We start from the raw sequence: 44,943 nt of genomic DNA, 5'->3' as shown, positions 1-44,943 counted from the left end.
TTACTAATTGCCCGTCGACTTTCCCCGTATCACGGAGGATGGGTGGCATATACGTCCGGCGCTTGCAGGACAGGCAGAAAGGTATCTGTTGCTTGAGAATCATGTTACAGGGATATATGAAAGGTATTCAGGTGACTATAGCACGAAGGTTCCACCTCTTCCCATTCCGAACAGAGAAGTTAAGCTTCGTCACGCCGATGGTACTGCGCAAGTGGGAGAGTAGGTAGTCGCCGTCTTGAGGCCCCGGATTCCGCAAGGAGGTCCGGGGCTTTTTTTGTGTATTCTCTTTCTTTTTGTTATTCAGTGAATGTTCGTATAGGTATATTTCTTATTTTTGCCAGACAAAATTCAGTTTGATATGGATACTATTTTACCCTTTGCACTCTTGTGCTTTACTTCATTTTTTACGTTGACGAATCCGTTGGGTACAATGCCCGTATTCCTGACCATGACAAATGGCCTGAGTGATGACGACCGGAAGAACATTGTCAAACGTGCTACAGTCATTTCATTCATCATTTTGATGGCATTCACTTTTTGTGGTCAGTTCCTTTTCAAATTCTTTGGAATTTCTACCAATGGTTTCCGCATTGCTGCCGGTATCATTATTCTGAAGATTGGTTATGACATGCTGCAGGCACGGTATACCAATACCAAACTGAAGGATGAGGAAATAAAAACTTATGCCAATGATATTTCCATTACTCCGCTTTCCATTCCGATGTTGTGCGGTCCTGGAGCCATTGCCAATGGTATTATTCTGATGGATGATGCGGATAATTGGACATTAAAACTGACGATGGTGATTGTAATAGCAGTAGTTTATTTGCTTACTTACATTATCTTGCGTTTATCAACCCGATTAGTTAGGATTATTGGGGAAACGGGTAATAACGTGATGATGCGTCTGATGGGCCTTATTCTAATGGTTATTGCTGTAGAATGTTTTGTTGGAGGTGTTAAACCTATCTTGACAGACATCATTGAGAATGCACAGATACATTTGTTATAAACGATTCGTGTATAATTATGTATAGCCTTTCCGGTTTGTTGGTTTTGCGACGGCTGGAAAGGTTTTTTGTTGTAATAATACTTGAATTTATAATAAAATATTATAATCAAATTGAATAAAAATTGATTTATGCTTGTTTTTGTCAATAAAATTTCATTTCTTTGGGCATAAGGGTATTTTCTTTTCACCCTTCTCGGAATCAATCCTATTATTAACCTTAACTGATAGTGGTTATGAAAATTCTGTTTGTTGGTTTGGGAAGAGCGGGAAAGCTATTCTCTACCGAACATCTGTTCAGGGAGAAATTGCATGAATCATCCTTGGATGATGTAGAAGTTGCAACAGCGGATATGGCTGATTTGGGTTCGCCGGGCGGACGTCGTCTGGAAAATAATTTGAAGGAGATTGTCTCACGTGGGGTGGACATCATTGTGGTGATGGAAAAATGGCAGAAAGAGTTATTGACACGTTTCATCGAGTATGCTTCCTGGAATAAGATTCATTTGTTCGGTGATATCTGTAAGCGTAACAAGGATGAACAGGTGCCTTCGTGCGATGTTGATATCGCTTATCGAAGTGACCACGAGAAGATGAATGACGGCTGTGGAAATCTGATTGAACAGCTCCGCACTTTCATCAGGGAACGTCAGTTGCCAGCTAAGTTGTCTTCGGTTTAAACGGAACAGATGTACGGTATGTATCTTATGATGGCATCTCCTAGGATGGCATGTCGTCCTGTGTTGGCTTGTGAAGAGGAAATTTATACTGATTCGATGAGGACAGATTTATTCACTATCGGTGATGAACCTGTCCTCATTGGTTTATAGTGTCACTGGTACCTGTTATTGGGGTAAGGGGATTTCAGTGGGAATCCGATGGGACAGGTATCATGGACCTGATGGGCAGACGTAAGAAATATTCAGGAAAAATCTCATCTTTCACAATCTTTTTATGACTTGATTTGTTGTATATATAAAGGGAATGAATTACAGCTTATTGTAAATGAAAAAATGAGAATGAGATTAAAATAGAACTGTCACGATGTTATTTTTAGGAAGATGGGAGGATATTTGAATGTTTGTAGCAGGCGTACTATGCTAAGCTTGCTGTTTGTCGGGGCTTCGTTGCTATCTGTAGTCGCACAGAACCTGGCCGTCAAGACAAACGCTTTGTAGTGGATGACTGGAACCCCGAATATCGGGATAGAGATACCGGTCATAGAAAACCAGACCTTCCAACTCTTTTATGGAATTAATCCCTGGAAATCGGATGTGAAGAGTACAACTCATTGGTGTCTGCAACCGGAATTCCGATATTGGTTGCGCCAACGGTGGAAAGGTTGGTTTGTAGGTATACATGCCATGGGGGGTGAGTTTAATGTGGAAAACAAGAGACTACCTTTGGGTATCTGGAAAGGCTTAAGGGATAATCGTTATAGAGGCTGGTATGTGGGAGGTGGAATTTCAGCAGGTTACCAATGGAAATTATCACGGCATTGGAATCTGGAAGCGGCTATAGGATTTGGATACAATTACGTGGAATATGACCAGTACAAATGCTTGAAATGCGGAGAACTGGAACGTTCTTCTTCCTTAAACTATGTAGGTCCAACAAAACTGGCTTTGAATATACAATATCTGTTTTAAGGTATACTAAACTATTTTCAGAAGTGCTGTCAACTGATGGACAGCGATGCTATTACCGATATGTGGAAACAGATTCGGTCAATGAATCAGAACTATAGACTTAAACTAAATAATCCAATACAATTTTTTAATTAACAATGAAGACAAATAAATGGTGTTCCATCTTACTGATGGGATTGATGCTTGGTGCATGTTCTAAAGACGTAATTGAACCGGATAATGGAGAACATACGGATTGGGAAACGAATAAGGTTGGGTATATAAATCTTTCTGTCAATTTACCTTCGCAGGTAGCCAGCCGTTCGGAAGCTTTTGATGACGGTGATGTCAGCGAATGGGCTGTGAAAGATGCTACATTGCTCTTGTTTGCGGCCGGTAACAGTAACGAGACAGAAGCCGATGCTACGTTTATAGGTGCTTATGAATTGGCTTTAAACATGAATGTACAGACACCGGCAGCAGATGCGTTGTCTTCTACGGCGCAGATTATCCAGAAGATTAATAAACTGGATACTGAGAACAATGATGTTTATGCATTGGTGGTTCTGAATAGAAACGGTCAGTTTACATTGAACGGTAACGATGTGATGTTTGGACAAGAGGCTTTCAGTGGAACTTTTAAGGATTTTTCGCTGAAACTGGTCGATAATCAGGTGACCGCTAATGGATTTCTGATGACGAACGCTCCTTTGTTTGCCACGAACGGTTCTGTACCGAGCGGAACTGTACAGACTTTGACAAAGATTGATGCTTCTTCCATTTATCCGACGAAGGAAGATGCAGCCATCCATTCATCGGCACAGGTATTTGTGGAAAAGGCTGTTGCCAAGGTTACGATGAACGGTCAGGTATCAGGAACCCTGTCGGATACGAATCATCCGCTTCCGTATACACTTAGCGGATGGATGCTCGACAATACGAATAAGCGTGCATATTTAGTACGTCAGGTAGATAATACTTGGTGGGGATATACAAACAGTTCCGATTACCGTTTCTTAGGTGCACAACCGGTAAACACTGGCTTATACCGTACTTATTGGGCAACTGACCCGAATTATTCTACGTATGTAGCCGGCTCATCGGATACGGGGTTAAGTACTGTAGAAGGTACTACACCTGCTTTATCCAATGGTATGAGTACTTCGAATTACTGTTTGGAAAATACATTCAATACCGCTAACCAGACCCTCCAGTCTACTACCCGTGCGGTCGTAAAGGCTGTATTTAATGGAGGACAGGATTTTTACCTGTTGAATGATGATAAGACGGTGTTGTATGAACAAGGATTAAGTGCTACACATTCGTTGGAGAATCTTGTAGCCCGTGCTTTGGTTTCGGAGCCTACCTTGAACGCCAAAATCAAACAGAGCCTGAATGTCGGTAAGACCTTCGGTGAAGGAGATGTTGCCAGTCTGACCCTGTCTGCTCCAGATATGAATGGGGTGAGCCAAGTGACAGGTATTACGTTGTCTTCATCGGATAGCGGTAAATACAATACAGCATTGACATTTACTTCCGGTGATTTGGAAAAACTGAATACGCAATTGGGTACGCTCTACAAATATACGAATGGAGCCGCTTATTATGCCATCAAAATCAGACATTTCACTGATACTCAGACACCGAATCCCTCGACTGGATATACCGAAAATGAACATCTGGGCCGCTACGGTATCTTGCGGAACAACTGGTATCAGTTGACCGTCAATTCGGTGAAACTTATCGGTGCTCCTGTTGTACCGTTGGTATCTGGTAATACAAACTGGGATGATACTGACGAACAGTACATTTCTGTTGGTATCAAAGTCATGTCTTGGGCTGTACGTACACAGTCGATTGATTTGCAATATAAATAAATAAGTTGGCATTCCACGGGTGAGAGGAATCTCCGGTACGCATCTGTAGCGGAAATTCCTCTTCGCCTTTGTATACCAAAGGGTCGGGAACGATTACTCGATATCACTACTAAAGGAACAATATATGATGAAACTAACTTTTAAAGCTATAATACAGCTATGTGGAATGCTGCTGACCGGTATTTGGATGACTTCGTGTTCCTTGATGGATACGGATTGGGAGGATTGTCCCAGTGGATTGTATCTTTCATTCAAGTATGACTACAATTTGGAACAGACTGATTTCTTCCATGCGCAGGTAGGATCTGTCACCGTCTACGTCTTCGATGAAAACAACCGGTTGGTGCTTCAGCAAGAAGAATCGAATACACCGGGGCATGAACCGCTCAAGTTACCGCAATATGCGATGCATCTTGAACTGAAACCGGGGGCGTATAAGTTGGTCGTTTTGGCAGGTCAGCGTTCTTACGATGAAATGTTGTCTGGCCAGCAGGCGAAATTTATCCGGAGTGAAATGAACATCGGTGATCCTATGCAGAATCTGGAAGTCCAACTGAATAGTCAGGCTACTTCCGAAGGTCTTCAGGTTCCTAACGCAGGTTTGCCGCTGGATACCTTGTGGCATGGCATTGAGTTGAATGATATACAGGTATACAGTACACATGCCACTTACGATACGATTTCGTTGATACGCAATACGAAACATTTGAATGTGACATTGCGGCAGTTGGACGAGACCGTACCTATAGATATTGCTGATTATGACATGAAGATTCAAGATAGGAATACCCATTTACTATGGGACAATACGTGGAATGAGCAGGAAACCGTTGCCTATGTGCCTTACCAGACTTGGAATTCGGACGATAGGCCGTCCGTGGATACCCGTTCTTCCGAAGCGGCAGGTGAAGGATTGATGGCACATGCTGATTTTATGACCTCCCGTATTTGTTATCATCAGCATGGAGGGGATGATGCTGTTTTCTCGGTCAGGGACAAGGCTACCGGTAAGGAGCAGGTTCAGATTAATTTACCTGATATGCTGACTCGTTTGAGTACCCATGTCTTGTCATCTAGGTATTCTCCGCAGGAATTTTTGGACCGCTGCTCTGATTATCACCTGACTTTTTTTCTGAACGGTTCCACTTGGGAATATGTTGAAGTTACGGTCGGTGCTTTAAGCTGGAGTGTTCGAATTCAGCAGATTGATTTGTAATGAAGATTGGGATAAGCCTCATGGAGTGGACATTCCCAGTTACCCGCAACAACTTTAAATTGACATCTTTTGAAGGTAGGAATGCATTTCGGATGCTGGGAAACAAAATTCGGATGGTTTCTTCATTTTAAGAACTTCTTCTTTATCTTTGTAGTCATCAAAAACTCCATCAATATGGCAAAAGAAAAGACGATATATATCTGCACCAATTGCGGACAGGAATCCCCGAAATGGTCAGGGAAATGTCCTTCGTGCGGACAATGGAATACCTTCGTAGAAGAAGTGGTACGCAAAGAAGCTCCGATGGCCAAACATGTGGCACACGGCATCGAGTCTGTCCGTTCGAAACCGCAATACCTGAAAGAAATCGTTTCGTCGGACGAGCAGCGGATGAATATGCAGGACGATGAACTGAACCGCGTTTTGGGAGGCGGACTTGTACAAGGTTCTTTGACACTGATAGGAGGTGAACCGGGAATCGGAAAATCGACCCTTATTTTACAGACGGTTCTCCGGTTGACCGATAAGAAAGTTTTGTATATCTCGGGGGAGGAAAGTGCCCGGCAGCTGAAGCTACGTGCCGACCGTATCCCCCATCCGGAAGAAAGTAACGTGCTGATTGCGTGCGAGACTTCGCTCGAACAGATTTTCACGAATATCAAGAATACGGTTCCGGACCTGGTCATCATCGACTCCATCCAGACCATCTCTACCGAGAACATCGATTCGTCTCCGGGCAGCATCGTGCAGGTGCGCGAATGTTCGGCAGCTATCCTGAAATTTGCCAAAGAAACGGGTACCCCCGTCATTCTTATCGGACACATCAATAAGGAAGGAAGCATTGCCGGGCCGAAAGTGCTGGAACACATCGTCGATACCGTCCTTCAGTTTGAAGGCGACCAGCATTACATGTACCGTATTCTGCGTAGCATCAAGAACCGTTTCGGAAGCACGGCCGAACTGGGAATTTACGAAATGCGGCAAGACGGACTCCGCCAGGTAAGTAACCCTTCCGAGCTGTTGCTCACCCAAGACCATGAAGGTATGAGCGGTATTGCCATTGCCGGAGCCGTAGAAGGTATCCGTCCGTTCCTGATAGAAGTACAGGCACTGGTCAGCACAGCTGCCTATGGTATGCCGCAACGCTCGGCCACCGGTTTCGACCTGCGACGCATGAACATGCTGCTGGCCGTCCTTGAGAAGCGCGTCGGATTCAAGCTGGCTCAGAAAGATGTTTTCCTGAACATTGCCGGAGGACTGAAGGTGAACGACCCGGCCATCGACCTGGCTGTCATCAGTGCCATCTTGTCCAGCAACATGGATACGGAAATAGAAACCGGTGTCTGCATGGCGGGAGAAGTGGGTCTGAGTGGCGAGATACGTCCCGTCAACCGCATCGAACAACGCATCAGCGAGGCCGAGAAACTGGGATTTACCCGGATGCTGATTCCCAAGCACAATCTGCAGGGGCTCGACCGGAAGAAAATCCGGATTGAACTGGTTCCGGTCCGGAAAGTAGAAGAAGCCTTCCGCCAGTTGTTCGGCTGAAAGAAATTCACTAACTTTGTCCCCCGAAATTCCATAATTTATGATTCACGAATACCAACTCCGGATTCTGCCCGAACAGGCAGCCAGCGAACAGGCGCTCAAGCGCTACATCAGTCAAGAAAAAGGACTCGACATCCGTACTATCTATGCCATCCGTGTATTGAAACGGAGCATCGATGCCCGTCAACGGACCATTTTTGTCAATGTCAAGCTTCAAGTCTTCGTCAACGAACTTCCGACAGAAGACAGATATGTCAAGACCGACTATCCGAATGTAGAAGGAAAGCCGGCCGTGATTGTCGTTGGAGCAGGTCCAGGAGGATTGTTCGCCGCCCTACGACTCATTGAGTTGGGATTACGCCCCATTGTCATCGAACGGGGAAAGAACGTGCGTGAGCGAAAGGAAGACTTGGCCCGCATCAGCCGCGAACACAAAGTAGATTCGGAATCGAATTATAGTTTCGGCGAAGGAGGTGCAGGAGCTTATTCCGACGGAAAACTTTATACCCGTAGCAAGAAACGGGGTAACGTAGACAAGATTCTGAATGTATTTTGTCAGCACGGGGCCAGTACCTCAATCCTGATAGACGCACACCCGCATATCGGTACCGACAAACTTCCTAAAGTCATCGAGAACATGCGGAATACCATTCTGCAATGTGGAGGCGAGGTGCGTTTCAAGACCCGCATGGACGCGTTGATTATCGAGAAGAACAAGGTAATCGGTATCGAGACCAATACCGGCGAGACATTCCATGGACCGGTTATCCTGGCTACTGGACATTCAGCCCGCGATGTATACCGCTGGTTGTTTGCCAACGGAGTGCAACTGGAATCCAAAGGACTGGCCGTAGGTGTCCGTCTGGAACATTCGTCTCACCTGATTGACCAGATTCAATACCACAATAAGAACGGCCGGGGTAAATACCTGCCTGCCGCCGAGTATAGCTTCGTACAGCAGGTAGAAGGTCGTGGCGTATATAGCTTCTGTATGTGTCCCGGCGGATTCGTTGTTCCGGCAGCCAGCGGCCCGCATCAGTTGGTTGTAAACGGCATGAGTCCCAGCAACCGGGGTACCAAATGGAGTAATTCGGGCATGGTTGTCGAAATCCGCCCGGAAGATTTATTGAATCCCGACCTGCAATTACAGGCGTGCGAAGTATTTCCCGATTCGGCCGAAGCGGCTACCGAGGAACTGATTCGCCGTACCGCCTGCACCGGTGAAAACGAAATCCATACCTTGGCCATGATGCAATTCCAGGAACGGCTGGAACAAATCTGTTGGCAACAGGGAAACATGCGGCAGACGGCTCCGGCCCAACGGATGGTGGATTTCACCCGCAAGAAACTGAGTTACGACCTTCCCGACTCGTCTTATAGCCCGGGACTGGTTTCATCGCCCTTGCATTTCTGGTTACCGAAGTTCATCAGCGAACGTCTCAGTAAAGGTTTTCAACTCTTCGGGAAAAGTTCACACGGTTTCCTGACCAACGATGCCGTTATGATTGCCACGGAAACCCGTACCTCTTCACCGGTACGCATTGTGCGTGACAACGAAACCTTGCAACATGTTACGGTAGAGGGCCTGTTCCCTTGCGGTGAAGGAGCCGGTTATGCCGGAGGAATTGTTTCGGCCGGTATCGACGGAGAACGTTGTGCCGATGCGGTTGCCGGCTATTTGAACAAAAACTAGCCGAAATTTGTTATATACTTCTCAAACCATTGATGTATATGATGTCCGAGATAGCGATTCTAGAAAACAATACCCTGACCGCTTTGGGGTTGCGTCTGATTCTGGAAGAACTGCTTCCAGCAACCGTGATACGCGTATTTTCATCTTTCGAAGCCTTGATAGATGATACACCGGACATGTATGCCCATTATTTCGTTTCGACACAAATCTATTTCGAACATAGCAATTTCTTCCTGCAACGTCGTCCGAAAACCATTGTACTGGCCGCCGGTGAACAACCTTCCTTGAGCGGCGTTCCGACGCTGAATTTCTGCCTGCCGCAAGAAAAACTGGTGAAGTCCATCATGCAGCTACGGAACTACGGACACGAGATGACCCATCATCCGGTGACGACTTCCCCCATGCCCCAGCAGGAGCATGATTTGTCTCCCCGTGAGATAGAAGTCCTGATTCTCATTACCAAAGGATTCATCAACAAGGAAATAGCGGACAAGCTCAATATCAGCCTGACTACCGTTATTTCTCACCGTAAAAACATTACGGAAAAACTAGGTATCAAATCGGTATCGGGGCTTGCCATCTACGCCGTCATGCACGGCTATGTAGAGGCCGACCGGATTTAGGAGTGCTGTAGGTTTCCCCTTGTGTGAAGGCTATGCTTCGACACCCCGGAGAAGACCGGTTTTCCCAACCGCGGGACGCTTTCCCGCCATTTCCTTGCAGATGTCAATAAAAATGCCGAATATTGCAAACCCGTTTAGATACTGATGCTGAATCGGGATATTGTAATTATCACCTGTTCAAAGACAAAAATAGGATGCCTGCAACTATCACCCCTTTTTCCCGACCGCTTTACCTGATGGCGAAACCGGTGGGAGCCCTTTGCAACCTGGCTTGCAAATATTGTTATTATCTGGAGAAGAGTAATCTGTATCAGGAGAACCCGAAACACATCATGAGCGATGCTCTGCTCGAGAAATTCATCAAAGAATACATCGAATCACAAACCATGCCGCAGGTACTCTTTACGTGGCACGGAGGTGAAACGCTGATGCGTCCCTTGTCCTTCTATCAACGGGTAATGGAATTGCAACGTAAGTATGCCCATGGGCGCACCATCGATAACTGCATCCAGACTAACGGTACTTTATTGACCGATGATTGGTGCCGATTCTTTCATGACAACCATTGGCTGGTCGGCATTTCCATCGACGGCCCTCAGGAGTTTCACGATGAATACCGAAAGAACAAACAGGGCAAACCTTCGTTTGTCAAAGTGATGCAAGGTATCAATCTGTTGAAAAAACATCGGGTAGAGTGGAATGCCATGGCGGTAGTCAATGATTTCAATGCCGATTATCCGTTGGATTTTTATCATTTCTTCAAGCAACTGGATTGTAGATACATCCAGTTCACTCCGATTGTAGAGCGTTTGCATCAGCATTCCGACGGGCGGCACCTGGCTTCTGTCGACGAGCGGAACAGTTCCGAGCCCTTGGCCGACTTTTCCGTCACTCCTCAGCAATGGGGGAATTTCTTGTGCACCATCTTCGATGAGTGGGTAAGAAACGATGTCGGAGAATTCTATATCCAGTTGTTCGACGCTACATTGGCCAACTGGGTAGGCGAACAACCGGGTATCTGTACCCTTGCCAAGACCTGTGGGCATGCGGGGGTAATCGAATTCAACGGCGATGTTTATTCTTGCGACCATTTTGTCTTTCCACAATACAAGTTGGGCAATATCTACTCCAACACCCTGATAGAAATGATGTATAGCGACCGGCAATTGCAATTCGGTCAGGATAAACAAGACAAATTGCCCCGTCAATGCAAGGAATGTACCTATCGTTTTGCCTGCAACGGCGAATGTCCCAAGAATCGTTTCTGTACGACACCCGATGGAGAGCCTGGCCTCAATTATCTGTGTCAGGGTTACTACCAGTTCTTTGACCATGTGGCTCCTTACATGGATTTCATGAAACGGGAATTCCTGGCCCAGCGACCGCCTGCCAATGTCATGGAAGCCATTCGTAAAGGAACTATCTGATAATCAATCTTTATAAGTCACCAAAGTACGGTATGTAATCATCGTTTCTTCTCGAAAGGTGGAAAGGGTTATTGCATACCGTTTTTTTAATTCCACAAGAATCCTCATAAATTAGGATTGTACGTTTTTCTGCTTTGCCTTTTCTTTGCACCCGAATTACTTAAACACATTCTTGAAAGAAAAAATGATGAAAAGACGTACAGTATTGACTCCGCTGGTAGCCGTTGCCGCAACCGTCGCAGCTGCTTCTCCGGCTGATACAGAACATGTGATTCCGAAAGATACAACCAAAGTCATTGACATCGAAGAGGTAGTGGTCATCGCTACTCCGAAAGAGAACAACCGTTTGCGCCAACAGGCCGTATCGGCTACCTCTTTTTCGCAGAACGACCTGAGAAAGAACTCGGTCACTTCGGTCAAATCGCTTTCCGGACTGGTACCCAACCTGTTCATTCCGGATTATGGTTCCAAACTGACTACTTCCATGTATGTGCGGGGTATCGGTTCGCGCATCAATACCCCGGCAGTCGGGCTGTACGTCGATAACATTCCGTTTATCGATAAGTCTGCCTTCGATTTCAACTACTCGGACATCGAACGGATAGACGTGATGCGTGGGCCTCAAGGGACACTCTACGGACGTAATACCATGGGAGGTCTCATCCGTATCTTTACCAAATCCCCCTTCAGCTACCAAGGTACGGACTTGCGTCTGGGAGCGGCTACCTACAATAACTACAAGGCTTCCGTCACGCATTATCACCGCATCTCTTCCCAGTTTGCCTTTTCTGCCGGAGCTTTCTATGAGCACAAGGGCGGATTCTTCAAGAACCAGTTCAATGGCAAAAGAATCGATGTGGACGATGAATTCGGCGGACGTATCCGGGCTATCTACCTGCCTACCGAAAACAGTAAACTGGACTTTACGCTCAATTATGAATATACCAACCAGGGCGGATACCCGTATACTTATGTAGGCCGTACCGATGGAAAGACGGAAGACCGTGCCGATTACCTGGGTAAAATCGATTATAACAACGAATGCGGTTACAAGCGTAACCTGCTGAATGCCGGCTTGAACTTCGAGCACCAGGCAGACAATTTCATCCTGAGCAGCGTCACCGGATTCCAGTACCTGTATGACCAGATGGATTTGGATCAGGATTTCACTTCGCAGGACCTTTACACCATGATGCAGAAGCAGAATGCCAAAACCATCAGCGAGGAGCTGGTTCTGAAGTCGAAACCGGGTAAGCGTTGGCAATGGACAACGGGAGTAAGCGGATTCTATCAGGCGCTCCACACCAAAGGGCCGGTTACTTTCCGTAAAGACGGTATTGCCTGGTTGAATTCTACCATCAATACTTACGGTAACCAATACATGCCCACCATCTCTCAGGGAGCCATGAACATGACCATGACCTTCAGTGACGAGATTCAGGGAGACGAACTCTACATAGGCGGCGATTTCGATACTCCGATTCTGAACGGAGCCATCTTCCACCAGTCTACGTTCAATGACCTGTTCGGTCTGGAAGGGTTATCGTTCACCGCCGGTCTGCGTCTGGATTACGAGAAATTGAAGCTGAAATACAATACCGGATATGATTTTGTCCATACCTACGGATTGAGCGGTGTCTTGACTCCGATGAACATCACCGTCGATATGGTTCCGAAAGCCGATTACCAGGCCAGCAAGGAATATACCGGCGAAATCAGCCATGACTACCTGCAATTGCTTCCGAAGTTCTCCCTGCAATATAACTTCGATACCCAGAACAACATCTATGCTACCGTATCCAAAGGATACCGCTCGGGAGGATATAACATCCAGATGTTCTCGGATGTCCTGCAAAAGGATATGCAGACCAGTATCATGAAGGATGTGGCCAACGCGACTATCCCGGTTGTCAACAATGTTCCGATGATTCCGCAGGATACCAAAGACAAGATTGTAGGAATCCTCCAACAGATGTCGACCGAAACCGCTACCGATGTAAAGGCCACTACGCTTTACAAGCCGGAATATTCCTGGAACTACGAAATCGGTTCTCACCTGACCTTGTTCGATAACCGCTTGCAACTGGATGTGGCGGCCTTCTACATGGACACCCACAACCAGCAGATTTCACGTTTCGTAAACAGCGGATTGGGACGCATCACGGTCAATGCCGGAAAAAGCCGGAGCCTCGGTGCCGAAGCTGCTTTCCGTACCCAGATAACCGATGCGTTCAGCCTGAACGGAAACTATGGTTATACGTATGCCACCTTTACGGATTATGTCTTGAGCGATGCGGAGAACTACAACGGGAATTATGTACCGTTTGTCCCGAAACATACCTTCACGGTAGGCGGACAATACATCTTTGCCTTGAAATCAGAAGCCTTCCTCGATAACATCACGGTAAATGCCAACTACAAGGCGGCCGGACGAATCTATTGGACGGAAAAGAACGATGCCAGCCAGGCTCTATACGGTACGCTGAACGGCCGCATCGACTTCAACAAGGGAAACGGTCAGGTAGCGCTCTGGATAAACAATGCATTGGATAAGAAGTATGAAGCCTTCTACTTCCAGACCATGAACCGCGGCTTCGCACAATACGGCCGTCCGCTTCAAATCGGTATCGACCTTCGTTGCCGGTTCTGATAGCTGCATTCTCGCATTCATTTCATACGGACTCCATTTCTGCCATCCTTGACGGGTGACGGAAATGGAGTTTTTTGATGGCCTTTGGAACGATACAAGGTGGCTATGCAAAAACGAACGGACGTTTCATTCAAAACGAACGGATAAACGGACAAAAACAAACGGATGTTTTACTTCAAACGAACGGACGAATTAATCCGGATATACGTACGTTTGATTCGATAGAAACGCACGTTTCCTCCATTCACCCCGCATCATCTTATCACAAAGGAATAAGGGAGTGAAATCCTTGCGGACTCCACTCCCTCATCCTAAATTTATAACTACGATTTATCTTGATTTCATTCTAACGACAATCCTCCATCGGTCGGCCAATACGGATTCTGATACAGGCCACTGGCCAACTGCAGCTCTTCTACACCGATAGGAGACAGGTAGAAGGCTTTCCGCCACGTATAACCGTCATACAATTGATTGTTCGTCTTGTAAATGGCGTAGGGCAACAGATACTTGCCTTGGCTCTTCTGAGAAACATTGGAGGTGATGGTACCGTCGGCCACAATCTCTTCACCGCTCTCCGTATAGTTCTTGTAAGCCTCATCCCACAAGTTGATACCCTTAGGAACGAAAGGTTTGGTGAACACTCTGTCCCAGGATCTCCAGCGAATCAGGTCGTCCCAACGCATACCTTCGCCGAGGAATTCACACCGGCGTTCCCGGCGGATGTTATACAACGTAGCATCGACCATGTTGCTGCCAGACCAGACACCCAAGTCATCCAACGCTGCTTCTTTACTCATGTCTGTAGCATGGATGGTCTTGTTGAAATCCGCATCCACTCCGGCACGTGTACGTAAAGCTCTCCAATAGCCTTGGGCTTTGTTGTCCAATGACCTGTTCTTTTCATAACATGCCTCCATATAGTTCAGATACGCTTCGGCTGCACGGAATATCGGACAAGCATTGGTTCCGAGCAATTCATCGCTCGATTTCTGCGCATAATCATACGTATAATGCTTCCGTTGGCGATAACCGGTAATGTCACGGTTCTGCTGCTCCGCATTCGTCACCAAAGGTTTCCCGAACAGAACGACATTACCTGTTTGGGCAACTTCCGCCTGAGCCGGATCCGACTTGAGTACATCGCTTTCTCCCCAGACAAACAATCGCAAGCGTTCGTCACGGTCCGTCTTCTCGTCATCGATGCTGACATCTCCCTTATAAAGGGGAGAGGCATAAATGGGAAGCCCGTCCTTACACAAGAAAGCAGTGATGAAACTATGCATCAAACCACTGTCGTCGCCTACCTGCAGACGGTTGGGCGCATCGTGCGTAATGCTCAGAGACTTGTTGTACTGTTTCCACAACAGGACTTCAGGAACATTTGCCAACGATGGCTGGCTGAACATTTCGAAATAAGGATTCCAACCATAAATCTGACCGTATTCCGGATTCATGACGTGGTTGTTATCGGTCAGAGAAATCTTGTCGGCTACAGCACTGGCTGCACTCATCGCCTCACCCAGGAAGAAATCAATTTCTGCATGGATGTCGAATGTCTTTCCTTGGTTGTAGGACATGTTCTTTCCCGGCCAATTCTCATCACCCGGTACACGTCCCGTACCTTGATGGTATTTTTCGAACGTACCTTCATACAGAGCCACCCGCGACTTGAAGAGCTGAGCCGCCTGTTTGTTGATACGCTGATTGTTGGCATAACCGGTTTCCTGGAGCAATGAAATTGCCTTGTCGAGGTCTTCCAGGATAAAACGGGCTACTTCGTTTCGGGGAGAGCGTATGGACTGTTCCTGCAACACCGCATCGTCATCGGGAAGTACTTCCGTGATAATCGGCAGGTCACCGAAAGTAGCCAAGGCATTGAAATAGGCCATGGCACGGAAGAAATAGGCCTCGCCCAAGTACTGGTTGATGGTTTCCGTCGTTCCTTGGATGGAACCCTCCGCAATCTTCGGTTCAACGGTATTGATCAGATAGTTCCAGGTACGGATAACACTGTATGTACTTTTCAGGTTCTGGTTGCTGGGTACCTGCCAGGTATTGGCAAAATAGGACAATGAACCTGCTCCCTGCACAAAGTTATCGGTATTGTTATCGTTGATACCCAAACCTTCGTTCCAAGCCTGCTGGTGGTACAAGGGGACACCTCGGGAATTCACCAAAGAAGAGTTGTAGTAATTGATGACATAGGCACCAATCTGATCGGCCACCGTAAAATAAGAGTTCGGAGTCACGCTGGTAATCGGTTCACGATCCAGGAAATCGTTGCACGAAGTCATTCCTGCTCCACCCAAACCGACCAACGAGTAGAGGCACAATTGCTTTATATTGATTTTCATTGTTTTACACTATTAGAAGTTTACATTCAAGCCCACAGAGATTGTTCTTTGTAACGGATAGAGTTTTCCGGCACCCCAGTCACCGCCCAGCGTTTCCGGATCGAAGATTTTACTGATTCCGGTAAATGTCATCAGGTTATCACCCGATACATAGACACGGACAGATTCCATACCGGCTTTAGTCACCCATGCTTTCGGAAGCGTATAACCTACCTGGACATTCTTGACACGCATGTAGGCAGCGTTCTGCAGATAATCCGTCTGTACCTGCTGGTTCATGGTAGAACTGAAGTTAGGCCTCGGGTAGTAGGCATCCGGATTGTCCGGTCTCCAATAGTCCAGGTGTTCCGTAAAGCAGGTAGATTGCCACATTCCACCGCTGGCTCCCCAGAAGTACGGGCCGCTTAACCAGAAGTCGCGTTTCAATACACCTTGCAGGAAGACCGAGAAATCCAGCCCCTTCCACGATCCATCCAGGGTAATACCGAACTTATAGCGCGGTGTGTTGTTACCGATAATCGTGATATCACCGTGGTCTTCGAGTGTATTCGAACCGTTATTCACCACTCCGTCACCGTTCAAATCGGCATACATGACATCACCGGCCGACCATCCGGAGCCCCAGTTCGGCTTGTTGTTTGCCAGGTGGGCATCCATCTCTTCCTGTGTCTGAGCAAGTCCTACGGTCGTATATCCCCAGATTTCGCCCAGCATACGCCCATCGTAATAAGCACTCAGGTTACCGGTCGGATTGTAATAGCGGGTTATTTTCTCCTGGTTATCATCCAAGGTCAGACGGACTCCATATCCAAATTCGTTGATACGGTCTCTCCAGGCCAGTTCCAGTTCCCATCCGTAAGACTTCAAGTCGGCATTGTTCAGTTTCGGAGGAGTAGCGCCCAAGATACCCGGTAGATTCGGAGCGTCTGCCACCATGTTTTTCGTCAGGCGGTTGTAATAGCTGAATGATCCGGTAAGCCGGTTATTGAACATACCGAAGTCGAAACCAAGGTCCCAGCTCTCGATCGTTTCCCAGGTAAGCAGGCTACTTACGATTCCCGGAAGTCCTGCCGTATTCTGCTTGTTTCCATTCAGCAACCAGCTGGAATTGTTCACTCCTGTAGGCATGGACTGGTAGAACGGATAATAGGCATCGGTATTGTTGTTACCGAGCTGACCCCACGAAGCTCTCAGCTTCAATGTTCCGATTGTACGGCTCAATGGCTGGAAGAATTGCTCACGGGCGATGTTCCAACCGGCGGAGAAGGACGGGAAAAGCGCCCAGCGTTTGTCCCCTACAAATCGGGATGAGCCGTCGTAGCGGAGATTGGCTTCCAGCAGGTAGCGCTCGTTGTAGTTATAGTTCAGACGTCCGAAGAAACCCACAATCGCCAGTTCCTGCGCTGAGTTGACGGCTCTCTTGTTGGCCTGAGTGACACTCAATTGCGGAACGGAAGGGGTAATCAGATCCGTACCGAAACCTGTCAACGAACCGGTCTTATACAGCTCGGTATTGAAACCGCCCATGAGTTTGAAATAATGTCCGGCAATCGTCTTCGCATAATCCGTATAGACATTGGTCGAGAAATAATCTTCCGAGCCTCGGGTGTCCTGTACTTCGGAATATCCCGCGGCGCCACCGTTCCACGACAACAGGTAAGGAACATTGTCCGCATCGTATCCATAAATCGGAAGAACCGCCCAGTGCTGGTCGTTCGCATATTGGCGTAAACTACCCTCCACGGTAATTCGCCAGTCTTTCAGAGGCTCGAAGACGAACTGGAGCTGGTTGGTATACCAGTTCTGTTGCCTGGTCTGGACACCGCCTTCTTCCAGCTGGATGATTTCCATATCGGCGGCCCAATGCCCATGAGGGTCGGTAACGAAACAGGTTGGCCAGCGGCGGGCGATGTTGTGGAAGAACAGACCGGTCAGATACGTCGGACGGCTGAAGTCTTCACGTGTCCATTTGGTGGTGAAGTTCATCTTTGCCCAGTCGGCCAATTGGGCGGAAATCTTACCGTTCAGGGTATAGCGATGGAATTTGTCCGTTCCGTGCTTCAGGAGTCCCTTCTGATCAAGCAAGTTACCGCTCAAAATATAAGTGATTTTTTCATTACCGCCGCTGATGCTGATGTTATGTTCCTGAGACGGCACATTCTTGTCATAGAATTCATCGAACCAGTTGGTATTGGCGAAAGAGCCGCTATAGTTCCGGTAACGGTTGTTCTGAGGATTCACCGTAGTACCATAATATTCCGGTTGGGATGGGTCGGTGAATTCACCGTTCAGGTATTTCCGGATGTTTGAAAGGGCGTCCTCATCGAAGATAGGAGACCCGCCGCCATTCGAAGAGGCATCATTGAAGTAGTTGGCAAAGTCCAAGGAATTCACCATCTCCGGCAACTGGATGGCTGTAGAGAAACGGACATTGCCGGAATAGTTGACACGCGTCTTACCGCTCAAACCGTTCTTTGTGGTAATCAGGATAACACCAAAGGCTGCACGGGCACCGTAAATGGAAGCTGAAGCGGCATCCTTCAAGACCGAAACACTGGCAATATCATTCGGATTGACCGTATTCATATCTCCTTCGATGCCGTCAATCAGGATTAACGGGCTACCGCTCGAACCGGAACCGATGGTACCGTTACCACGGATAGAAACTCCCATACTTCCATCGAGGGAACCTCCGCTGTTTCCGACACTCATAGTCAACCCCGGAATCTGTCCTTGCAATGCCTGAGCTACATTCTGTACTGGACGTGACTCCAATACTTTCGAATCCACCATACTTACAGCACCGGTTACGTTGGCTTTCTTCTGTGTGCCATAACCTACCACTACCACTTCATCCAATACTTCCGTATCATCCTTCAAGGTTACTTCCAAAGGAGCTCCCTCCCAGACTACATCGGTTGTCTGGTATCCTACGAACGATATCTGAATGACAGCACCTTTCTGCACATTCTTTAGTTCGAAGGCACCGTCAATATCTGTAATGGTACCGTTGATAGTACCCTTCACCACCACAGAAGCACCGATAATAACTTCTCCTTGACCATCTTTCACAATACCTTTACAGGTAGAGGCTTGCTGTACGTTCCTTACAAATTCAGGTTCAAGAGCGGTCGACGCATGGACGACGCTACCTGAAGCTACACTTGCTAGAGTCAGCAACAGACTTGCTGATTTTAGTCGCTTTAACATAGCTGTCTTAAAAGTTAATAAAAGGTTTAGTTAAACTTAGTTTAGTTCTAGTCTCTTCAATTATAAAAAAGTTACTAATGTCCTTTATCAAACACGTCAAACAGCTCAATTGTTTTTGTCTTCATCCATGCACGGATGGGAACGGTCTCGCTCGACAACTATCTAGAAAAGATTTATTACCTCATCCATCACATTCATCCTGTTATCAGCATACAAAAAAGAATTTATCGGTATTGTTATTCGTTTAAAGATTAGGATAAAAAGCCGGTCCGTTTTTCAGGAATCCCTATCCGGCCGATGAAGACGAATGTGATTTTATCAAAGAATTTTGGTCCCTTGATTTTTTACGCGCTTGCTATTTTTATACAAAAATAACATACCCCTTGACTATTCGTTCAATGCCCCGCAATGCGGACAGATTCCCTTGGCGCGCATCTTGGCTCCGCAGGCTCCGCAAGCATACGGGTAACGGTTGGAGTGTTTCAGCCAGCGGAAACAACAATAGGTATAGGCTATCAGGCACACATAGGCCGCGTAAATCCATAAATAGGTAAAGAAGATATAGAGGAAGATGCAGCACGATGCCAGTCCGATAAGGTAGAAGAAAGCCACCTCGAACGTCGTCTGATGGAACAGGTCATCCAGCAGGGCAACTCCCATCAGGAAAATGCACCATACGCTCAATACGAACAACCCCAAAATCAAAGGTAGGTCGAAGGGATTCAGGGACGGGTCATAATAGTAGCGCTCCCAGGTCTGCGGCACAAAGTATTGCATACTATTGTATAACGTGGCCGCACAGGCCAGCAGCCACGAAAGCATGATGGGGAAGATACTGTCGATGTCGTTCAACCAGATCAGCTTGGTCTTCTTCCGTTTCATGGCCCGATAGGCGAAGGTCAGGAAGAAGATACCCACAATCAGGAAGAAATACAAGGTATGCGTATCGCTGAACAGGTGGATGCATTGTGAAATCGGGTCGACGGGTACAATATTTTCCAGCAACTGATGCTCGGGTAACCAGCCGATGGTCTCCTGGTCACGGGCTACCTTGACCCAGACCGAATCCGTCGGGTCGTCTGCATGTATCGCCAGTTCCGCCACCACCAGTTCATTGTCCTTCAGTACCGGAAGCGAATCGGTAAAAGGCAGTTGATGTAGCCACAATGTATCGGCCGTCACCTTGAAATTACTGTTCAGGGCATACGGACGTTCCGGCAAATCGACCACGGAGCTTTCTTCTTCCCCCTCTTCTCCTTCTCCGTCTACACGGGTAGGCAAGGCGGTCCGATAATAACAGGACGTAACCCCGACTACCAGCAACAACAGACATACCAGATATTTACCCCACTTCCACATAAGATTCCTTTCTTTTAGTTTTCCTTTTTAATCTTCGGCCAGCACACGCATCTGGCAGGCTTTACAATCGAAGCGCAGGCGGAAACGTCGTCCGTCGCCGCTCACCAGGAAAAACGGTTCCCGGTACGGAGAGCGGACCCGATGATGAGTCGGACACCACCCCATGCTGTAACGGATGCAATGTTTGCAGAACATCAGGACGGCACCGTCCGGTTGTTGTTTCTCGAAGGCGGGAGCGATACGTTCCACGCCATGTTCCCGGTAGAAAGCTTCGGCCTCCTGGTTCATGACATTTCCCAGATAGGTCAGTTCCTTGGTCGGGAACGCATGTTGTGTTTCCATCCAGCGCGCACGTTCCTGCGGATAAGTGATGCGTCGGGCCTCCAGTAATTTCTCGACAGCCTGCCGGCGTAAATCAGAAAGTTCCGACGAAGGGATGAACCAGTTGTCCGTCAAGCGGAGTTCCACCGTCTCCAGTTCGAAAGGCGTATTTCCCAGTTTTCCCAGCTGGTTTCGTAAGTTATCTTCTTGCGGAACCCGGGCCAGTTCCTTTTCGCGTGCCAGCGTCACACTCACCCGGTTCTTGTCCTCGTCAGACAGGGTCAGTGTGAACCCGAAGTTGTTCTCCTCCAGACACATCTCTACCGAAATCTTCCGTTCTGCCGATTTCTTCTGCATCAGCTTCTCGAACTCCTGGTCATAATTCCGGTACAGGCGGGTCTTCGGCTTCAGGCGAGGCATCTCTTGCGGATAAAGTTTGTTGTTCTCTACCCGGTTCACCCGGAATCCCTGCAGGCGTCCCTGTTCATCCAGGTAGCAGAGTCCGTCACCGTTGCTGAAGGGTTTCACTCCTGCCACCGTCAGGTAATTTCCACGGATTTCCTTGACTACTCCGACCTCTTCCCCCAACGATTTCGGGGTATCGAACGAAAAGATTCCCGGATTCCGTCCGTGCAGGAAATAATCCGTGAATCCCCGGCTGAAACTCTTTTCCGGCTGAGGCTTGAACGTCAGCTTCACCGTACCCGATGAAGCCCGTACATATTCTTTGCGACGTTTCAGAATGGCATCCAGCTTCTGGCGGTAATACGCCGTAACATTCTTTACGTACGATACTTCTTTCAACCGTCCTTCTATCTTGAGCGACGAAGCTCCCGCATCAAGGAGAGCTTCCAGGTTCTCGCTCTGGTTCATGTCTTTGAGCGAGAGCAGGTGCTTGTTCTTGGCTATCACCTTTCCGTCGGCATCTACCAGGTCGAATCCCAGGCGGCAGAATTGGGCACATTCCCCCCGGTTGGCACTCCGTCCGTAACAGGCCTGACTCACATAGCATTGTCCGCTATAGCTGACGCACAACGCTCCGTGTACGAAGACTTCCAGGGGAGTATCGGGGCAGGCCTGATGAATCCGGCCGATTTCGTCGAGCGAGAGTTCGCGGGCCAATACCACCTGACGGAATCCGGCTTCGGCCAGAAACTTCACTTTCTCCGGAGTCCGGTTGTCCATCTGCGTGCTGGCGTGGAGTGGGATAGGGGGGAGGTTCAACCGGGTGATACCCATGTCCTGCACAATCAAGGCATCTACCCCCACCCGATACAAATCCCAAATCATCGCTTCGGTTTCCTTCAGCTCCTCGTCACGGAGAATGGTGTTGACCGTCACATAAATCCGTACCCGGTACAGATGGGCATACTTCACCAGTTCCGCGATATCCTCCAGGGAATTTCCGGCGGCGGCCCGTGCGCCGAAGCGGGGGGCACCGATATACACGGCATCGGCTCCGTGGTTGATAGCTTCGATGCCACATTCCAGATTCTTGGCCGGAGCCAACAATTCGATAGGACGTTGTTTCTTCATGAATTATTTAATCAGATTGATGTCATAAGGAGTTTCCTGATAAACGTAATAGTTCATCCAGTTGGAGAACAACAGGTTGGCTACACTCCGCCAACGCACCAACGGCCCTTTTTCCGGGTCATTGTCGCGGTAATAGTTCTTGGGCATATCGATGGGCAGACCTTTGTCCAGGTCCCGACGATATTCCGTATCGAGGGTATAGGGTGAATATTCGGAATGTCCGGTTACGTAGAACTCACGTCCGCCCCGGGCCATCACGATATGTACGCCCGAATCGTCCGACTCGGAAATAATCTGAAGTTCCGGATGCTTCTCGATGTCTTCCCGACGTACTTCGGTATGACGGCTATGCGGCACAAAGAACACATCGTCGAATCCGCGGAAGATGGGCAGTTGCTTGAACCCTTCGCAGATATGATGTTCGAAGATACCGAACATCTTCTTGTCCAGCTGATATTTCGGAATACCATAATGGTGATACAATCCGGCCTGAGCAGCCCAGCAGATGTAGAAGGTAGAAGTGACATGCGAACGGGTCCAGTTGAAGATATCCTGAATTTCATCCCAGTAGTTCACATCTTCGAACTCCAGGTGTTCTACGGGCGCGCCGGTAATAATCATGCCATCGTATTTCTCGTTACGCATCAATTCGAAATCACGGTAAAACGCCTTCATGTGTTCGATGGGCGTATTCTTGGAGGTATGACTCTTCAGCTTCATGAAACTCACCTCTATCTGTAGCGGGGAGTTGGACAACAGACGAATCAAGTCGGTTTCCGTCGTGATTTTCAGGGGCATCAGGTTCAGAATCACAATCTTCAACGGACGGATATCCTGTGTACTGGCCCTCGAATTGTCGATGACGAAAATATTCTCTTCCTTCAGCAAATCTATGGCAGGAAGTTTATCGGGTAAATTTAATGGCATTTCTCTCTCTTTTTTTATATGACACGCAAAAGTACAAAAAACTTGTTCCCGTTTCTACTTTCCGGTAAAGAAAGGATGCATAAACGGAATGTTTTCATGTGCCTATATGCTATTTTTTATCAACGGACAAAAGTACAAATAAAAAGTAACATACAAAAAATCCGGAAAAGTTATTGGTTGACAAGTCATTCAGAGAGAAGGATAAAAGGAAATTCTACCGGAAAAATCCGATATATCCCTCCAAATGTTTATCTTTTCAAGATAGAATATTATCTTTGCCTTTGTAGCATACCATTTATAAACAAAGGAGATACAAACTTATGAAAGCATCAGCAAAAATGGAAAGCCTGTGGCAATACATCCAGTCACTCTCACTCAGCGACCGCAACAAGAAATGGCTAGCTGAAAAACTGGTAGAAGATACGAAAGCCGATGACACGGAGTATATCTCGAAGGAAGAAATTCTTGCAGGGATTGATGCGGGATTGAAAGACATGAAAGCGGGAAGGGGAAAACCTTTTGAAGAATTTATGAAAGAATGGGAAGATGAAGTACAGCATTAAGGCCCTGCAAACATTTGAAAAAGAGGCGAAACGATTAGGAAAGCGCTATCCCTCTTTAATGGCTGATATACGGACGTTAGGTAAAGATATTCTCACAACACCTCATCTTGGCACTGATTTAGGCGGTGGTCTGCGCAAAATACGCATGCGAATCACCTCTAAAGGTAAAGGAAAGAGCGGTGGAGCCAGGGTTATTACTTTCAACGTGATTATAGCCGTAGACGAAACCGAAATCAATCTTCTCTACATTTACGACAAATCGGAACGCTCTTCCATCAGCGCCAACGAAATCGAAGAACTACTTCAAAAGAACGGCCTGAAATAACCGTAACGTCCCGTCTGCAAGGTACTATACCTCGCAAACGGGACGTTTCTTATTCTCTCCAACGAAGAATCCTTACAACCGGCAACGGTACACCTCGGCCAGCAACTTTTGGTACTGGTTCTCCAGGCTCATGTATGCCTGCAGGTTCTGGTAGACATTTTCCGTTTCTACATAAAACTCGATGATGGAAAGCTGGCCTGCCACCACCGCGTCGTGCAGCATGCGGAGTGTCTCATGCATCAATGGAATATCATAGACGTCCATCGCTTCTTTCAGACGACACAATTCATTGAATTGTCCGTGCAAGGCCGCTTCACGTTGCAAGCGGGCATCGTCCAGCGTCAGACGGGCACTGAGTGCCTGGGCACGGGCAATCTTCAGCTTCCGGTGACTCGAATAGAGCGGCAGGCTTCCTCCTATCAGGAAACCGTTGCTGCTTTCACTCATGTCCGTATTCCGGCGGTAGGCCACCTCCAGTTTCGGCAACCAGTTCTGTTTGTTCACCTGCAATACCTGCTCGGCCGCCTGAGCCTCCATGTTCGCCGCCTGAAGCTGGGCATCCGAAGCCATCACCTCATCGTACAAGGCATTGAAATCGGCCGGAGCCTCCACCCGCGGATAACGGTCGGACGAGAAATTCAACGGACGGTTGCCGTTCAATGCCAGCAATTGTTGCAGGGCGGTGCGGTGTGCCGCCATGTTCTGGGCCACTTCGGTCTGCACGTTCATCCGTTCCATCTTGATTTTGTTCACTTCCAGGATATTCGCGTCGCCTTCCTGCAAGCGCTTCTCGAACAATACCAGCAGCTCGTCGGCATTCTTCTTGCGCTCCTCCAGCAATTCACGGGTCTGGTTGTACAGGACCAGGTCCAGACACAGGTTCTTGGCCTGGAGCAACACCTCCTGACGGGCCGCGTCCCACTGGCGTTCCAGGGCCGAACGCTGGAGCTTGCCGGCCTTTCCGCGGGCGGCATACACGGTAGGAAAATCGAATCCCTGCTTCACCACCAGCTCGGAACTCGTCATCCCGCTTTCTCCCTTCCGGAAGAACGGGCTGTATTCCACACTCGGGTCTTCCAGGCTGTTCTGCATTCGGATTTCCAGTCCGGCGGCCTCCAGTTCCTGCTGGCGGGCCTGTAGCTCCACATTGTTCTGTGCGACGGATTGCAGAATCTCTTCCATCTGTTGGGCCTGTACGGACGATGCGCACCACATCAGTCCGAGCCCCCATATAAGGTATCGTTTCATACGTTAGGCTTTATTCGGTAATTCGTTATCGGTTATCTCTTTCCGGTGCATCCATTCATAAACAATCGGGATGACGAAAGCGTTCAGGAACGTGGAGGTCAACAATCCTCCCAGGATGACTTTCGCCATCGGGCTCTGGATTTCATTGCCCGGAAGGTCTCCACGCAAGGCCAGCGGTATCAGGGCCAACGCCGATGAAAGCGCCGTCATCAGAATCGGGTTCAGACGGTCGAGCGAACCCTGTACGATGCTCTGGCGGACTCCCATTCCCTGCTCTTCGCGCAACAGGTTGTAGTGGCTGATGAGCAGCATGCCGTTACGGGTGGCGATACCGAACAGGGAGATGAATCCGATGATGGCCGGTATGCTGACCTCGCCCGAAGTGAGCAGCAGGGCAAAGACCCCTCCAATCAGGGCCAACGGCAGGTTCAGCAGAATGACTCCGCTCTGGGCCACGTGATGGAATTGCATGTAGAGCAACAGGAAGATGACCACGATACTCATCAGCGACGTGAGCAACAACGTGTTGCTGGCCGCCTGCTCGCTCTCGAACTGCCCGCCGTATTCCACGTGATACCCTTCGGGCAACTGGATGTTGCGGTCCACACGTTCCTGGATGTCGTTGACTACGCTCCGCAGGTCACGTCCGCTTGTATTGGCCGAAATCACAATCTTCCGTTTCACGTTCTCCCGGTTGACCGTGTTCGGTCCCATGGCGGACACCACGTCGGCTACGTTCAGCAACGGCACCTTGTTCCCTTCGGCATCGTCTATCATCAGGTCCTTGATACGGTCCATCGAGCCCCGGTTATCCTCGCTCGAACGGACCACCAGATTGAACGCCTTTCCTTGTTCGTAGACCTGCGATACCACCTCGCCGGCCATGTTCACCTGCACGAACTCGTTGAATTGCGGCAGGGAGATGCCGTATTTGGCCAGCATTTCCCGTTTCGGGACAATCTTCAGCTCCGGACGTTCAATCTGTTGTTCCACGTTCAGGTCGGCGATACCTTCCACATCGGCTATCGCGTCCTTTATCTGGTTTCCGAGGGTGAACATCCGGTTCAGGTCATCGCCGAACAACTTGATGGCGATACTGGCCTGCGTACCGCTCAGCATGGCATCGATACGGTGGCTGATGGGCTGGCCGATTTCGATGTTGGCTCCGGTAATGACCGAAAGTTTCTGGCGTACCTCGGCCAGCAATTCGGCGTGAGAGCGGTCCTTCAACTCGAAAGGCGCTTCAATTTCCGATACATTCACGCCCAGCGCATGCTCGTCCAGTTCCGCACGTCCTGTCTTGCGGGCCACGGTCTGGATTTCGGGGATGGAAAGCAACAGCTCTTCGGCCTGGCGCCCGATTTTATCGGATTCCTCCAGAGAAATGCCCGGCAGGGAGCTGATGTTGATGGTAAACGAACCCTCGTTGAACGAAGGCAGGAAGCTGTGTCCCAAGGTGAAGAAACACCCTACGGCCACCACAAACAGGGCAAAGGTACTGCCCAATACCCAACGCTTGTGCGACAAGGCCCATCCCAACGCCTTCTCGTAATGCTTCTTCAGCCATACGGCCACGAAGGCCTCCTTCGGCAGACCTTCTTTCCGGTAGTTCCGTCCCAACAGGTAGCTACAGAGTACCGGAGTCAATGTCAGGGCCACTACGGTAGAGGCGAACAGGGAAACGATGAAGGCGATGCCCAGCGGAACCAGCATACGCCCTTCCATACCGCTCAAGAAAAACAACGGTACGAAGCTGACTACAATAATCAAGGTGGAATTCAGAATCGGCATACGCACCTCGCGCGAAGCGTTGAACACCACTTCACGGACGGGCTTTCGGCTACCTTCCGGCAACATGCGGTTCTCGCGCAAGTGTTTCCACACATTCTCCACATCGACGATGGCATCGTCTACCAGCGAACCGATGGCGATGGCCATACCTCCCAGACTCATGGTATTGATGCTCAATCCCATGTAGTGAAGCACCAGGATGGCCACCACAAGCGAGAGCGGCAGGGTTACCAGAGAGATGAGCGTGGTCCGTGTATTGGCCAGGAAGAGGAACAGTACAATCACCACAAAGAGCGCCCCTTCGTACAGGGAGGTCTGTACATTGCTGATGGAGCTTTCGATGAAGCGGGACTGGCGGAAAACATCGGTAGAAACGTGCACATCGGGCGGCAGGTTCTTCTGCAAATCCTTCAGGGCCGTTTCCAGGCGTTCGGTCAGCTCGATGGTACCCGTATTGGGTTGTTTGGTTACGGTGACCAGCACCGCCGGTTTCCCCTTCTCCGAGGCCAGTCCCAGCTTCGGTTGCTGGGCGCCGATTTTCACATCGGCTACATCTTCCAGCACCACCGGTACCCCGTTCACCCGCTTGATGACCGCCCGGCTCATTTCACGTACATCGTTGGTGGAAAGTACGCCACGCACGATGTACTCGTTGCCGTATTCGTAAATCACCCCGCCGTTGGTGTTCTGGTTCATGTTGCGGGTAACTTCCATCACTTCGCCCAGCGTCACACCGTAATGTTTCATGCGTTCGGGATGCAGCAATACCTGATATTCCTTGATGTCGCCACCCAGAACAGCCACCTGTGCCACACCTCCGGTAGAAAGCAGGCGCGGACGGATGGTCCAGTCGGCCAACGTACGCAAATCGAGCATGGAAGTACTGTCGGCCGTCAAGCCCACAATCAGCAGCTCGCCCAGAATGGACGATTGAGGTCCCAGGGTAGGATTCCCCACATTGTCCGGCAGGTCTTCGCCTACGGTGGCCAATTTCTCGGATACAATCTGACGGGCCAGATAGATGTCCGTATCCCAATCGAATTCCACCCACACGACGGAGAAACCCGTGGTGGAAGAAGAACGTACCCTGCGCACATGCGTGGCTCCGTTCACCGCGGTCTCGATGGGGAAAGTCACCAGTTGCTCCACTTCTTCGGCGGCCATACCGTTGGCCTCGGTCATGACCACTACCGTAGGAGCATTCAAGTCGGGAAACACGTCCACTTCCGTATGGAAAGCGGTATAGGTTCCCCCTATCAACAACAGGACCGAAGCTACCAATACAAGCAGACGGTTCTGCAAAGAGAATCGTATGATTTTATTCAACATAGCTCAAAAGAATAAAGAAGTGGATTAATGTTGATGGGTATGCGCCGGGATAGCGTTGCTGGCAGAAGCCAGTTTCACATGGACGGCTCCCTGGGTGACGACTTTCTCGCCTCCCTTCAGGCCGGACAGGATCTCCACACGGCTACCGTCCGAAGCCCCCAGCTTCACTTCCTGCTTCCGGTAGCAATCGGCGTCCAGTTGCAGGTAAACGAAGTTCAGCCCCTGCTCTTCGGTAATGGCCGACCAGGGCAGGCTGATGACGCCGGTACGTGGGGTTCCCAGCAGATAGACCTCTACAAAAGACCCCGGCACCATGTCGCCGCAATTATCGAATTCGAAGACTACCGGCAGGTAGAACGAAGTGTCGCCTGAGGTCTTTCCGTAAGAAAGCAACCGGCCCTTCAGTTGTTCCAGTTCGTATACCCGGTTGTCATACGGGGTCTTGAAGTTGGCCGAAGTTACCTGCTTCAGCGCCGAGTAATAGCGTTCGGACACCTCTGCCTTCAGCTGGAGACGGCGGTTCTGGGTGATACTCATCAGCGGTTGCCCCACACTCACGTAGTCGCCCTCCTTCACCAGGCAATTCTTCAGGTATCCGCCCATCGGAGCGGTCACCGCCGTTCCCTTGCCGGCGCCGCCGGGTGTCAGGGCCTCGTAAGCTATCCGCGCGTTCTCGTACGCTTCGCGGATGGCATTGAATTCCTTTTGCGATACAATCTGGCGGTCCACCAGCTTGGCGGCACGTTCATACTCTTCCTTGGCCGCACGATAGGCGATTTCGGCTTTCCGGGCAGGGTCGCCTTCCTGCAGGTGTTCGCCGGTCAGATAAACCAGGGCGGTTCCTTTCCCTACCTGCATCCCTTCCGTCAGCTTCCGTGCGAAAGATACCACTCCGGAAGCGGTGGCCACCACCGTAGCGTCGTCGCCCTGAGCCGCCAGAATCTGTCCGCTCACCGGAATCACCTGGCGGAACGGAGCCGGATTGACCGTTTCGGCCACCACCCCGGCGGCCTTCGCCTTGGCGGCCGGCAGGCTGATTTCATCGGAATGTCCGGCCGGTTCATTTCCGTGTTCATGTTCATCGTGTCCGTGCGGTGCTTCCGCTTCGTGGTCGTGACCTTCTGCCTCATGGTCGTGATTGTGTCCGGCGTGGCTGTTACAAGAGCCTAGTATAAACAGCAACAAGGCTCCTCCTATAAAAAATTTCTTCATGGTTGATAATAAAAGTTTTCCTTCGTGACAAAATTAATGAACTAACCCTGCAACCAGGTTTCTTTCATCCGATGCCCGACGGCATTCGTAACCTGGTTGTTTTTCAAGAGCGAAGGAAAACAGGAGGCGCACGAAGCCCCCATGCAGCCATCCACTGACGGCTGTGCAGCTTTTCTATATAAATGGAATCAGAATTACCGATTCGAATAACGCCTGTCTGAAAATATTCCAGCAGACTCAACATCGGATAAATCAGAAAAGAAAAGGTAAAATCAGGAGAAACATCGGAACGCGAGAGTTGCTGATGACCGAATGCGAAATGGGTGGCGCACGAAATCGTACACTCGTGATTATCTGTATTGGGGGAATGTGTACAATGCCCCTCGCAGGAAGCATCGGACGTACAGGTACACCAATCAGACTTCAGACACAGACGTTCCGCATGATGGTGATGGGGAAAAACCGCTACGGCCAACATCAGGATGCTGGCTACCAACAAGCAGTATGTCTGAAAGATACGTCCCAATTCCGTTTCGTTTTAATTTCCGCAAAGATAGGACATATCGGACAAACCGACAAAAGAATCGGGAAAAACAGACACAAAAAAAACTCCGGAACCGGTGGAAACTCTCTGATGTAGAAAGATTTTCACCGGCATCCGGAGCCAGCTTATTTTGCTTCGCAAAGAAAAATTCTATTCTTCCTGTAGCGCCCGGCTACGGTCGTCAGGTCCTATCGGGTGAATCACCTTCTCCAGTTTCAGGTCGAATATCAGCGTAGAGTATGCCGGAATGGAAGTCTTGCTTTGTGAGCCATAGCCCAAATTGGCCGGGATATACAGACGGACCCGCATACCTTCTTTCATTTGTTGCAAAGCCGTTACCCAACCGACAATCAGTCCGTCGGTCAGACCGTTGGTCGTTGTAGCCTGTAAGGCGAACGTCGTCGGTTCATGCACCTCTGTATCCAGGTCGCCCGTATAGCTTTGGTCGAAGACTTCACCGTTGATAAGTTCTCTCCGGTAATAGACCGATACGCTATCCGTAAACAGAGGAGCGATACCGCCTTCCTCCGCCGGTTCCAGCACTTCCATATAGACATACTGGTTCACGTCAAAGTCTCCCCCTAGGCTAGTCCCCTGATTCTGGGACTGAAGCTTGTAGTTCAACACGCGTTCCCAGTTTCCGGAAGCGTTGGTAGTAGCTACGGCCGCTATCGAATCGATGTAATGCTCGTTGCGTGCCTGCCAGTTTTCATACGGGTCGGCCGTGGGCGTGTCTTCCGCGCAGGAGCTGAACCCGACAGAGAAAGTGAGCAGGAGGGCAACCAGCCAAAGAATCTGTTTACTCATATATTATTACTGCAATGTTTTCAGCAGACTGGTAATGCTTACCTTGTCGGCAATGATGTTATTCAACTCTGAGATAGCCACACGTTCCTGTTCCATGGTGTCACGGTTACGCAGGGTTACGCAGTTGTCTTCCAAGGTCTGGTGGTCGATGGTGATACAGTACGGAGTACCGATGGCATCCTGACGGCGGTAACGCTTACCGATAGAATCCTTTTCATCGTACTGGCAATGGAAGTGGAACTTCAGGTCGTCCATGATTTCGCGGGCCTTTTCAGGCAGACCGTCTTTTTTCACCAGCGGCATGATAGCCAGTTTCACCGGAGCCAGAGCAGCAGGAAGTTTCAGCACTACGCGGGTTTCGCCGTTTTCCAGTGTCTCTTCATGGTAGGCGGCGCTCATTACGCTCAGGAACATACGGTCTACACCAATAGAAGTCTCGATGACGTACGGAGTGTAGCTTTCGTTGATTTCCGGATCGAAATACTTGATGCTCTTGCCGGAATATTTCTCATGCTGGCTCAGGTCGAAGTTGGTACGGCTATGGATACCTTCTACTTCCTTGAAACCGAACGGCATCAGGAACTCGATGTCGGTAGCGGCATTGGCGTAGTGAGCCAGTTTCTCGTGGTCGTGATAGCGGTAATGGTCGTCACCGAAGCCCAGTGCCTTGTGCCATTTCAGACGGGTTTCTTTCCATTTCTGGAACCATTCGAGTTCAGTTCCCGGTTTTACGAAGAACTGCATTTCCATCTGTTCGAACTCACGCATGCGGAAGATGAACTGGCGGGCCACGATTTCGTTACGGAACGCCTTACCAATCTGTGCGATACCGAAAGGCACCTTCATACGGCCGGTCTTCTGTACGTTCAGGTAGTTCACGAAGATACCCTGAGCGGTTTCCGGACGGAGGTATACCTTCATGGAACCTTCCGAAGTAGAACCCATTTCCGTAGAGAACATCAGGTTGAACTGACGGACTTCGGTCCAGTTCTTGGTACCCGAAATCGGGCAGACAATTTCTTCGTCCAGGATGATCTGACGGAGTTCGTTCAGGTCCGGACCGGCGTTCATGGCTTTCGAGTAGCGTTCGTGCAACGCGTCACGCTTAGCCTGGTGTTCCAGTACACGGGCGTTGGTGCTACGGAACTGAACCTCGTCGAAGGCGTCGCCGAATTTCTTGGCGGCCTTGGCTACTTCCTTATTGATTTTTTCGTCGTACTTGGCAATCTGGTCTTCAATCAGTACGTCGGCACGGTAGCGTTTCTTCGAGTCACGGTTGTCAATCAACGGGTCGTTGAACGCGTCTACGTGTCCGGAAGCCTTCCAGATGGTAGGGTGCATGAAGATAGCCGAGTCGATGCCTACGATGTTCTCGTGCAGGAGCACCATGCTCTGCCACCAGTACTGTTTGATATTGTTTTTCAGTTCCACACCCATCTGTCCGTAATCGTATACGGCACCCAGTCCGTCATAGATTTCACTTGACGGGAATACAAAACCATACTCTTTACAGTGTGAAACAAGTTTCTTGAAAACGTCTTCTTGTGCCATTTTTCTAGTTATTTGTTGGATTTTTTGTTGTTATCTACCTTCTATAATAGGGCACAAAGATACAGCTTTATCCCTAAAAAAGAACGATTGGTCTATTAATTTATCTTATGTATTCGCCGCATTTCTCCGAAATCGTGCCTGAAAAGAGAGCGACGGGCGTCTTTCCGTGCCGGTCCTTCTGTAAAATTTGATTAAAGTTCGGAACGCTTCCCCCCGGCATTGGAATATTTTCTGTAATTTCACGCCGATTTTTGAATATCCCACTAATCTTCAACGTAATGAACCAATCCGGCACAGATAAATACACCCTTATGACTACCATGCCGGTACCCCGCCTCATCTGCTCGCTGGCGGTACCGACCATCATCAGCATGCTCGTCACCTCGTTCTACGTCATGGCCGACACCTATTTCGTAGGTCAGATCAACACCCAGTCTACGGCCGCCGTAGGTATTTCCTTCTCCGTCATGGCCATCATCCAGGCCATCGGGTTCTTCTTCGGACACGGATCCGGAAATTTCATTTCCCGGCGGCTGGGAGCCCGCGATTACGAGAGTGCCGAGAAGATGGCTTCTACCGGATTCTTCTGCGCCTTTATCTGCGGCGTATTCATCACCACACTGGGGCTGCTCTTCCTGACCCCCATCTGCCAGTTGCTGGGGTCTACCGAAACCATCCTCCCCTACGCCGAATCCTACCTGGGAATCGTGCTGCTGGGAGCGCCGTTCATGACCTCTTCGCTGGTACTGAACAACCAGATGCGTTTCCAGGGGAATGCCGTATATGCCATGATCGGCATCACCATAGGCGCCGTACTGAATATCGGGCTCGACCCGTTGCTGATTTTCGTCTTCGACATGGGTATCGCCGGAGCCGCCTGGTCTACCCTTGTCAGCCAGATATGCAGCTTCCTGGTGCTGATTCTGATGGATCGCAAGGGAGAGAACATCCGCATCCATTACCGGAACTTTACCCCCAAGCCTGCTTTCCTGAAGGAAATCGTCTACGGCGGAAGTCCTTCCATCCTCCGGCAGGGACTGGCCAGTGTGGCCACTATCCTGCTGAACGTATCGGCCGGGGCCTACGGCGACGCCGCCATCGCGGGCATGTCCATCGTCACCCGTATCTGCATGTTCATCAACTCGTTCGTCATCGGTTTCGGACAAGGGTTCCAACCGGTGTGCGGATTCAATTACGGTGCCAGGCTCTACAAGCGGGTACGTGCCGGCTTCTTTTTCTGCATCAAGTTGGGCGTGGTCTTTCTGGCCATTTGTTCCATCGTGGGCTACATCTACGCGCCCGAAGTCGTGTCGTGGTTCCGCGATGACATCCACGTCATCGAGACCGGTACACGGGCCTTGCGGTGGCAGCTCATCACGCTTCCCTTGGGGGTGTGGGTCATCCTGTGCAACATGATGTTGCAGACCATCCGCAAGCCGGTACGTGCGGTCATCCTTTCTTCTGCCCGTCAGGGCCTTTTCTTCATTCCCCTCATCCTGATTCTCCCGGTTTACCTGGGGCTTCAGGGCGTAGAGATGTGTCAAGCCGTGTCCGACCTCTGCTCGTTCCTGCTGGCCATCCCGCTCACCATCCCTGTGCTGAACGAGATGAAAAGGCAAGGATAAGAAACGGAGGGGGCCTCAAAAACGAACGGACGTTTGCTTAAAAACGAACGGACGTGTGGATGAAAACATGCTCATGTTTTGTTCGAAACGAACGTTCGTTTTTTGGGGTACGACTTATCAGCCCAATTCTATTCATTTTACATAAGTAAAATATGTAAGACACAAGAAGCCGAAGACATTTTTAAAATAGGTATTTATACGGGTTTATTTCTGAAAAAAATAGATTCACGCAGATTTTTCTTATCTTTGCCTGTTGTTTTTCCACTTAAACCCTATCTATGAGCGAAGATACATTTGACAAAGACGAACATACGATCCCTGAAAAAGAAGAACATTCTGACTATAAGCCGGTCGACCAGAAAGACGAGGCGGTGAAGCACCAACTGAGCGGTATGTACCAGAACTGGTTTCTGGACTACGCTTCGTACGTTATCCTGGAACGTGCCGTGCCCCACATCAACGATGGTCTGAAACCGGTACAACGACGCATCCTGCACTCCATGAAACGGCTGGACGACGGACGCTACAACAAGGTGGCCAACATCGTGGGGCATACCATGCAGTTCCACCCGCACGGCGACGCGTCCATCGGCGACGCGCTGGTACAGCTGGGACAGAAGGACCTGCTCATCGATTGCCAGGGGAACTGGGGAAACATCCTGACGGGCGACAGCGCGGCGGCTCCCCGTTACATCGAAGCCCGTCTGTCTAAATTCGCCCTCGACGTGGTGTTCAATCCGAAAACCACCGAATGGCAGGCTTCCTACGACGGCCGCAACAAGGAACCGGTCACGCTTCCGGTGAAATTCCCGCTGCTGCTGGCACAGGGAGTGGAGGGTATCGCCGTGGGACTCTCCTCGAAGATTCTGCCGCATAACTTCAACGAGCTGTGCGACGCCGCCATCGCTTACCTGCACGGCGAGCCGTTCCAGCTCTATCCGGATTTCCAGACCGGAGGCTCCATCGACGTGTCACGCTACAACGACGGCGAACGGGGCGGCGTGGTACGGGTGCGTGCCAAGATTTCGAAGATTGACAACAAGACGCTTTGCATCAGCGAAATACCTTACGGAAAAACGACTTCTTCGCTGATAGACTCTATCCTGAAGGCCATCGAAAAGGGAAAAATCAAGGTGCGGAAGGTGGACGACAACACGGCCGGAAAAGTGGAGATTCTGGTGCATCTGGCACCGGGAACCTCGTCGGACAAGACGCTGGACGCCCTCTATGCCTTTACGGATTGCGAGGTGAACATCTCGCCCAACTGCTGTGTCATCGACAACAAGAAGCCGCATTTCCTCTCGGTGAGCGCGGTACTGAAGAAGTCGGTCGACAATACCCTGGGGCTGCTCCGCCAGGAACTGAACATCCAGCGCGGCGAGGCCCTGGAGACCCTGCACTTCGCCTCGCTGGAGAAGATATTCATCGAAGAACGCATCTACAAGGACAAGGAATTCGAACAGGCCGAGAACATGGATGCCGCCTGCGAGCACATCGACGAACGGCTCACTCCCTTCTACCCGCAATTCGTACGCGAGGTGACGAAGGAGGACATCCTGAAGCTGATGGAAATCAAGATGGCACGCATCCTGAAGTTCAACAAGGACAAGGCCGACGAGTTCATCGCCAGGCTGAAGGCGGAAATCGCCGAGATAGACGACCACCTGGCCCACATCACGGAATATACCATCGACTGGTACAGGAAACTGAAGGAGAAGTACGGAAAGAACTTCCCCCGACGGACCGAGATACGCAGCTTCGATACCATCGTGGCCACAAAGGTGGCCGAAGCCAACGAGAAGCTGTACATCAACCGCGAGGAGGGTTTCATCGGTACGGGCCTGAAGAAGGACGAGTATGTGTGCAACTGCTCGGACATCGACGATGTCATCATCTTCTACAAGGACGGCAAGTACAAGATTGTCCGCATCAACGACAAGCTGTTCGTGGGCAAGAACATCCTGTACGTGAACGTGTTCAAGAAGAACGACAAACGCACCATCTACAACGTCATCTACCGCGACGGGAAGGAAGGCTTCCATTACATCAAGCGCTTCAACGTCACCTCGATGATACGCGACCGGGAATACGACGTGACCCAGGGGAACCCGGGCTCGAAAATCGTGTACTTCACCGCCAACCCGAACGGCGAGGCTGAAGTCATCAAGGTGACCCTCCGACCGAACCCGCGCATCAAGAAGCTGGTGTTCGAGAAGGACTTCAGCTCCATCAACATCAAGGGACGCCAGTCCATGGGAAACCTGCTGACGAAATTCGACGTGCATAAAATCAGCCTGAAACAACGCGGAGGCTCTACCCTGGGCGGACGGAAGGTGTGGTTCGACCACGATGTGCTGCGCCTGAACTACGACGGACGGGGCCAGTACCTGGGCGAGTTCCAGAGCGACGACACCATCCTGATAGTCCACAAGAACGGCGAGTTCTACACCACGGACTTCGACCTGAACAACCACTACGACACCGATATACAGATTATCGAGAAGTTCGATGCCGACAAGGTCTGGACCGCCGCCCTGTACGACGCCGACCAGCAGAACTATCCGTACCTGAAACGCTTCACGTTCGAGAATTCCGCCAAGCGGCAGAATTATCTGGGCGAGAACAAGCACAACCGGCTGATTCTGCTCTCCTGCCAGGTATATGCCCGGCTGCAGGTCGTATTCGGCGGGCACGACAGTTTCCGCGAGCCGCTCATCGTCGAGGCGAGTGACTTCATCGGCGTGAAGAGCTTCAAGGCGAAGGGAAAGCGTCTGACTACCTTCCAGGTGGACCGGATAGAGGAACTGGAACCGGTACGGATGCCGGAGCCTGTAGCCGAAGAAGCCGAGGAGGTGACCGAAGAGACCGACAACGGAACCGAAAACCCGGAAGAAGAAGACGGACAAATGAAACTGTTCTGATATGCGACATACCCTTTTACTTATATGGCTGCTACTGGTTACGTCCCTGCACGCACAGACCCGGCAGGACAGCCTGTACGCCTCGGCGGTTCCCGCATCGGGAGCCGGTACGGAAAGCCCCGAAGGGCGGTACATCCTGCGGAGCACCCTGTTCGGCGCGGGATTCAACAACGTGCTGGAGACGTATCTTACCCCACTGGAATACAAGGGACCCGAACTGAGGTTCATGCACGAAGGGATGCGCATGACCCGGCTGATGGACGGGAAGGTATCGGGCCAACACCTCCTGCAGGTGATGGCCTCGAAGACCCGGAACCCGGCCCGGAACGGTGAGATGTACACGGGCATGGTTTCGTGGAGCTACGCCCTTCACTATCAGTTCGCTCTCCGTGAAAACCTGAAGCTGCTGGCGGGCCCCTACATCGACCTGAACGGAGGCGTGGTCTACAACCGCCGCAACTCCAACAACCCGGCTCAGGCCAAGGCCTACGGAAACATCGGCGCCTCGGGGATGCTCATCTACAAGTTCCACCTGGGCAACTATCCGATGACCGTACGCTACCAGGCCAATCTGCCGTTGCTGGGAGCCATGTTCTCGCCGGAGTTCGGAGAGTCTTATTACGAGCTGTTTGTCCTGAAGAACGGTGGACAACACGTAAAATTCACTTCGGTGCATAACCAGCCCTCACTCCAGCAGCTGGTGACGCTGGACTTTCCGGTCTCGCGCGCCATCCTGCGCGTCGGCTACCTGTGCGACATCCGCCAGGCGAAGGTCAATCATCTGAAAAGCCACCTGTATTCGCACGATTTCCTCATCGGATTCGTGCGGAACCTGTACCTGTTCCGGGAGAAAAGACAGGTCAGCATGCCCGAAAAACAGACTCCATTCTAAAGCCTTATGAAACGATTGAAATTCTTTCTTCTTATCCTGATGTGCGGCCTGTGCGGCATTTCCTGCATCCGCGAAGAGGTGTCCGGCAACAGCCCGGAAGCCAACTTCGAATCGTTGTGGCGCATCATCGACCAACAATACTGTTTCCTGGACTACAAGCAGGAGGTGTACGGCCTGGACTGGGACGAGGTGCACGAACGGTACGCCAAACGCATCGCTCCGGACATGTCGTCGGAGGCCCTGTTCGAGGTCCTCTCGGACATGGTGAACGAGCTTCGTGACGGTCACGTGAACCTGAGCAGCTCGATGGCCACCTCGCAATACCGGGAATGGTTCGACAGCTACCCGCACAACTTCAGCGACAGCATCCAGAGCAATTACCTGGGAAAAGATTATACCATCTCTTCCGGCCTGACGTACCAGATACTGGAAAACAACATCGGCTACATCTATTGCTCCAGCTTCTCCAACGGCATCGGCGACGGGAACCTGGACCAGACCCTGAACCGGCTGGCCATCTGCGACGGACTGATCATCGACGTGCGCGACAACGGAGGCGGAAACCTTACTACGGCCCAACGGCTGGCCGGCCGCTTCACGAACGAAAAGGTGCTGGTGGGCTACATGACGCACAAGACCGGCCCCGGACACAACGATTTCTCCGACCCGGCTCCGGTCTACCTGGAGTCTTCTACGGGCATCCGGTGGCAGAAGAAGGCGGTGGTGCTGACCAATCGCCGCTCGTTCAGCGCCACGAACGATTTCGTGAACTGTATGCGCCAGCTTCCCCTGGTCACCATCGTGGGCGACAAGACCGGAGGAGGTTCGGGCCTCCCGTTCAGCTCGGAAATTCCGAACGGCTGGTCCATCCGTTTCTCGGCCAGCCCCATGTACGATACGGACATGAACCAGCTGGAGTTCGGCATCGACCCGGACATCAAGGTGGATATGACGAGCGAGGACATGCAACGGGGTAAAGACACGATGATAGAAAAGGCTTGCGAAATCTTGAAGAATTGAGCGAAGCCTTAAAGAATTGAACGAAATCTTGAAGAGTTGAGCGAAGCCTTAAAGATTTGAGTGAAATCTTGAAGAATTGAGTGAAGCCTTAAAGAATTGAGCGCAATATTTGGTGGTTTCAAAAACTTGTCCTATCTTTGTACCCGCTAAAGGAAAACAATTCCTTTCTGCGCCTGTGGCGTAATTGGTAGCCGCGCCAGACTTAGGATCTGGTGTCGTGAGACGTGTAGGTTCGAGTCCTATCAGGCGCACGCAAAAAAAGCTAATCGCTTACCGAGAAGTAAGAGGTTAGCTTTTTTTATCGTTGTAGGGAGTTTACAGACCCCAAAGCCCCGGCAGGCATACTTGCCGGAGAATCATCCCCATCAATTCCCCCGGTAGGTGGAATAACCGTAGGGTGAGAGCGTGATAGGAACATGATAATGCGCATTGTCCTTTATCTGAAAAACGACCTCGATGAACGGATAGAAAGAGTCCTGTCCCTGTGCTTCGAAATAAGGTCCTACCTGATACGTCAGCTTATAGATTCCCGGATGACCTTCGGGAGTAGCTTCCAGAAAATCTTTCACCCGTCCGTTCTCATCGGTCTTGCGCTCCTCTATCACGCTCCATCGGCCCGAAGTATCCTGTCTGCTCAAACTAATAGTTACCCCTGGAGCCGGTTTTCCGGTATGAATGTCCAGTATGTGGCTGGACAACTGATAACTCTTGTCTTGCGCTATTCCTGTCAAAGAAAAGAAAGTGAAGAATAGCAGGAAAATAAAATTCTTCTTCATAACAATTGACTTTTAAAATTTGTATCGATTACAAAGATAAAAGAATTTCTTGTCTTTTGACACGTGGCATGAACGAAGCATCTTATTTTACATTTTATTAAGAAGCCCTTCACCGCACAATCGACCGATACACCTCGCCGGCCACCTCGATGGGGTCGCCTTCCGCTTGTGCCGGATAGGCGTTATGCTGTAATGTCCAAGGTTCCTCCAACGCATAGAAATCGATTTCGGCGGAAGGTTTTCCTTCCAGGCGGGCGGCCAGTTCATCGAACCAGGTTTTCCAACGCAGGTAATAGAAATCGCGGAGCAGTCCGTTCCATTCCTTGTGGGCATAGTCGCGCAATCCGCCCTCATCGGCGGCTATGCGGTTGCCCCACGTAGTGACCTGTACACGGGCGTTCCACTCATATAGGTCTTTCTCCACCTCCGTCTGTCCGAGGGCGCGCGCCATGCCAATCCAGCGGCCGACCTTGAACTCCGGACGGGTGGCCAACAACCTGTCCTGACACAAAATCAAATCGAGGAAACTGGAAGAAGCCGCCCGGAACAGCTCCCTGTCGCCGGAGCGGAAGGCACTGATGACCACCGGGTAGACCAGACGGCCCTTCTCGGCCACCGCCTGCCGCACGATGTCCACCAGGTCGTATTCGAAATTATCGTTTCCACGGAAGGATTCGGCATGCTCCAGCATCAGCCCGGCGGCCTTGATGACATCCTCCGGCCGGTAATAATCCGACATCTCCGACCAACTGGAGACCTGATAGGTATGGAAGGAAGGACGGGCACAGAAGACCGATTCGTGGGTGCCCTGCTGCACCGACGATGCCGGACAATTGTAGATGGAATTGCTCAGCATCTGCCAGGCCTGCTGAACCTTTTCGTCCGATTTCCCGTAACGGGCCTTGACGTAGCCGGCCAGCCACTCGTCCTTGGAGAACCGTTCCGCACGCCAAGGGAGTTCGCACAGGAGTTCGTACATCACGGGATTGTTTTCGATACCTTCCATCGTCATGCCTACCCCCTTCAGCCTTTCACCGAAGGGGCTTTCTTTGGCCTTGTAGAATTCATGGATGACGTGGGCCATCTTGCCATGCAGACCGACGTTTCCCCCGTAGTTCAGCAACATGCAATACAGCCAGTCGTGCGGTCCGAAACCTTCTTTGCGGTACCAGGTGGAGGACGCGTCGCCCCACTGGGGACGGCTCTCGGAAAACAAGTCGAGCACCACCACATCGCCAGCCGGCAAGTCCTTGATCATGTCCGGCCGCGGATTGGCTCCCCACGCCTGAACCACCCAGGCCGAACGGGGATTGGCCCGCTTCATGGCCTTCCAGATGGCCTGTCCAGCCAGATTCAGGTCCACGCCGGCGGTACTTCCCCCTTCGTGGAACGGGTCCATGCTGTAATAATCCGCCTTGCCGTACAGGCGGGTCAGCTCCTTGTAATACAAACGGGCGATACGTTCAAAGTTCGGGTCGGTAGGTTGCAGGAAAGCCGGACGGTTATAGCCGCACCAGATGCCCGGGTCGGCCACATCCAGCCCCAGTTTCTCCTTCGCGTTGTGCGGTACCATGCCCGAGTAACCCGGCAATACGGGATGGATGCCGTACTCGCGCATCCGCTTCAGGATACGTTTCTGAAGCTTTTCCTGATGGGCATACCAACTTTCCGGATTCGGTCCTCCCCATCCTTCCAGGTTGTTCATCAGCCACCATGCCTGAAAAGCCGGCCCGGCAATGAAATCGCCGACTTCCTTTTCGGTATAGCCCAAATCCAGCAAGACATTCCTCCAGACCACATCTGTCCCGACCATCGCCAGGGGCAGGTTGATGCCGTGCAAGGCCATCCAGTCGATTTCCTGTTCCCAGCGGTCCCAGTCCCAGAAAGCCATGCTATAGGAGAAGGTGCAATAATTGAGGTCATACCGGTAGGGAAGCGTGGTTTCGTGGCGTTCCTTGCGGGTTATTTTCGGCAAGACATCCGGCAAATCCGCCCGCATGTTGTTCCAGGACAGATGGATGCCTGCATAATATTTCAGGTACCAGTTGATGCCGGTAGCGATACTCACGTAATTGTTTCCTCGGACCACGACCTTGTCACCCTGCTGGTCCAGCTCGAAGAAGTCATGCTCCGCTTTCCGAAGCTCAATCCGGAACCTGGACGAGGCTCCCGGGTCTATCCGTTCCAGCAATCCCGTTATCGGCGAAGCGCACAGGCATCCGACGAACAGGCAACAACCGATCAGTAATGCGATTCTTTTCATGTAGAGTTTTCTTTAAGGTTACCCTGCAAAAGTACAACTTGTCCGTTAAAATCCGGCATCATCGTCCGATTTAGTTGTTCCGCCGGCCAGACTTCGCGTACAAAAACCCGGACACTGTTGGAAATATCGGCGGGAATGCCTTCTTTTGCAACCGGAAACCAAGGTATTTTCAACCCACCCAAAGAAATCAAAAGACATGAAAGACACGAACCGTATCGTATGGGCGGATTTTCTTCGCCTGATTGCTATCCTGATGGTTATCTGCATCCATTGCGCCGACCCCTTCAACGTTTCACCCGAAGCCCGCTCGAATCCGGAATACAATTTCTGGGGAAGCATCTACGGAGCGTTCCTGCGTCCGTGCGTCCCCCTGTTTGTCATGCTGACCGGTATGCTCCTGCTCCCCGTGCGCGAGGAAACTGGCCCCTTCTACAAGAAAAGGATGATGCGCGTACTGGTACCCTTCGTCGTCTGGTCTTTCCTGTACACCATTTTCCCGTGGCTGACCGGCCTTGTCGGGCTGGACAGCTCCATCCTCACCAGAATGTTCGCCTACGCCGGCGAATCCCCTTCGCAAAGCCTGGGCGATAGCCTGCACAACCTGTGGATGATTCCCTTCAACTTCCATACGTACACCGTCCACCTGTGGTACATCTACATGTTGCTGGGCCTGTACCTGTACTTGCCGTTCTTCTCTGCCTGGGTGAAACAGGCCTCGAAGAAACAGATCCGGATTTTCCTGGGCTTGTGGTGCATTACGCTATTCCTGCCTTATTGCCGGGAATTCCTCTCCGAGAACCTCGGCGGCACGTGTGCCTGGAACGATTTCGGAATCCTCTATTATTTCTCCGGCTTCTGCGGCTACCTGCTTCTGGGTTCATACCTGAAAGATACCGGCAACCGACTCTCGGCGGGAAAGACCGTCGGCCTCTCCATCATCCTGTTCGCCGTCGGCTATGCCGTCACTTATGACGGGTTCCGCGAAATGACCGCCCGGCCGGATGCCACCGAACGCCAGGTAGAACTTTTCTTCCTGTACTGCTCGCCCAATGTGATGATGATGACCGTAGCGGTCTGGCTTCTGGCACAGAAGGTGAAGATAACATCGGCTTTCCTTGTCCGTGCCCTGGCCAACCTGACCCGGTGCGGATTGGGTATCTACCTGATTCACTACTTCCTGGTGGGTACCGGTTATCTGGTGGTGGACAATCTGGGTTTGCCTGTACCGTTACGGGTTCCTGTCACGGCCCTGCTGGTATTCACGGTGGCCTGGGGCCTTGTAGCGGGATGCTACAGGGCTTTCCCGAGAGCCGCCAGGTGGGTGATGGGGTAATCCGGGTGTCCGGGCCCGGTGCTGGCGGTAAATTTACATTTATAAACCATTGTCTTTACTGACCCTAATTCTTACCTTCATGTTTCATGAACGAAAGAATGTTACAATTTCTCGCTATTTGGTGAAAAAAAATAGCGGAAATAAGTTTGTTTGTAGAAAAATGTTCTTATATTTGCCACGCTATAAAATTACACAATATGACAATTTTCAACATCCATATCACAACCATGGGGATGGGGCGTTTCTTGACCGCCACCTCTTTCTTCTCAGGGACTACCCCTCGGGGGTAAGGATTGTATATTGGTGTTTCTACGTGATACACGCTTACGGACGTAAGCATTTATTTCTATCTTATTATTTATTCTGATTTTTTTCCGGCTTTTTCTTCCTCACCGGGGAGCGGAAAGTGTAAAATAATTGTGTATACCTATGAAAGTATTGAAATTCGGTGGAACGTCTGTAGGTTCCGTCAACAGCATGTCGAGTGTGAAAAAGATTGTTGAGGCAATTGATGAAAAGGTGATTGTGGTCGTTTCCGCATTGGGGGGAATTACGGACAAGTTGATTAATACCTCGAAGATGGCTACGGCGGGCGATTCGGCTTACGAAAAGGAAATGAAGGAAATCGTCAATCGCCACATCGAAATGGTCTATACGGTGATACCGGCCGGGAAACAACGTGAAATCCTGTTGGACCAAGTGAACGAACTCCTGAGCGAGCTGAAGGATATCTTCCAGGGCATCTACCTGATTCGTGACTTGTCGCCGAAGACCTCCGCTACCATCGTAAGCTACGGCGAACGCCTTTCGTCCATCATCGTCACCGCCCTGATCAAGAATGCCCAGTGGTTCGACTCACGTACTTTCATCAAGACCGAAAAGAAACATAACAGACATATCCTGGATTCGGAACTGACCACCCAGCTGGTGAAGGAAGCTTTCAGGGAACTTCCGCAGGTGTCGGTGGTGCCCGGATTCATTTCCAGCGACAAGAATACCGGTGAGATTACGAACCTGGGCCGGGGAGGTTCCGATTATACCGCTTCCATCATTGCGGCCGCGCTGGAAGCCGATATCCTTGAAATCTGGACCGATGTGGACGGCTTCATGACGGCCGACCCGCGCGTCATCAGTACGGCTTATCCGATAACGGAATTGAGCTACGTGGAGGCGATGGAGCTCTGTAACTTCGGCGCGAAGGTGGTTTATCCGCCGACTATCTATCCGGTGTGCCACAAGAATATTCCGATTCTCATCAAGAATACGTTCAATCCGGACGCTCCGGGAACCATCATCAAGCAGGAGGCCGACCATTTCTCGAAGGCCATCAAGGGTATCTCGTCCATCAACGATACGTGTCTG

Annotated in this window: 31 protein-coding genes, 1 tRNA gene and 1 rRNA gene (1 of these 33 only partly in view); 20 read left to right on the top strand and 13 right to left on the bottom strand. The window is 50.4% G+C overall.

The window, feature by feature from the left end; translation table 11 throughout:
- Window positions 1-127 precede the first annotated feature (127 nt).
- From rrf to C510_RS0102130, 11 genes are all read left to right on the top strand, one after another.
- A 5S ribosomal RNA gene (gene rrf, locus C510_RS0102180) occupies window positions 128-236 on the top strand.
- Between the two features lie 122 nt (window positions 237-358).
- A complete protein-coding gene (locus tag C510_RS0102175; protein ID WP_025892082.1) occupies window positions 359-1,012 on the top strand; it encodes a MarC family protein in 654 nt (217 codons plus the stop codon).
- A gap of 233 nt (window positions 1,013-1,245) precedes the next feature.
- Window positions 1,246-1,689 (top strand): low molecular weight phosphatase family protein, encoded by a 444-nt coding sequence (locus C510_RS0102170; RefSeq protein ID WP_018709701.1) that lies wholly within the window; start codon window positions 1,246-1,248, stop codon window positions 1,687-1,689.
- 501 nt (window positions 1,690-2,190) lie between these two features.
- On the top strand, window positions 2,191-2,658 hold the full coding sequence (locus C510_RS0102165; protein WP_018709700.1) for a DUF3575 domain-containing protein: 468 nt from the start codon (window positions 2,191-2,193) through the stop codon (window positions 2,656-2,658).
- Window positions 2,659-2,795: 137 nt separating this feature from the next.
- Complete coding sequence (locus C510_RS0102160; protein WP_025892083.1) at window positions 2,796-4,514, top strand: Mfa1 family fimbria major subunit; 1,719 nt, start codon at window positions 2,796-2,798, stop codon at window positions 4,512-4,514.
- A gap of 124 nt (window positions 4,515-4,638) precedes the next feature.
- The gene (locus C510_RS0102155) at window positions 4,639-5,730 is read left to right on the top strand and encodes a FimB/Mfa2 family fimbrial subunit (RefSeq protein ID WP_154651928.1); all 1,092 of its coding nucleotides are present in this window, start codon (window positions 4,639-4,641) and stop codon (window positions 5,728-5,730) included.
- Window positions 5,731-5,904: 174 nt separating this feature from the next.
- Window positions 5,905-7,278, top strand: coding sequence for a DNA repair protein RadA (radA, locus tag C510_RS0102150; RefSeq protein ID WP_025892084.1), 1,374 nt, complete (start codon window positions 5,905-5,907; stop codon window positions 7,276-7,278).
- A gap of 40 nt (window positions 7,279-7,318) precedes the next feature.
- Window positions 7,319-8,971: an NAD(P)/FAD-dependent oxidoreductase gene (locus C510_RS0102145; RefSeq protein ID WP_018709696.1), complete on the top strand. Its 1,653-nt coding sequence runs from the start codon at window positions 7,319-7,321 to the stop codon at window positions 8,969-8,971.
- Between the two features lie 32 nt (window positions 8,972-9,003).
- Window positions 9,004-9,594, top strand: coding sequence for a helix-turn-helix transcriptional regulator (locus C510_RS0102140; protein ID WP_018709695.1), 591 nt, complete (start codon window positions 9,004-9,006; stop codon window positions 9,592-9,594).
- A gap of 194 nt (window positions 9,595-9,788) precedes the next feature.
- Window positions 9,789-11,021, top strand: coding sequence for an anaerobic sulfatase-maturation protein (locus C510_RS0102135; RefSeq protein ID WP_018709694.1), 1,233 nt, complete (start codon window positions 9,789-9,791; stop codon window positions 11,019-11,021).
- Window positions 11,022-11,208: 187 nt separating this feature from the next.
- Window positions 11,209-13,671 carry a TonB-dependent receptor gene (locus C510_RS0102130; protein WP_026320071.1) on the top strand — a complete coding sequence of 821 codons (2,463 nt, stop codon included), beginning with the start codon at window positions 11,209-11,211 and terminating at the stop codon, window positions 13,669-13,671.
- Between the two features lie 341 nt (window positions 13,672-14,012).
- Here C510_RS0102130 and C510_RS0102125 read toward each other — a convergent pair whose 3' ends face one another.
- The 5 genes from C510_RS0102125 to metA form a co-directional block, all read right to left on the bottom strand.
- Window positions 14,013-16,028, bottom strand: a complete 2,016-nt coding sequence (locus tag C510_RS0102125; RefSeq protein WP_018709692.1) for a RagB/SusD family nutrient uptake outer membrane protein — start codon at window positions 16,026-16,028, stop codon at window positions 14,013-14,015.
- 12 nt (window positions 16,029-16,040) lie between these two features.
- The gene (locus C510_RS0102120; protein WP_025892085.1) at window positions 16,041-19,238 is read right to left on the bottom strand and encodes a SusC/RagA family TonB-linked outer membrane protein; all 3,198 of its coding nucleotides are present in this window, start codon (window positions 19,236-19,238) and stop codon (window positions 16,041-16,043) included.
- A 387-nt stretch (window positions 19,239-19,625) separates the two neighbouring features.
- Window positions 19,626-20,597: a hypothetical protein gene (locus C510_RS0102115; protein ID WP_018709690.1), complete on the bottom strand. Its 972-nt coding sequence runs from the start codon at window positions 20,595-20,597 to the stop codon at window positions 19,626-19,628.
- A gap of 27 nt (window positions 20,598-20,624) precedes the next feature.
- Window positions 20,625-22,454: a peptidase U32 family protein gene (locus tag C510_RS0102110; RefSeq protein WP_018709689.1), complete on the bottom strand. Its 1,830-nt coding sequence runs from the start codon at window positions 22,452-22,454 to the stop codon at window positions 20,625-20,627.
- A 3-nt stretch (window positions 22,455-22,457) separates the two neighbouring features.
- Window positions 22,458-23,381, bottom strand: coding sequence for a homoserine O-acetyltransferase MetA (gene metA, locus C510_RS0102105; RefSeq protein ID WP_018709688.1), 924 nt, complete (start codon window positions 23,379-23,381; stop codon window positions 22,458-22,460).
- 320 nt (window positions 23,382-23,701) lie between these two features.
- Here metA and C510_RS0102100 point away from each other — a divergent pair, with 320 nt between their 5' ends.
- Entirely contained in the window at window positions 23,702-23,944 is a 243-nt protein-coding gene (locus tag C510_RS0102100) for a hypothetical protein (protein ID WP_025892086.1), read from the top strand.
- Complete coding sequence (locus tag C510_RS0102095; RefSeq protein ID WP_018709686.1) at window positions 23,928-24,269, top strand: type II toxin-antitoxin system RelE/ParE family toxin; 342 nt, start codon at window positions 23,928-23,930, stop codon at window positions 24,267-24,269. Before C510_RS0102100 ends, C510_RS0102095 begins: the two co-directional genes overlap by 17 nt.
- Window positions 24,270-24,341: 72 nt before the next feature.
- Here C510_RS0102095 and C510_RS0102090 read toward each other — a convergent pair whose 3' ends face one another.
- The 6 genes from C510_RS0102090 to C510_RS0102065 form a co-directional block, all read right to left on the bottom strand.
- Window positions 24,342-25,517: a TolC family protein gene (locus C510_RS0102090; RefSeq protein ID WP_025892087.1), complete on the bottom strand. Its 1,176-nt coding sequence runs from the start codon at window positions 25,515-25,517 to the stop codon at window positions 24,342-24,344.
- Between the two features lie 3 nt (window positions 25,518-25,520).
- Window positions 25,521-28,637, bottom strand: coding sequence for an efflux RND transporter permease subunit (locus tag C510_RS0102085; RefSeq protein ID WP_026320070.1), 3,117 nt, complete (start codon window positions 28,635-28,637; stop codon window positions 25,521-25,523).
- 24 nt (window positions 28,638-28,661) lie between these two features.
- Entirely contained in the window at window positions 28,662-29,849 is a 1,188-nt protein-coding gene (locus C510_RS0102080; RefSeq protein WP_018709683.1) for an efflux RND transporter periplasmic adaptor subunit, read from the bottom strand.
- A 103-nt stretch (window positions 29,850-29,952) separates the two neighbouring features.
- Complete coding sequence (locus tag C510_RS17280; RefSeq protein WP_022340426.1) at window positions 29,953-30,375, bottom strand: DUF6769 family protein; 423 nt, start codon at window positions 30,373-30,375, stop codon at window positions 29,953-29,955.
- 168 nt (window positions 30,376-30,543) lie between these two features.
- The gene (gene bamJ / locus C510_RS0102070; RefSeq protein WP_018709681.1) at window positions 30,544-31,200 is read right to left on the bottom strand and encodes a BamJ family beta-barrel-assembly machinery protein; all 657 of its coding nucleotides are present in this window, start codon (window positions 31,198-31,200) and stop codon (window positions 30,544-30,546) included.
- 6 nt (window positions 31,201-31,206) lie between these two features.
- Window positions 31,207-32,751 carry a glycine--tRNA ligase gene (locus C510_RS0102065; RefSeq protein WP_018709680.1) on the bottom strand — a complete coding sequence of 515 codons (1,545 nt, stop codon included), beginning with the start codon at window positions 32,749-32,751 and terminating at the stop codon, window positions 31,207-31,209.
- Window positions 32,752-33,029: 278 nt separating this feature from the next.
- Here C510_RS0102065 and C510_RS0102060 point away from each other — a divergent pair, with 278 nt between their 5' ends.
- The 5 genes from C510_RS0102060 (at window position 33,030) to C510_RS0102035 (ending at window position 39,460) form a co-directional block, all read left to right on the top strand.
- Window positions 33,030-34,376, top strand: a complete 1,347-nt coding sequence (locus C510_RS0102060) for an MATE family efflux transporter (RefSeq protein WP_025892089.1) — start codon at window positions 33,030-33,032, stop codon at window positions 34,374-34,376.
- Window positions 34,377-34,654: 278 nt separating this feature from the next.
- Complete coding sequence (locus C510_RS0102050) at window positions 34,655-37,297, top strand: DNA gyrase/topoisomerase IV subunit A (RefSeq protein ID WP_018709677.1); 2,643 nt, start codon at window positions 34,655-34,657, stop codon at window positions 37,295-37,297.
- Window position 37,298: 1 nt separating this feature from the next.
- A complete protein-coding gene (locus C510_RS0102045) occupies window positions 37,299-38,189 on the top strand; it encodes a DUF3316 domain-containing protein (RefSeq protein WP_018709676.1) in 891 nt (296 codons plus the stop codon).
- 6 nt (window positions 38,190-38,195) lie between these two features.
- Complete coding sequence (locus C510_RS0102040) at window positions 38,196-39,209, top strand: S41 family peptidase (RefSeq protein ID WP_018709675.1); 1,014 nt, start codon at window positions 38,196-38,198, stop codon at window positions 39,207-39,209.
- Between the two features lie 169 nt (window positions 39,210-39,378).
- Window positions 39,379-39,460: transfer RNA gene (locus C510_RS0102035), tRNA-Leu, on the top strand.
- A gap of 114 nt (window positions 39,461-39,574) precedes the next feature.
- Here the strand turns inward: C510_RS0102035 and uraH are convergent.
- Window positions 39,575-39,985, bottom strand: a complete 411-nt coding sequence (gene uraH, locus C510_RS0102030; protein WP_018709674.1) for a hydroxyisourate hydrolase — start codon at window positions 39,983-39,985, stop codon at window positions 39,575-39,577.
- Between the two features lie 109 nt (window positions 39,986-40,094).
- The gene (locus tag C510_RS0102025) at window positions 40,095-42,248 is read right to left on the bottom strand and encodes an alpha-N-acetylglucosaminidase (RefSeq protein WP_018709673.1); all 2,154 of its coding nucleotides are present in this window, start codon (window positions 42,246-42,248) and stop codon (window positions 40,095-40,097) included.
- A gap of 196 nt (window positions 42,249-42,444) precedes the next feature.
- Here C510_RS0102025 and C510_RS0102020 point away from each other — a divergent pair, with 196 nt between their 5' ends.
- Together C510_RS0102020 and thrA are read left to right on the top strand one after the other, a co-directional pair.
- Window positions 42,445-43,581 carry an acyltransferase gene (locus tag C510_RS0102020; protein WP_018709672.1) on the top strand — a complete coding sequence of 379 codons (1,137 nt, stop codon included), beginning with the start codon at window positions 42,445-42,447 and terminating at the stop codon, window positions 43,579-43,581.
- Between the two features lie 429 nt (window positions 43,582-44,010).
- Window positions 44,011-44,943, top strand: partial view of a bifunctional aspartate kinase/homoserine dehydrogenase I gene (gene thrA / locus C510_RS0102010; protein ID WP_018709670.1) — the beginning only. It continues 1,500 nt past the right edge of the window; the window shows 933 of its 2,433 coding nt (coding positions 1-933); the start codon lies at window positions 44,011-44,013; the stop codon falls past the right edge of the window.

It is taken from the genome of Phocaeicola barnesiae DSM 18169 = JCM 13652, from assembly GCF_000374585.1.
GTDB classification, from domain to species: Bacteria; Bacteroidota; Bacteroidia; order Bacteroidales; family Bacteroidaceae; genus Phocaeicola; species Phocaeicola barnesiae.
This window is presented reverse-complemented; position numbering and strand designations above follow the sequence as displayed.

What these genes read in the sequence shown, in the direction of transcription:
- C510_RS0102065 (WP_018709680.1), bottom strand. Translation starts at nt 32,751, where the DNA reads ATGGCACAAGAAGACGTTTTCAAGAAACTTGTTTCACACTGTAAAGAG.
- C510_RS0102090 (WP_025892087.1), bottom strand. Translation starts at nt 25,517, where the DNA reads ATGAAACGATACCTTATATGGGGGCTCGGACTGATGTGGTGCGCATCG.
- C510_RS0102165 (WP_018709700.1), top strand. Translation starts at nt 2,191, where the DNA reads ATGACTGGAACCCCGAATATCGGGATAGAGATACCGGTCATAGAAAAC.
- C510_RS0102020 (WP_018709672.1), top strand. Translation starts at nt 42,445, where the DNA reads ATGAAAGACACGAACCGTATCGTATGGGCGGATTTTCTTCGCCTGATT.
- C510_RS0102170 (WP_018709701.1), top strand. Translation starts at nt 1,246, where the DNA reads ATGAAAATTCTGTTTGTTGGTTTGGGAAGAGCGGGAAAGCTATTCTCT.
- radA (WP_025892084.1), top strand. Translation starts at nt 5,905, where the DNA reads ATGGCAAAAGAAAAGACGATATATATCTGCACCAATTGCGGACAGGAA.
- C510_RS0102095 (WP_018709686.1), top strand. Translation starts at nt 23,928, where the DNA reads ATGAAGTACAGCATTAAGGCCCTGCAAACATTTGAAAAAGAGGCGAAA.
- C510_RS0102110 (WP_018709689.1), bottom strand. Translation starts at nt 22,454, where the DNA reads ATGAAGAAACAACGTCCTATCGAATTGTTGGCTCCGGCCAAGAATCTG.
- C510_RS0102080 (WP_018709683.1), bottom strand. Translation starts at nt 29,849, where the DNA reads ATGAAGAAATTTTTTATAGGAGGAGCCTTGTTGCTGTTTATACTAGGC.
- C510_RS0102100 (WP_025892086.1), top strand. Translation starts at nt 23,702, where the DNA reads ATGAAAGCATCAGCAAAAATGGAAAGCCTGTGGCAATACATCCAGTCA.
- C510_RS0102050 (WP_018709677.1), top strand. Translation starts at nt 34,655, where the DNA reads ATGAGCGAAGATACATTTGACAAAGACGAACATACGATCCCTGAAAAA.
- C510_RS0102155 (WP_154651928.1), top strand. Translation starts at nt 4,639, where the DNA reads ATGATGAAACTAACTTTTAAAGCTATAATACAGCTATGTGGAATGCTG.
- C510_RS0102025 (WP_018709673.1), bottom strand. Translation starts at nt 42,248, where the DNA reads ATGAAAAGAATCGCATTACTGATCGGTTGTTGCCTGTTCGTCGGATGC.
- C510_RS0102130 (WP_026320071.1), top strand. Translation starts at nt 11,209, where the DNA reads ATGAAAAGACGTACAGTATTGACTCCGCTGGTAGCCGTTGCCGCAACC.
- bamJ (WP_018709681.1), bottom strand. Translation starts at nt 31,200, where the DNA reads ATGAGTAAACAGATTCTTTGGCTGGTTGCCCTCCTGCTCACTTTCTCT.
- C510_RS0102145 (WP_018709696.1), top strand. Translation starts at nt 7,319, where the DNA reads ATGATTCACGAATACCAACTCCGGATTCTGCCCGAACAGGCAGCCAGC.
- C510_RS0102140 (WP_018709695.1), top strand. Translation starts at nt 9,004, where the DNA reads ATGTATATGATGTCCGAGATAGCGATTCTAGAAAACAATACCCTGACC.
- C510_RS0102085 (WP_026320070.1), bottom strand. Translation starts at nt 28,637, where the DNA reads ATGTTGAATAAAATCATACGATTCTCTTTGCAGAACCGTCTGCTTGTA.
- C510_RS0102120 (WP_025892085.1), bottom strand. Translation starts at nt 19,238, where the DNA reads ATGTTAAAGCGACTAAAATCAGCAAGTCTGTTGCTGACTCTAGCAAGT.
- C510_RS0102115 (WP_018709690.1), bottom strand. Translation starts at nt 20,597, where the DNA reads ATGTGGAAGTGGGGTAAATATCTGGTATGTCTGTTGTTGCTGGTAGTC.
- metA (WP_018709688.1), bottom strand. Translation starts at nt 23,381, where the DNA reads ATGCCATTAAATTTACCCGATAAACTTCCTGCCATAGATTTGCTGAAG.
- C510_RS0102125 (WP_018709692.1), bottom strand. Translation starts at nt 16,028, where the DNA reads ATGAAAATCAATATAAAGCAATTGTGCCTCTACTCGTTGGTCGGTTTG.
- C510_RS0102045 (WP_018709676.1), top strand. Translation starts at nt 37,299, where the DNA reads ATGCGACATACCCTTTTACTTATATGGCTGCTACTGGTTACGTCCCTG.
- C510_RS0102040 (WP_018709675.1), top strand. Translation starts at nt 38,196, where the DNA reads ATGAAACGATTGAAATTCTTTCTTCTTATCCTGATGTGCGGCCTGTGC.
- C510_RS0102175 (WP_025892082.1), top strand. Translation starts at nt 359, where the DNA reads ATGGATACTATTTTACCCTTTGCACTCTTGTGCTTTACTTCATTTTTT.
- C510_RS0102160 (WP_025892083.1), top strand. Translation starts at nt 2,796, where the DNA reads ATGAAGACAAATAAATGGTGTTCCATCTTACTGATGGGATTGATGCTT.
- C510_RS0102135 (WP_018709694.1), top strand. Translation starts at nt 9,789, where the DNA reads ATGCCTGCAACTATCACCCCTTTTTCCCGACCGCTTTACCTGATGGCG.
- uraH (WP_018709674.1), bottom strand. Translation starts at nt 39,985, where the DNA reads ATGAAGAAGAATTTTATTTTCCTGCTATTCTTCACTTTCTTTTCTTTG.
- C510_RS0102060 (WP_025892089.1), top strand. Translation starts at nt 33,030, where the DNA reads ATGAACCAATCCGGCACAGATAAATACACCCTTATGACTACCATGCCG.